Raw genomic sequence first — 56,959 nt, 5'->3', positions numbered from 1 at the left:
GCTGGGCCTGCAGGTCGGTCGGAAAGCCGGGGAACGGCGCGGTCGTCACCTGCACCGGGCGGATGCCGTGGCCGTTCCTGACGACACGGATGCCCTCGGCGTCGCTCGAGATCTCGGCGCCGGCCTCGGTCAGCACGTCGAGCGCGGACTGCAACAGCTCCGGGCGCGCGCCGGCGAGCCGGACATCGCCGCCGGTCATCGCCGCGGCGATCGCATAGGTGCCGGCCTCGATGCGGTCGGGCAACACGGTGTGACGCGCGCCGTGCAGCGACACCACGCCCTCGATCTCGATGCGTGGCGTGCCGGCGCCAGAGATGCGCGCGCCCATCTTGTTGAGACATTCGGCGAGATCGGTGATCTCCGGCTCGCAGGCGGCGTTGGTGATGACGGTCGCGCCCTTGGCGAGGCTCGCGGCCATGACCGCGACATGGGTGCCGCCGACGGTGACCTTGGGGAAATCGATCGTGCCGCCGCGCAGGCCGCCCGGCGCCTTGGCGACGACATAGCCGGCATCGATCTCGATGCTGGCGCCGAGCTTTTCCAGCGCCATGATCAGGAGATCGACCGGCCGCGTGCCGATGGCGCAGCCGCCGGGCAGGGACACCCGCGCCTCGTGCATCCGCGCGAGCAGCGGCGCGATCACCCAGAAGCTGGCGCGCATCCGCGACACCAGCTCATAGGGCGCCGTGGTGTCGATGATGTTGGCCGCCGAGATCTGCAAGGTCTGCCCCTGGTATTGGCCATCGCCGGGACGCTTGCCGACCGACATGATGTCCACGCCGTGATTGCCGAGGATGCGCTGCAGCTGCGCGACGTCGGCGAGGCGGGGGACGTTGTCCAGGATCAGCGTCTCCGGCGTCAAAAGACCCGCGATCATCAGCGGCAGGGCGGCGTTCTTCGCGCCCGAAATCGGGATGGTGCCGCGAAGTGGGTTGCCGCCGACGATGCGAATGCGATCCATGCTGGTCCTGCTGGGCTGGCCGGGAAATTGGGCTAAGGTCGGCGCAACAGGACCGACATTACGGCGATTTGATGAGTTCGCAACGGCAGGTCGCAGCCGCCGGGAATTCATCCCCTGACGGTACGGCCCCCGCGGCGGAAAGGCGCGAATCAGACCGGCGGGACCAGCGCATCGGCCAGAAACCCGTGCAGCGCGGCGACGACCTGGGCCCCCTCGCCGATGGCGCCGCCGACGCGCTTGACCGAGCCGGAGCGGACGTCGCCGACCGCATAGACGCCGGGCACCGAGGTCTCGAGCGGCGACACCATCCGCCCGGCATTCTGCTCCGACTGCGCGCCGGTGACGACGAAGCCGGCACGATCGAGCGTGATGCCGCAGCCGTCGAGCCAGCCGGTGGCGGGATCGGCGCCGACGAACAGAAACAGATTGCTGATGTCGGCCGGCGTCTCCTCGCCGGACAGCCGGCTCTTCAAGGTGATGCGTTCGAGGCCGGTGTCGGCGCCGCCATCGAGCGCGACGACCTCGGTGTTGAACAACAGCTCGATGTTCGGCGTCGCCTCGATGCGCTCGATGAGATAGCGCGACATCGACGCGGCAAGCCCGCCGCCACGGATGATCATCCGCACCTTCTTGACGTGCCCCGACAGAAACACCGCGGCCTGCCCCGCGGAATTGCCGCCGCCGACGAGGGCGACCTCCTGCCCCGCGCACAGCCGCGCCTCGATTGGCGAGGCCCAGTACCACACGCCGCGCCCCTCGAACTCCTTGAGCCGGGCAAGATCAGGCCGGCGATAGCGCGCGCCGCTGGCGACCACCACCGCGCGCGCCCGCACCTCGTCGCCGCCCTCGAGCGCCAGCACGAAGGCGCCGGCCTTGCGCTCGCAGTCGAGCGCATTGACCGACACCGGGATCATGATCTCGGCGCCGAACTTCTGCGCCTGGTTGAAGGCGCGCGCGGTCAGCGCGAGGCCGGTGATGCCGGTCGGGAAGCCGAAATAGTTCTCGATGCGCGCGCTGGCGCCGGCCTGGCCGCCGAACGCACGCGAGTCCAGCACCGCGACGGAAAGACCTTCGGAGGCGCCATACACCGCCGTGGCCAGGCCCGCCGGCCCGCAGCCGACGACCGCGACGTCGTAGACCTTCTCGCCGCGCGGACCGCCGATCATCCCCACGGCACGCGCCAGCTCGGTCTCGCTGGGATTGCGCAGCACGCTGCCGTCGGACACCACCACCAGCGGCAGCTCGGCCGGCGTCGGCGAATAGCGCGCGATCAGATCGGCGGCGTCGTGATCGACAGCGGGATCGAGCAGATGGTGCGGAAAGCCGTTGCGGGTGAGGAAACTCTGCAGCCGCGCGATCGCGGCCGATTGCGGCGGCCCGATCATGACCGGGCCGCCGGCGCCGCCCTGAATGAGATTGACACGGCGCAGGATCAGCGCCCGCATGATGCGCTCACCGAGCTCGGCCTCGGCGATCAGCAGCGCGCGCAATCGTTCGGGGCGAATCAGGATGACCTCGACGTCGCCCTCGGCATGGCCATCGACCAGCGCGACGCGGCCGGAGAGCTGGGCGATCTCGGCCAGAAACTGCCCTGGCCCCTGGTCGATCACCGGGGTGACGTGACCGAGGCCGTCACGCTGGGTGATCGCGACATGGCCTTTGAGAATCACGAACATGCCGGGGCCGGGCTTGCCGGTCTCGAACAGCAGCTCGCCGTCACGATAGGTTCGGATCTCGCCGAAGCCGCGCAGGCGCGCGATCTCCGGCGGCGTCAGCTCCGGAAAAGTCTGGTCGAAGCGCGGCAGCGTCTTCGCGAGCTCCGCCCGTTGTGCCGCCGCATCCGCCGTCATCCCTTCATCCGCTGCCATCACGCCCACCCCGCCTGCCATCTGCTCAATGCTTCGAATCGTCCCGGCCGCCGGCAGCGGCTTCGTCCACGCCGCCCTCCTCGGCCGCCACCGCCTGGCTGCGCGCGCGGCTCTGCGCCTTGCGCCGCTTCAGGTTCTCGCGCAGCGCCTGCTTCAGCCGCTCCTCGCGCGCGCCCTTCGGCGCCGCCTTCCCGGTCTTATCGGTCATCCCCTTCCTCCGGTCACCCCATACCAGAGGCACAATTGGGGCCGCAGGTGCGAAAGCCAAGAGGCGTTGGCGACGCAGACGGTAGGGTTCCGCCCGGCCGGCCGTCGCCTGCCCGGATGGGGAGTTGCCGCCACAGCGACGACCCGTCGGGCACCTCGAGCGGCAAACCGCGAAAATCCGCCGCGAACGGGCGATTTCGCGCCGATCCGGAGGTCTTTAGCTTCCTTTCGATGCATCGCGCTGACGTCTTTCCCGGAAAACCGGGCGAGCCGCGCTTGCGCAGGCGGGGACCTTGTGGCAAGAACCGCCCGCGTTCGGTCGCGGCCTTCGGGCCGGTCCCCGCCAGTCCCTTTGCTGCCGTAGCTCAGTGGTAGAGCACTCCCTTGGTAAGGGAGAGGTCGACAGTTCAATCCTGTCCGGCAGCACCAGGGCGTTCTTCCCCAAACATGATCTTTGGCGACGCCTCGGGACCACAGGCCACGCGCAGATGCACGTCGTCGGCCTCGCGGCGCAATTTGCGTCCGAGCTTTGCTGGGAGACCGCCCTCTTCGATACAGAGGGCGCAGGGAAGGCCGGGCGCTGGCCGCGCCCGTGGCCCGCCTGCAGAAAAAGAATGCAGGCGGCAGTCACCACAGGTCTGGCCGAACACACCCGGCCCTCCCTGCGCGATGGGCTTACGATTTATACGCGCTCTCCCTGGGGACCGGGCTTTGTTGCCCCCATCACCCGCGATGCACTGACGCACACCAGCGAGCTTGACCTCAGCGTCGGGAGGTCGGGACCACGCGACTTCACCGTCCGACATGTCACCAGCCGTCTCGCGCTGACGCGCCTTGGCGACACACCGGCCATCGCATCCCACACCCAACGCTCGTGACGACTCGCGAACGCCCCTCTTCGATGAGCACGGGACGGCCGGAAATGTGCAGGTGATTTGCCCGACGGCACAAGGGGAATGGGTGCGGCAGAGTGGCACGACGGGCAGTTTCAGCAGAGCTGGGATACGGGCGGCGGAGGGGGCTTTGTTTGGTGCAGCGTCACCGTAATCCCCGGACGGGACCGTCCTCGACCGCGCCGGCTTCCTGCGGCAAGTCGCCCGGAAGTCGCCGGTCACCGAGATTTCCGGCAGCGACATCCAGATCAGGGTCCTTGGAGACATCGGTGTCGTGAATGCACGCACGCACTTCACCAAACCCGACGGAAGCCGGGGGACTGGCTGCTACACGGACGTCTAATGGAAGCGTGGCGACCGCTGGCGTTGCATTTCCGTTTCGCGCAACTGACGTGGAAGCACGGCGGTCGTACCTTGCGGTCGGGCGCCCGCGAGACAGATCGAGATTGGTTTGATCTTGCCTGTCATGAGATTGCCTCAACAGAGTTGCCGAGGCGATCAATCATGAATGAGGATAAACCCGCTGCCCGCTATTCAACGCCTGTGAGACCTTCACCTCACGTCCACATTTCATGCGTATGGAAGCTGCAAGGCTCAGCGTCCACTGACTCATGCTAGCGTCGGGAAAGACGGCGAATGGCGGCGCGGTGTTCTCCGTCGACGCGATGAGCTTCATCGACGCCCTGCCGATCGACAATTACAACGGTGCGGCGCGTAGCTTTAATGTACATAAAGTTATGCGGTTTAAATCGATCTTTGAAGTTGACTCGATCATACTGCTGATACATCCTAAGGGTGTATCTTAGTCACGAGAAAACCTGGCTGGTCTTCGATGCAACGGGAGCAGATCGAAGCCATAACTCGCGATATTGGGCAACAAGAAATTCTTGAACGTGAAATTCTTGCGATTGCCTCTCGCGAGAGACAGCGCATTGGGCGTGAACTCCACGACGGGCTCTGCCAATCGCTCGCCGGCTTAGCGGCGCTAGCTGCGGCGCTGTGGCGAAGTTTGGCGGCGAGCGGCCAACCGGGTCCCGCCGCGGCCGCGGCCGAACTCGTACGATTGCTGAACGAGACCATCGGCGAGGCGCGTGACCTCGCTCGTGGGCTCAGCTCGATCGGTCTGAATAGCGCGGATCTTGTCGGCTCCCTTGAGAGCCTCGCCCGCAACGTCAGCGCCGCTCATGGCGCCTTTTGTGCGTTTGTGGAAGATAACCCTTGTCCCGATCTTGGCCGCGAAACCACGAGCCACCTCGTGCGTATCGCCCAAGAAGCCGTCCGCAATGCGGTCAGCCACGGCCGAGCCGACGAAATCGAGATCCGTCTGGCGTGCACTGCAGGCTCGGGACTATTGAGCATCCGGGACAACGGTGTCGGGCTTCCCGAAAAATGGCGCGATCATGACGGCATCGGGCTTTATACCATGGACTACCGCGCGCGGGCGATCGGCGGTTCTCTTACTGTGGAGCCGCAGGCCCGTCGCGGCGTCATGGTTGCGTGCGCGTTTCCGCTGTTATCGAATTACGAACGGCAGGAAAGTATCGGCGATGCCCACTTGCCTGGCTGAAGCCGCGGACGCGGTGCGGAAGAGGCTGCTTGTCGTCGACGATCATCCCGTGCTGTGCCGCGGGTTGATCGCCCTCATCGAGGCGGAAAACGGCCTCGCCGTTCACGGCGCGGTCGGTACGCGTGTGGCCGCGCTCAAGACCATCGCGATCAGTCGCCCTGATCTGGTGATCGTAGACCTTGCTCTCGGCGACGAGGACGGCCTAGATCTCGTCAAGGAAATCAAAGCGCGTCATCCCGGCGTTCGCTCGCTGGTGCTTTCGATGTACGACGAAGAGGTGTTCGCCGAGCGCGCGCTTTGCGCCGGCGCCCTCGGCTATGTCACCAAACAACAGCTCGAATCGACCGTGATCGCTGCCATTCGTCGGGTGCTTGCAGGCGAGACCTACATGAGCGAGGCTCTGCAGCGGCGGCTGGCTGAACGATGCGTCGGCGCGCGACCGCTCGAGACCGCCTCGCCGGTGCGCACGCTGAGCGATCGGGAATTGCAGGTATTTCGGCTCGTTGGTCAGGGCCGAACCACGCGGCAGATCGCTGGTCTACTGAACCGCAGCGTCAAAACGGTAGAATCCCATCTTGAGCACATCAAGAATAAGCTGGCGATCGAATCGGCTGCTGAACTCGCCCAACGCGCGGCTCAATGGGTTACAATCGGCCGATTGGGTTGAGTCATAAAGTTCGCCCAAGTGCGCGGCTAGTGTCATACACGTCTGCCATGCCGCCGATGACTTCTCGACCAAGCAGGCACAGCCCCTCTCCGGCAAGCGCGACGGCCGAACACGCGGTCTGGGCCATGGTGCTAAAGCGGACTGCGCAATCAGCACGGCGCACGCGGCGTCTGCTCATTGTGGACAGTCACCCCTGATGCGGCGCAGGCTGACCGCGCTGATCAATGCTGAGCCCGGTCTTGTCGTATGTGCCTTGGCGGCCACCCAACGGGATGCGCTCGTGGCCATCGCGGCCACGAAACCCGATCTAGGGATCGTCGATCTGTTCCTTGGCGATAGCAATGGTTTGGATCTGGTGAGAGACGTTCGCGCGCGCTTTGTTCGTCTGCCGCTACCTGGATTGAGCAGGCATGATTCGCCGCAATACGTCCGCCGCGCTTTCGAATCCGGCACCGACGACTACGTCGCCAAGCAGGAGATGACAGAAGACCTTCTGGTGGCGATCCGCAGCGTGCTGCTCGGCGACCCTTACGGCGCACCGGCGCCTTGATCCATGCCCGTCTGCGTCCGGCAAGTTGACGCGTGCGAAGCTGGGCGGCCCATGGGGGATTCTCCCAATGCGAAAACGGGGTGCGACCCCGATGTCAGTTTAAGTCTCCAGCGTTAGCATTGGTACCTACCAATGCCGTGCCCGCTTTGACGACTGAAATGCTGGTCGAGCCCTTCGCTTATCGGCTCGATCGAGACCATCACCGCTTCAAATGGGAAAAAACGATGAGAAATATCTGCACCGCCGCCGCAATAGTCGCGATTGTTTTCATTCCTTGGACCGTCCATGCGGGCACTTGCTACAAAAACTTAGGTTGCAAGGGCGCTACGTCGACCACTTCTTGCAAGACATGTCTTGGAAACCCCTCAAAGGGAGAGGGTTGGAAGCAAAACTCAAAGAGCACCTGTATCGGAAACTTCAACCATTGTCCGGCGGTCCGTTAACGGTACTGGCGCTGGTCCCGCGCCCCGGCACCAGCAAGGCCGCCTCCGGCCACAAGATCCATCCCTATCTGCTGCGCGGCGTCAGCATCACCGATGCCCAATCACGTCTGGGCGGCCGACATCACCTACATTCCGTGGCGCAGGGGTTCCTGTATCTGGTGGCGATCATCGACTGGGCCACCCGGGCGGTGCTGGCGTGGCGCTTGTCGAACACGATGAATACGGGCTTTTGCATCGCTGCGCTCGACGAGGCGATGGCGCGTCACGGCCGGCCTAAGATCTTCAACACCGATCAGGGCGCGCAGTTCACCAGCTCAGCCTTCACCGGCAGGCTGGAGGCTGCAGGCATTGCGATTTCGATGGACGGACGCGGCCGTTTCATGGACAACATCTTCATCGAACGATTGTGGCGCTCGATCAAGTATGAGGAAGTGCATCTGAAAGCCTATGCTGACGGGCGCGAAGCGCGAGACGGCATCGGCTCATGGATGACCTTTTATAATCATCGCCGCCCGCACCAGGCGATGAACAATCAGTTTCCCATGGCGGCATGGCGCGCCGGCATGGATGTGATCGAGGCGGCCCAGACTGTGGATATGCCGCTTCGCTTGGACAACGCAAACGCGTTGCCCACATACCCACAGCAGGCCCAGACGCAGCAGCAGGAAGCTGCTTGATTTGAACGACAGGGCAGGCGCGATCACACCTTAATTTTCGGCGATCCATGGTCCCGTGCGTGGGGTCCACTTCAGTTGAACGTGTCTCGCAAGCTAACATCCGCCTGGGGTTATGGATTCCCGCGTTCGCGGGAGAGCGGGGCAGCCGAGAAGAACAAAGGGCGCGATCGGTCCGATCGCGGAGCATCGGCAGCAGCGCAGATCTGAGTAGCTGTAGCCCGGATGAGCGGCACCGATATCTGAGGGGGCTGGCCCCGCATGTCGCTTGCGCTCATGCGGGCTATAGCTGCTGCGATCGGGTGGCGATGCGCGGCCCTCGTCGAGGCCACGCATAATGCACCCTCACGCCGCGCGCACCGAGTCGAGGAAGCGGCTGACCTCGTCGCGGAGGCGGCTGCTCTGGCCGGACAGCGACTTCGCGGCGGACAGCACCTGCGAGGAGGCCGAGCCGGTCTCGTCGGCGCCATGCCGGACGCTGGCGATGTTCGCCGACACCTGCTGCGTGCCGTGCGCCGCCTGCTGGACGTTGCGCGAGATCTCGCGCGTCGCCGAGCTCTGCTCCTCGACGGCCGAGGCGATGGCGGACGCGATCTCCGACATCCGGGCGATGGTCTCGCCGATCTCCTTGATCGAGCCGACCGACTCCTGGGTCGCCGCCTGGATGCCGCCGATCTGCTGGCCGATCTCGCCGGTGGCCTTGGCGGTCTGCTCGGCCAGCGCCTTGACCTCGGAGGCGACCACCGCGAAGCCGCGGCCGGCCTCGCCGGCGCGGGCGGCCTCGATGGTGGCGTTGAGCGCGAGCAGATTGGTCTGGCCGGCGATCGCGTTGATCAGCTCGACGACGTCGCCGATCCGCGCCGCCGCCTTGGCAAGCTCCGCGACGTTGTCGTTGGTCTTGCGCGCCTGCGCCAGCGCCTCGTTGGCGATGCGCGCGGAGTCCTGCACCTGGCGGCTGATCTCGTTGACCGACGAGCTCATCTCCTCGGCGGCCGCGGCGACCGAATGCACGTTGGTCGAGGCCTCCTCGGAGGCCGAGGTCACTACGGTGGCGAGCTCCAGCGAGCGGCCGGCGGTCGTCGTCAGCGTGGCGGCGGAGCGCTCCAGATCGGCCGACGCTGATGACACGACGCCGACGACCTCGCCGATCGCCATCTCGAACTCGCGGGTGAAGCGCTCGACACGCTGGCCGCGCTCGATCTTGGCCTGCGCGTCGGCCGCGGCCGCCTGCTCGGCGCGCTTCTTCTCCAGCAGCGCCTCCTTGAAGGTCTGCAGCGAGCCGGTCATCGCGGCGATCTCGTCGTCGCGATTGATCGTCGGGATCGCCACGTCGTCGTGGCCGGCCGCCATCTCGCCGATCAGGCCGGTCAGGTTCACGATCGGGTTGATCACGCGGCGGCGCAGCAGCATGGTGACGAACACGAGAATGCCGGCGAGGGCCGCGACCACCGCCGTCGCCAGCGCGAGCATCAGATAGGCTGCATCGCGCGCCGCGACGGCGCGTTCGCGGGCCTCGGCGATCGCGGCGTCGCGCACGACGAAGAACTTCTGCACGGCCGGGACGACCGCCTCGGCCAGGCTGTCGGCGGTGAGTGTGTAGTTGAGATCGCCGAGCCCGGCTGCGATGTCCTTGTCGACGATCGGAACGGCGCGCCCGAAATAGGCGTCACGGGCCTCCTTGAACGCCGTGAGCAGCCGCTCCGGATTGCCGAGCTGGTCGATGCCGGCGTCCAGGCGCTCGCGGTCGGCCTCGGTGCGGCCCTGGGCGCGGTCCATCGCCGCCTTCTCGGCCGGTGCCACGGCGCGGCGGGCGCTGAGCGCCGGCGACAGCGCGGCGGCACGACCACCGGCGGTCACGCGCAGGTCCTGCGCGGTGCGGGCGACGTCGAGCAGCGTCGTCAGCGACGCGTCGGCATTGGCGATGCGGTTCTGCAGCTGGTTCAGGATCGGCTCGATTGCCAGGGCGACCTGGGTGACCCCGGGGAGAAAGCTCTTGATGACGGCCGGATCGCGCGCGGTCAGCGGCGCGGTCAGCGCGGGGTCCACCTTGGCGAGGATCTCGTTCAGCTTGGAAGAGGCCTGGTCCAGGCTGCGCGTGATCGCCTCGCCGTTGGAGACGTTCGCCAGCTGCGCGCGCGCCCTGGCGAAGGATGCGTCGGCGGACTGCCTGATCTTGCGCACGCCTTCGAGCTGCGCGGGCGTGGCGGGAGTATCCTGGAAGATCGGCGTGATGTAGGGGGCGCGATGGCCGACCACGTCCTGCGCGTAGAGCAGCACGGCGCCGAACGCCTCGACCGTCTTGATCGCCTCGGCCTTGTGGCTGACAGCCCTGACCTGCTCGATCACGACTTGAGCAGCAGGCAGGACGGCCAAAGCCGTCACCGACAGCATGGAAATTGCGAAAAGTCGGCCGATCTTCATTATTGCCCCCGGATTGCGCGGGCTCACGCTAGGTTCCTTATGATTAAGGTTGCGCTTAATTCGACCCCCGTAGTTCCACGGGGTCGTCGCGCGCCCTCGATCGGAGACACGGCACCGGACAGGACGTCCCGTGCCGCTTGAAGAATGTCCTGAAGCGCGGCGATGACTTGGGACCGATTCCAGCTCAGGAAAACCCGGCTGCCCTACAGATCAAAATTCGTCGGCAGCATCACGACGTCGCGGATGGTCATGCCGCGCGGACGGGTCAGCATGAACATGATCACCTCGGCGACCTCCGAGGGCTCCAGCAGGCTGCCGGACTCGCGCGCCTCCTTCAGCTTCTCGGCCGGCCAGTCCGCGATCAGCGCGGTGACCACCGGGCCTGGCGAGATCGCGCCGACGCGGATGCCGTGCTTGAAGACCTGGCGGCGCACCGTCTGCACGAAGCAGTCGATCGCCCATTTCGACGACGCATAGACCGGCTCCCACGGCGTCGGGTAATGGGCGGCGAGCGAGCTGGTGACGATGATGTCGCCGGAGCCGCGCGCGATCATGTGCGGGAGCACGTCGCGCACGTTCTTCATCACGACGTTGACGTTGAGGTTCAGCATGCGGTCGATCGCGTCCGTCCTGGCGTCGACGAGGTCGCCGCCGAGATAGCTGCCGGCATTGGCGTGAAGGATGTCGAGCCGGCCGGCCGCATCGAGGACGCGCGGCAGCAGGGTGGCGCAATCCGTGGGATCGAGCAGGTCGATCACCACGGGGATCACGGCCTCGCCGTGCCGCTCGCGCAGGCTCGCCAGCGCCGCGGCATCACGGTCGATCATGACGACGCGCGCGCCGGCGGCCAGCATCGCCGCGCTGCTGGCGAGGCCGATGCCCGACGCCGCGCCGGTGACCGCCGCCACCTTGCCTTCGAGTTCCCTGCCCATTCATCTCCTCCTTGTCCGGCCAGACTACAGCAAACCGCGCGGCATTGCCGCACTCCGTTGGACCCATCGCAATCCCTGCGCGTTGCATCCCGGCCGCCAGCATCACCCGTGAAGAGCCCGATGGAGACGATCGAAGCCTATCTCGCCCGCAAGCATCAGGAGCTGCAGCTCCTGAATTGCTGCCTGCGGAGACCGCATGCGCTGCCGGCGCCGCGCTCCGTGATGGAGGTCGTCCGGCGCAAGTTTCAGCTCGCGGCCGCGCTGAAGGCCGAGCACGCGCTCAGCGACTGGACCGCGACCGAGACGGCCTGGGCGGATGCGGACGATCATCGCGCCGGACCGTTCGCCTTCAGCTACGACTATCAGCGCGCCGATCTCGACGTGCGCGGGCCGTCGTTCTACGCGGCGGGCGAGAGCCGTCATGACACCATCTACACCATCTCCGGCATGGCGGCGATCGCGGCACTGCTGCTCGCGACGCGGCCCGTTCTCGGTACGGCGGACCTGCTGATGCTGCCGGGCTCCTATGGCGAGACGCAGGAGCTGGTCGCGGCGCATGCGCGGCACCTGCGCCCGGTGACGCTGACCCGTGACCTTGCCGCCGCGCTGGCGCAGCCCTCGCCCGCGCCGCGGCTGCTGCTGATCGATTCCAGCGCGACCGCGCCGCGCTTCGAAGCCGTACTGAATTGCGACCGTCCGGTGATCGATCTCCTGATCTTCGACACCACCTGCTTTGCCAATGGCTCCGGCCGCATTCGCCGCGTGCTGGCCTGGGCGCGACGCTGGGACGTGCCGGTCGTGATGGTGCGCAGCCACACCAAGCTCGACTCGCTCGGCGCCGAATACGGCCGGCTCGGCTCGGTCGCCTTCATCGATTGGAGCAAGGCCGCCGCCGCGGGCCGCGTTGTGCTTCAGACGCTGCCGGACGAGACGCGCAACGCCGTCAGGCTGCTCGGCGGCGCGGCGCTGCCGGCGCATTTCCCGCCTTATGTCGGCCTGCCCGCCTATCGCGAACTGACCGCGCGGCGCGTCGCCGCCATCCTGCGCAACAGCCGGCGCGCGCGGCGTCAATTCGCGACCGCGCTGCACGGCCTGACCGCGGAGCTCGACTTCGCGCACGGGCTCTACGTCACGCTCGCCGGCCGCGCGCCGCTCGACGAGGCCACCGCGCGGCAAGCCGCAACCGCCATGAGCGACGATCTCCGGCGCGCCGGGCTGCCGATCCGCCACGCCGGCAGCTTCGGCTTCGATTTCGCTGCGACGGAATGGTTTCACGACGCCACCACGGATCGCTACAGCGTGCGCGTCGCCGTGCCCGACCTGCCGACCGCGATCTGGGACGAACTGACGGACGCGATCGCCGCGTGGTGGTCCGCGCACCAGGGGCGATCCGCCGCGGCGTGACCGCTGCGCCATGGCACGCCTTGCCTCCTCGACGGCAAACGATTTCGATGCCACACGCGCCACGTCGTGCCCGGCGGTCGCGGCGCCACCGCACTCGGCGCCCTGGCACCGCGCCTCGCTTGGGCGCAGGAGATTTGGAGCAACGCCTTCGCGCCGTTCGCAAGTGGCTGAACCCGCTTCGCGAGCAGGGACCGACGGCCCCTCCCCTCACAGCCATCCGCGCCGGTGGAACTGCCAGTACAGCACGCTGCACACGGTGGCGATGAAGCCCAGCACGGCGTAGTAGCCGTATTGCCATTTCAGCTCCGGCATGTGCTCGAAGTTCATGCCGTAGATGCCGGCGACGGCCGTCGGCACCGCGAGGATCGCCGCCCAGGCCGTGAGTCGACGGGCGATGTCGGTCTGCTGCGCCTGGCCGGCCATCATGCTGGCCTCGAACACGAAGGCGAGGATCTCGCGAAGGGAATCCGCATCCTCCTCGGCGCGCTTGGCGTGGTCGAGGACGTCGCGAAACAGCGGCGCCATCTCGGCGTCGATCGCGACGTTGTCGACATGCTCGAGCCGCTTGCAGACGTCGACCACGGGGCCGACGGCGCGGCGCAGCCGCAGCAGGTCGCGCCGCAGGCGATACAGAAGGTCGACCTCGTGGCGCGCGAGCGGCCGCTGCAGCACGACCTCCTCCAGCGTCTCGACCTCGGCCATGATGCTCTCGGTCACCGGCCGGTAGTTGTCGACGATGAAATCGAGGATCGCATAGAGGATGTAGTCCTCGCCCTTGGCGAGCGAGCCCGGACAGCTCTCGCAGCGCTCGCGCACCGCGCCATAGGAGGTCGAGGCGCCGTGGCGCACCGAGACCACGAAGCCGGGGCCGACAAAGATGTGGGTCTCGCCGAACACGATGTGCTCCTTGACGAGCTGCGCGGTGCGGGCGACGACGAACAGCGCATCGCCGTAGCGCTCGACCTTGGGCTGCTGATGCGCCTTCGACGCATCCTCGATCGCGAGCTCGTGCAGCCCGAACTGATCCGCGACGCGCTGCAGCAGCGCAGCATCAGGCTCATGCAGCCCGATCCACACCACATGGCCCGGCCGCCTGCTCCAGGCGCCGGCCTCTTCGATGGCGATGTCTGCGACGCGGCGGCCATCGGCATAGACGCTCGCCGCGACCACGCCGGGCTCGCGCGACGCGCCGCGAACCTGAACGGCCGGCGTATCGGCCGGTGTCTGCGTCGTCACGTGGCGCATCGTGCCTCCCTGCTGTCCGGTCTCAACGGATCCACGCGGTGGCGCGTTCCCGTTGCACCGGCCTGTTTCCGATTTTCGGCGCGTTGCAGCCGCCGGTCAAGCAACGCGCCGGATCAGATCGGTGCCGATACGGCTTGTTGATGATCTGTCGCTCGCCGTCATGGCGACCGGCGCGTTCCTGTGTTTTGCTCGACGCCACCGGGAGAACGGCGCTACATGATCGCCGTCGTCATCCGTGAAAGGCAGGAGTCATCGTCATGGCCACACAACGTGTCGCACTGGTCACCGCGGGCGGCAGCGGCATGGGCGCAGCGGCCGCGCGCCGGCTTGCCGCTGATGGATTCCACGTCGCGATCCTGTCGTCGTCGGGCAAGGGCGAGGCGCTGGCGGCCGAGCTCGGCGGCCTCGGCATCACCGGCTCCAACACGTCCAGCGACGATCTGAAACGCCTCGTCGACGGCGCGATGGACCGCTGGGGCCGCATCGATGTGCTCGTCAACAGCGCCGGCCACGGCCCGCGAGCGCCGATCCTGGAGCTGACCGACGAGCAGTGGCACACGGGCCTCGATACCTATCTGCTGAACGTCATCCGCCCGACACGCCTGGTGACACCGGTCATGCAGGCGCAGAGGGGCGGCGCGATCATCAACATCTCGACCGCCTGGACCTTCGAACCGTCTTCGATGTTCCCGACCTCGGCGGTGTTCCGCGCCGGGCTCGCATCCTTCACCAAGATCTTCACCGACACCTACGCGGCCGACAACATCCGCATGAACAACGTGCTGCCGGGCTGGATCGACAGCCTGCCGGCGACGGAGGAGCGCCGCAAGACGGTGCCGATGGGCCGCTACGGCAAGTCCGAGGAGATCGCCGCGACCATCGCCTTCCTGGCCTCCGAGGGTGCCGCCTACATCACCGGCCAGAACATCCGCGTCGACGGCGGGCTGACGCGCAGCGTGTGAGGGGCTGCGCTATTTTCTCACCAGCGTTTCCCAGTCAGGAATCGCAACCCATGCATTACGCCCGAGAACTTCGACATGGCGAACATCGAGCGTTGCAGCGACTTCGAAATCATCGTCATCCTGAAACAGGATGATCCGGTCTCCCCTTCCCAGTTTGAGCTCATCGATCTGCTGCGCGAGATCGCTCTGGCGGTATTTGAGAAGCCAGCAGAGACCGTCATCCGTACGGGCGTCGAAATCGGTGAATATGTTGATCATGATTCAGAATCCGCACGTGGCGCTATCGATAGATCACTGCGCCAGCATCCGCCGTCAGAACATCTCGAAATATTCGCGCTGCTCCCAGTCGGACACCTCCGCCTGGAAGCGCTCGAGCTCGGCGGTCTTGAGGAAGGTGTAGTAGTCGATGAAGGTCGAACCGAACGCCTCGCGGAAGAACGCGTCCTGCTTTAACACGTTGACCGCCTCGCCCAGCGACTTCGGCAACAGGTCGGCCTTGGTCTCATAGGGCACGTCGGCCGACGGGCCGGGATCGAGCTTGCGGTCGATGCCGTCGAGGCCGGCTGATATCTGCGAGGCCATGTAGAGATAGGGATTGGCGGCCGGCTCGCCGATGCGGTTCTCCAGCCGGGTGGCGCGATCGCCGGGGCCGCCGAGCACGCGGATCATGACGCCTCTGTTGTCGCGGCCCCAGATCGCGCGGTCCGGCGCCAGCGAATAGGCGCGGTAGCGCCGGTAGCCGTTGATCGTCGGCGTCGAAAACAGTGCGGAGGCGCGCGCATGCGCGAGCAGACCCGCCATGTAGTGGCGGCCGAGCGCGGACAGACCTTCGGCATCCTCCGTCATGAAGGCGTTGCTGCCGTCGCGCGCCACCAGCGACTGGTGCAGATGCCAGCCCGACGACATCACGTTGGGAATGCGCGGCCGGCACATGAAGGTGGCGTGATAGCCGTGGCGCTGGCAGATCTGCTTCACGGCGCTGCGGAACAGCACCATCGTATCCGCAGGCGCCAGCCCGATGCCCGGCTGCAGCACGAATTCGCACTGGCTCGGCCCGTATTCGAGCTCGATCGAGCGCAACGGCAGGCCCAGCGCGACGAGGTTCGCCCGGATGATCTCGAGCGCCGGCTCCATCTGATCGAAGCGCTGCTCGGTGAGGTATTGATAGCCCTGGGTCAGCAGGCTGACCGTCGGCGGCACGCCGGGCTGACCGGGCGAGCCGGCATCACCGGGCGCGAGCCTGGGATCCTCGACCTTGAAGATGTGGCACTCGACCTCGAGGCCGGCCATGAACTGATAGCCACGCTGTTCGAGCGTCGCCAATGCCGACCGATAGAGATTGCGCGTGGCGAACGGGACCGGCGCACCGTTGGCGAAGTACAGATCACACAGCACCCAGCCGGTGCCGGACGCCCAGGGCAGCACCCGGAACGTGGTCGGATCGGCGACCATCAGTGCATCGCTACCGCCCTGCATCTCGGCCATGCCGAAGCCGCCGCCGGCGGTGAACACCGGAAACACGGTGCGATGCGAGGTGTCCTTGGCGAGCAGGGTCGTCGTGATCGAGCAGCCGTCCTCGAGCGAGGACAGAGCAGCATCGACAGTGAGTGTCTTGCCGCGCAGGATGCCATGCTGGTCCGGGAACGAGAAGCGGATGGTGGTGAGGCCGTGCTCCTCGGCGAGGCGGCGCATGCGCATTGCGGCCTCGGCCTGCTCGACGCTCCACAACTGATGCTTGTCGACGAAACTCAACGACGGCTCCTCGAATCGTAGGACGGGCAAAGGCGCGTTCGCAGCGCTGCCTCCGCTGTTGCGCCAGTGGACACTGCGAACGCGACGCGCCCACCGCCTTGACGGTGCGCGTGAATGGTGGGCGCGCCGTCGGACGGCACGCTGCGCCGTTCCGCCGGCCTTGCCCACCCTACGGCAGCTCGGAGCAAAGGAGCTACTCCGCCGCGCTCAGATGCGGGGCCCGCCGCACGATATCCGCGGGCACCGGCGGGGCCCAGGGGGCGTTGCGGCGGCGGCGGACGTCGACTTCCATCCAATAGGTCTCCCAGCCGCGCGTCGGACCGATGCCGTCCATCGTCGCCGGGCCCTGCACGCTGCGGGCCTCAGCGGCATCGAGGAACAGCATCGGCGGCTCGCCGCTCGCGACCTTCTCGATCTGCTCGCGCAGCAGCCGGCGATATTGGATGATCGCCTTGTCGGATTGGCCCAGATGCTCGCGGGTGCGGTCCTGGATCCGGCCCATCGACTCCACCGCCCACTGGTCGTGCACGTTGATGTCGTTGCCCATGCCGGTGTAGGTCGCGGTCGCCTGCTCCCGTGGATCGAAGCCGTAGTCGTTGCTCTTGTTCTTGCGCGAGCGATAGTCGGGCAGCTCATAGAGCTCGAGCCGCTGCGCCCGCATCTTCGCCCGGTCGACCGGCGCGCCATAGCTGGTGAAGATCGCGTACCAATAGCAGCTCTCGTCATCGACCGGCACGTGCCACTGCGTGATCGTCATCTCCGTGCTCATCGGAATCACGAAGGCATGCGGGAACAGCTGATTGGTGACGCGCACGTGGGTGCGTTCGGCATCGATCTCACGCAGCGCGATGATGCGCAGGCCGTATTCGGTCCCCTCGACATTGATGATCGGACGATCGTATTCGCGCAGCACCTTGGTCATCGGCAACTCGCTGTCGGCGGAGGCGCCGCGGAACTGCTTGCCATAGGCGGTCGACGTATCCTCGTCCTCGAAGAAGCGGTGCAGGAACGAGGCGTGCGCGGGGTCGATGCCGACCTCCAGCGCCTGCAGCCAGTTGCACTCGATCAGGCCCTTGAAGGCGAAGGTGTAGGCGTCTGGCGCGGTGAAGCAGTCGAGGTCCGGGAACGCCGGGGCTGCACCATCGCCGAGCCAGGCCCAGAGGATGCCGCCCTTCTCGACCACGGGATAGGCGCGTTGCTTGACGTTCTTGCATAGCGGCGAGCCGGCCGGTTCGGCCGGCGTCTCCAGACAATTGCCGTCGGCGTCGAACAGCCAGCCATGGAAGGCGCAACGCAACCCGCCGTTCTCCAGCCGTCCGAAGGCGAGATCTGCGCCGCGATGCGGACAATCGCGATCAAGTAGTCCGTAGCGGCCCTGCGCATCCTTGAAGAGCACGAAGTCCTGACCGAGCAGCTTCACCGCGCGCACTGGCCGCTCGCCCGCGAGCTCATGGACCAGCGCGGCCGGCTGCCAGTACATCCTCATTAGTTTACCGGCGGGCGCGCCGGGACCGACGCGCGTGATCAGGTCGTTCTGCTCCTGGCTCATCATGATGGCCGTCTCTCCTGTTCCGTCGCAAGTCGGGCGTTGAGCGTCACGCGATCATCTAATAATGTTCGCTAGACGAACACATGTTCGCCCAGATTAGATTCGCTTTAAGTGGGGAGAAGCGCAAGTGAAAAAGCTACAACCGAAGCCGAGGGGCCAACGGACTGCAGCTTCACTGCGGCCGAAAACAACAACAGCGGATCATGTCAGGCCGATGCCGAAACTGAAGCGCACTGATGAGGAGAAGAAGCAGGCTCGGGGCGACGGTCCCGAGTTCGTGGAAGCGCTCGATCGCGGCCTGCGGGTGATACAAGCCTTCAGCCGCGAGGGCCGGCCGATGACGCTGAGCAAGGCCGCGGAACTCACCGGCCTCGCCCGTGCCACGGTGCGACGGATTCTGCTGACCCTGAAGGCCTCCGGCTTCGTCCATGGCGACGACCGGCTGTTCTCGCTGACGCCGCGCGTGCTGCTGCTGGCCTCCAGCTATCTCGCCTCCAACCAGATCAACAGCGTGATGCAGCCGTTGATGGACAACACGGCCGGCGAGGCGCGCGAGGTCTGCTCGCTCGCCGTCCTCGACGGCGAGTCGGTCGTCTTCATCGCGCGCGCGACCTCGACGCGGATGTTCTCGACCGGGCTCGAAATCGGCTATCGGCTGCCGGCGTTCTGCACGTCGGTCGGCCGCGTGTTGCTGAGCCGGATGCCGGACGATCAGTTGCGCCAGGCCGTCGAGCGCATGACGCTGACCGAGATGACGCCGCAGACGATCACCGACAAGGAAGCATTGCTCGCGTCGATCATCGCCGTCCGCGACGACGGTTACTCGCTCGTCGACGGTGAGGCGGAGCAGGGTTTCCGCTCGATTTCAGTGCCGATTCGCCGCTATGACGGCGGCATCATCGCCGCCGCCAACATCGGCGGCCACGTCGATCGCATCGGCGTCGACGAGATGAAGGAGCGCTTCCTGCCGCTGCTGAAGAAGCTCGCGGCGACGGCGCAGCCTCTGCTCGTCTGATCGTCGAGGAGAGGCCTCGGCCGCTGGCGCGCTCGCTCTCGCTCGCGCATCAGGTCACGCCACCGCAACCTTCGCATCGAACTCGCGGCCACGAGCGCCGCTGCTCCATCCGGCAGCGACATCGCCGAGAGGCATCGTCGCGCCGCTGATCGAGCACGTCGTCCCGCCCCTCGCTGCATCGCGGATCGGCGCACTCGCCGTTCTCGTGAGAGCCGGACTTCGCGCGACACTCGTTCCGATGTCATCACCGACAGCGCGGTGCTACCAACTTATCTCCGCAGCAGCACGAGAGAGCCGGCCATCGCCGGCCACGTGAAGTTACCGGCCGCGCGAACTAATCGTTGTGGTCGCAGGCCTTGCGACGCCGCGGCCCACGCCCATTACGTGATATTATCGTGACGCCCGACCCTGTTTGCCACGATTGATGGTCCGTCCAGGTATCATCGCGCTGCATGCGATGGTGGCATGATCCGGAGCGGAAGTAGTTCGATCTCCGATCTCACGCGCGAATTGCGGACGACGCCACCAGATTGCCGCGAATGGCGCCGCAATCACGAAAGCCGAAGGCGCCGCGGCCCAAGCAGCATCGCGGGCGACCCGATCACCGCGATCATCCGACCGGCCACCCGCTGCCGCGAAGAGGCGCAGGAGGAGCCAGGACTCGGCTGGGGACGAGGTTGTCGGCCTGGGGCGGCGGGCGCGAGCCGCAGCACATCGTTGGACATCGGCCGCCTCTCGCGCGTAAATGGCATGCCGGGCGGACAACACCCGGACCTGCAGGTGAATGCCGTTTCCGGGGGGAAGACCCATGACTGATGCGCTGCCGCTCGTGCTGGTGCCTGGCCTGATCTCGTCGCCCCGCATCTATGCGCCTGTCATCCCGGCGCTGTGGCGGCTCGGGCCGGTGATGGTGGCCAACCACATCCGCGATGACAGCATGGCCGCGATCGCCCGCCGCATCCTGGCCGAGGCGCCGCCGCGCTTCGCGCTCGCGGGACATTCGATGGGCGGCTACATCGCGCTCGAGATCATGCGCCAGGCGCCGGAACGCGTGGGTCGGCTGGCGCTGATCAACACCCAGGCGCGGCCCGACACGCCGGAGGCGAGCGCCCGCCGCCGCACCATGATCACCCGCGCCAAGGAGGGCGACTATCACGGCGTGGTCGACGAGCTGTTCTCAGGCTTCGTGCATCCGTCGCGCCAGGATGATCCGCGGCTGCGCCAGCTCGTGCACGACATGGCCGAGGAGGTCGGCGTCATCGGCTTCATCCGGCAGCTGACGGCGATCATGTCGCGTCCGGACTCGCGGCCGACCTTGACCGCGATCCGCTGCCCGACCCTGGTGCTGACCGGCGACACCGACAACACCATCCCGAACAGCCTGTCGAAGGAGATGGCCGACGGCATCGACGGCAGCTGGCTCGTCGTGCTGGAGAATTGCGGCCACCTGCCGCAGCCCGAGCAGCCGGAGGAAACGGCGCAGGCGCTGATGGAGTGGTTGCGGGGGTGAGATGGCCATCACAGTATATTGCTGGCGTTGTGGCATCGAGGTGCCCATGCTCGATGAGAACGAGTGGGTGGAGATCGAGCCTCTCCTGAGGAAACGGATCGACGACATCAAAGACTACCGGCGGTTGAATGAATGTACTCTCGGGCAAGCCACCGCTGCGGTCGATAGCAAAGCGGGCGTGCTGCAGCGCTACCGTGAACTGACCGGCTTTGACGAGACGAATGCCCTTGCGATCTGGCACCATCGACGAAGTGATTTCGGTCCGGCGTGCACGTCGTGTGGAAAGCCGTTGAGAACACCCCGCGCGAAATTCTGCGCCGCCTGCGGGACGCCGGTTTCATAGCATCACCCCACGCCAACTTCGTCATTCCGGGGCATTCGCGCAGCGAATGAGCCCGGAATCCATACTCACAGGTCTTGGTGGTGGAGCGAGAGGGCCGTACAGAGGCACTGCGAATTTCAGCAACAGAACGTGGTTATGGATTCCGGGCTCGCGCTTCGCGCGCCCCGGAATGACGATGGAGGGAGCATCCGGATCTACGGAGTATCGCCCGGACGAGAGTGCCGTCGGACGTGTCGGCCCGGGCAAGTCAATGAGCGGCTAATACGCAGCGCGAGGCAATCTCACGCCCGCCCCTTCCCCACCCGCAGCCCATCCACGAACACATCCAACAGCCGCAGCACGCTCTGCTGCCAGCCGGTCTGGTCGTGCATGTAGCACATGCCGATCAGCGCGCGCAGGACGTCGTCGGCGCTGATGTCGCTGCGGATTTCGCCGGCCGCGACGGCACGCGCCAGCAGCGCGCCGATCGAGCGGGTGAGGTGGCCGTGCGAATAGGCCGCGAGCTCGGAGTTCGCGTTCATGACGATCGCGAGCGCGGCCATCATGCCCTTCTTGGTGGCGACGAACTGCACCGTCGAGCGCAGCCAGCGGCGGAGCGCCTCGACCGCCGACGGCTCGCTCTTCAGCTCTTCCGCAAGCTCGGCGAGCTGCTCGACCTCGCGCCGGTACACCGCTTCGAACAGATCCTCGCGGGTGGGGAAATGGCGATACAGCGTGCCGATGCCGACGCCGGCCTGACGCGCCACCGCCTCCAGGCTGGCCTCGGCGCCGCCGACGCTGAACACCGCCTTGGCCGCCTCGAGCACGCGCTCGCGGTTGCGCTGCGCATCGGCGCGCGGCTTGCGATGGCGGTCTTGTGGTTTCGTCTCCATCTCACCAGCTCTTGATGACGGACCGTTCATGTCCCCTTGCTAAACGGAGGAACCCTCCGTATAGATAGACCTGCCACCCGGGACAGCCAACCTTCCTCAGCTGTCGTCCCGCGGTCGCTGGATCTGGACGGACCATCGCCCGTAAGGCGGTGCCCGCTGCGATCCGATTAGGCCATCGCTTCGATCGGAACAACGCATGAATTGGACTGTCAGACTCACCGTCAACGGTGAGCCGCGAACGCTTGCGCTCGACGACCCCAGGGTCACCCTGCTCGACCTGCTGCGCGAGCGCCTCCACCTCACCGGCGCCAAGAAGGGCTGCGACCGCGGCCAGTGCGGCGCCTGCACCGTCCTGGTCGACGGCCGCCGCATCAATTCCTGCCTGACGCTGGCCGTCAGCCTCGACGGCGCGGCGATCACCACCATCGAAGGACTCGCGCAAGGCGACCGGCTCCACCCGGTGCAGGAAGCCTTCATCGCCCACGATGCCCTGCAATGCGGCTTCTGCACGCCCGGCCAGATCATGAGCGCGGTCGGGCTCATCAACGAAGGTCACGCCGGCGGCGATCCGGAGCGCGTGCGCGAAGGCATGAGCGGCAATCTGTGCCGCTGCAGCGCCTATGTCGGCATCGTCGAGGCGGTGCTCGACGCCCAGGCGACGCTCGCCGAGGACAAGGAGCGCGCGGCATGAACCGGTTCGACTATGTGAAGCCGTCGACCGTCGCGGAGGCGGTCGCAGCGGCCAGCGCGCCCGGCGCGGCCTATCTCGCTTCGGGCACCAACCTGCTCGATCTGATGAAGGGCAATGTCGTCAGGCCGGCGCGGCTCGTCGACATCTCGCAGATCAAGGAGCTGACGCGGATCGAGACGCTCGGCAATGGCGACGTCCGGATCGGCGCGCTGGTCCGCAATGCGGACCTTGCGCATGACGCGGCCTTCGCGCGCGATTTCCCGGCAGTCGCCGAAGCGCTGCTGTCGGGCGCCTCGGCACAGTTGCGCAATGCGGCCACCGTCAGCGGCAATCTGCTGCAGCGGACACGCTGCGCGTATTTCTATGATCCGGCCTCGGCCTGCAACAAACGCACGCCCGGCGCAGGCTGCGACGCGCGCGGGGGCGACACCCATCAGCACGCCGTGCTCGGCTGGAGCGAGGCCTGCATCGCCACCAACCCCTCGGACTTCTGCGTGCCGCTCGCCGCGCTCGATGCGATCGTCGAGATCGAAGGCGGCTCCGGCCGGCGCGAGGTCGCGCTGGAGGCGCTGCATCTCCTGCCCGGCACCACGCCGGAGCGCGAGACCGTGCTCGCGCCGGGCGAGATGATCGTCGCGGTCCGGCTGCCCGCGGCGGCGCGGGCGTTCGCAAGGCACGCGCGCTATCTGAAGGTGCGCGAGCGCAATTCCTATGCGTTCGCCGTCGTCTCCGCCGCGGCCGGTCTCGTGATCGAGAACGGCGCGATCAAGCACGCACGCCTGGCGCTCGGCGGCGTCGCTGCCAAGCCGTGGCGCGCCCACCAGGCCGAAGCGCTGCTCGCAGGCCAGCCGGCTATGCCGCACACATTCCAGCAGGCTGCCGACATCGCGCTGCGCGATGCAAAGCCATCCGGCGACAACGCCCACAAGATCCCTCTCGCGCGCAGCCTGATCATGCGCGCGCTTGCCGCCGCTGCGCAAGGCACGCCGTCGCGCGTGCCGGCGCTGCCGGCCTCTCCCTTCTCCGCCGTTCCAGGAGCACTTCATGACGCCTGAGCTCAATCTCTCCCGCGATCCCGCCCATGTCAGACACGGCTCCAACATCGGCCAGCCGCTGTCGCGCGTCGATGGCCGTGCCAAGGTCACCGGCACGGCGCGCTATGCCGCCGACAACAATCCGCCCGGCCTGCTCTATGCCGTGCTCGCCGTCTCCAGCATCGCGCGCGGCCGCGTCGTCGCGCTCGACGTCGACGCCGCCAAGGCGCATCCCGGCGTGGTCGAGGTGATGACCTCCGCCAACCGGCCGCCGCTGCACGCCGATCCCGACGGCAAGCCGAACCCGTTCGCATTCCGCTTCGAGGCGCTGCAGAACGACCGTGTGCGCTACGCCAACCAGCCGATCGCGCTGGTCATTGCCGAAAGCCTGGAAGCCGCGACCGAGGGCGCCGCGCTGCTGTCGCCGCGCTACGAGGCCGAGCCGGCCCGCATCGGTCTCGATGCCGCCGACGCCTATGTGCCGCCTGTCGTCGGCATGGGTTTTCCCGCCGAGAGCCATCACGGCGATGTCGAGGCCGCGCTGGCGGGCAGCGACAAGCAGATCACCGCGATCTACGAGACCCCGCCGCATTATCACAACGCAATGGAGCCGCACGCGATCGTCGCCGAGTGGCAGGGCGACAGGCTCATCATCGACACGCCGACCCAGGGCCTGGTGATGATGCGCGGCCGCGTTGCCGAGCTGTTCGGCATCGCGCCTGAGAACATCCTGATCCGCAGCCCCTATCTCGGCGGCGGCTTCGGCGGCAAGGGCCTGATGGCCGGGCCGCAGGTCCTCGGCATTCTCGCCGCCAAGATGGTCGGCCGCCCGGTGAAGCTGGTGGCGCGGCGCGAGCAGCTCTACGGCCCGTTCGGCCATCGCTCGCCGACCCGGCAGACGCTGCAGCTCGGCGCCAGCAGCACCGGACAATTGTCGGCGATCCGTCACCACGCGAGGATCGCAACCTCCAGCTTCGAGGACTTCTACGAAGCGGCGGCGCATGTGACGCACACGCTCTATGCCGCGCCGGCGATCGCGACGACCTATGACGCGGTACGCATGGACACGGGCACGCCGCTGTTCGTGCGCGCCCCCGGAATCGCGCCGGGATCGATCGCGCTGGAGAGCGCCGTCGACGAAATGGCGGAAGCCTGCGGCCTCGATCCGCTCGCCTTCCGGGTCAAGAACTACGCCGAGGTCGAGCCGGCCACGGGCAAACCGTTCTCATCCAAGGCGCTGCGCGAGTGTTACACGCAAGGCGCCGAGCGATTCGGCTGGTGGGAGCGGCCGCTGAAGCCGCGGATGATGCGCGACAAGGACGGCTTCCTGGTCGGCTGGGGCATGGGCACGGCGACGTTCCATGCGCTGATGTTCGCGGGCCAGGCCCGCGCGGTGATCCGGCGCGACGGCACCGGCGTCGTGGAGAGCGGCGCGCACGACATGGGCCAGGGCGCCTGGACCGCCTTCGCACAGATCGCGGCAGATTCGCTCGCGCTCGAACTCGACCGGGTGACGTTCAAGGCCGGCACCTCCGACCTGCCGGATGCCGGCATCGCCGGCGGCTCGGCACATACGGCGACGGTCGGTACTGCGATCCACAATGCGGGCGCCGCCGTCATCGCCAGGCTCGCCGAGCTTGCGACATCAGACCAGCGCTCGCCGCTGTTCGGCGCCGGCAACGCCGGCGTGATCGCGCGCAACGGTCGGCTGCTTCGGCGCGACGACGAGGGCCGCGGCGAGAGCTACGCCGACATCCTCGCCCGCGCCGGCCTCGACCAGGTCGAGGGCTCCGGCAGCGGCATGCCGGACCCTGCGGCCAACGAGCAATATGCGATGCATTCACATGGCGCTGTCTTTGCCGAGGTGAAGGTCGATCCCGATCTCGGCCAGGTCCGCGTCACGCGCATGGTCGGCGCGTTCGCGGCGGGACGGATCATCAATCCTAAGCTGGTGAAGAGCCAACTCGTCGGCGGCATGATCTGGGGTATCTCGCTGGCGCTGCACGAGGAGGCGGTCACCGATCGCCGCACCGGGCGGATCATGAATGCCAATCTCGGCGAGTATCATGTGCCGGTGAATGCCGACGTCCCGGCGATCGAGGCCTTCACGGTCGAGGAGCACGATCCGTTCGTCAACCCGCTCGGCGTCAAGGGCGTCGGCGAGATCGGCATCACCGGCTCTGCCGGGGCGGTCGCCAACGCGGTGGCGCACGCGACCGGCATTCGGATCAGGCGCTTTCCGGTGCGGATCAGCGATCTGGTCTCGCGCCAATGACATTGGCGGTTTGACGAAGCCCGTTCGAAGCAATGCCTCCGTTCTCCTGACCGAGAGCGGAGGCAGGCGACCTCGCTCCGTCTAGGCCGCCTGCCGTGCGAAGGTCCGCCTGAACCATGCCAGGAACGCCTCGCGATTTTGGCCGGGGTCGAACTCGACATGCAGCGCGTCCTTGTCACGGGCGCGAACCCGATACGGCACGCTGCCGTCGAAGCCGCTGAATTCCATGACGCCGCGATCGCCGATGCCCGGCTCGGGGTCGAACCGGAACCAGGCGCCGCCTTCGGAAATGTCCACCAGATCGGCCTTCACCGTGCCCCTGCGATCGTCGACGACCTTGATCGACAGGCTCGACTTCAACCGCGGCGACTGACGGCGGTCGGCTTCGGCGGTCGCCGTCCTGACGGCCTTCACCAGCGTGGCACGGAGCGAGGTCAGGCCCGTTGCCACGGAGCCGATGGCATTGCGCACCTCGGCGGCCCGATCGTTGACCATGCCGGCGTCCCTGCCGACATTGCCGATCTTGGACGACACATCGCGCGCCGCGCTGGCCGATGACTGGACCGAGCGGCTGATCTCCTGGGTCGCCGCGTGCTGCTCCTCCATCGCCGCGGCGATCGAGGCTGCGACCTCGTCGATCTCGGAAATCTGGCTGCCGATGCCTTCGACGACGTCGACGGTCGCCTGCGTGGTGGTCTGCACCTCGCCGATCAGCCGCGAGATCTCCTCGGTCGATTTGGCGGTCTGATCCGACAGCGATTTGACCTCGGCCGCAACCACGGCAAAGCCGCGGCCGGCATCGCCGGCGCGCGCGGCCTCGATGGTGGCATTGAGCGCCAAAAGGTTGGTCTGCTCGGCAATGCCGCCGATCAGGTTGGAGACCTCGGCGATCTTGTCCACGGCCGTGGACAAGGAGAGCATCGTGTTCTTCGCCTTCTCGCGCTCGGTCACCGCCGATTTGGTGATCGTGCTGGCGCGCGCCACCTGGCTCGAGATCTCGCGGATCGCCGAGCTCAGTTGCTCGGCTGCCGACGAGACCGTCTGGGCATTGGAGAGCGACTTCTCCGAGGCTGCGGCCACCGATTGCGCATCGGTCGACAGCTCCTCGGCCAGTTTCGAGAGGCCTGCGGCGACGGCCTCGACCTGGCGCGATGCGCCGGCCGCAGCTTCGACGGACGTCTCGGTCTCGCGCTCGATCACGTCGGCCATGTCGAGCATGGCGCGCTTCTTATGCTCCTCGGCGGCCGCACGATCGCGCTCCTGCCTGTCGCGCAGGCTCGCGTTCTCGAGCGCGTTGGTCTTGAAGATGCTCAGCGCGCCCGCCATCGCGCCGATCTCGTCGCCGCGTTCCGAATAGGAAATGTCGGCCGACAGATCGCCCTCGGCGATCCGCCGCATCAGCCCGGTCATGCGCGACAGCGGACGGACGACGCCGATCACCAGCCCCGACATGCCGGCGACGACCAGAGCCAGAACGATGCCGGACACGGTCCACACAATGATGGAGATGCTGCGATCCTGGGTCGCCGCCGTCGCCTCCATGTCCGAATTCAGCTTGTTCGCCTTGTCGACCAGCGTATCGATCACCGCGCGGTGGGCGGCGTAGGCTTCGGCCAGCCGGGCATAGGCGGCATCGGCCTTCGCCATGTCGCCGGAGCGCAGCGCCGGGATCAACTCGGCCTCCAGGGCCTGCCAGAATTTCCGGACCTCGCCGTCCGATCGTTCGACCAGCAGCGATTTCAGATCGGACGGCAGCGCCGAGCCGGTCCAGAACGTCTTGCGATCCTCATAGTCCTTCTTCAGTTGCGCCAGCTTATTGACGTGCGTGTCGAGGTCGTTCGGCGTCCGGAGTGCGAGGGTCGCCTCGAGATAGGCCTCGAGCACATATTCAGGCGGCGGCAGGATGTCGGCCACCAGATCATTGCCGAGCTTGATCTTGTCGTAGAGGGGCCCGCCGACCTTGAGCTCGCGCAGCGCATAGGCGCTGGTCAGCACGACCGCACCGAAGCCGAGTGCGAGCACAAGGCCAAAAGCCGCAATGAACGTGGAAATGGAGAGACGCATCTTCATGTCGGCGGCACATTCGCTGGAGGGTGGACTGCACCCGCCGTCGCCCCGCCGGAGCCCTCTCCGCTCGCTTGCATGGAGCTGGTCCGTCCGGAACGACCGGCATCGAGTCGTTAATTTGATCCAGCGTGCACAACCTTTTCTCAGGGAAGGTAAATTTCCGCCTCCGTAGAAATGCGGTCCAGCCCGTTTCGGCCGAGGATGCAGGCGCTCCTCCCACTATGACCTGGCGCAAGGCGGCGGGAGGCGGATCTGCGAACATTCATGCATCGCCGCTTCAGGAGCCACCATGTCGAAACCCATCCCGGACAAGGCCGAGATCGCGCTCGAATATCCCGACAAGTTCTATGCCGGCACGTTCGAGCATTCCTCGCGGTTCGAAGCCCATCTCGAATCATCCGGCCTGGCATTGACCCTGGAGCGGCCCGGCCCAGAGGACGTCCGCAAGTCGATCCATATGCACCTGAACTTCGGACTGCTCGCCGCGATTCTGCACGAGCTCGCCGCCGGCATCGCTTCGATGCCCAAGGACGACCTCGTTCATCGCGAGCAGCTGCGCGACGCAGTCGCGGCCCTGCATCGAGCTCTTAACGCGCCTTAACCGGTTGTGCCGCGGCGGCACAAAGGGGCCCGGCGTTAACTCCCGGTTCAGCCTTCGTTAGTGCATTGCTAACTACGCCAGAACCTTTGCCCGGAGAAGGTCGGGTTGGAGGCCGGTGTGCTGCGGGAGTGACAGCATTTTATTCAAAAGCGATCTATCTCCGATGCATCGACGGCGCGCGATGCGCGAGCCTTGTTAGTTGAGTATCGGAGACCCGCCATGAAGAAGATCCTGTTCGCAACCGTTGCCGTCGCCGCGCTGGCTTCGGCCCAGTCCGCTGTCGCCGCCGATCTCGGCGCCCGGACCTATCCTTACGCCACCAAGGCGCCGCCGGCTTACGCCGCCCCGATCTACAACTGGACCGGCTTCTATCTCGGCGCCCATCTCGGCGGCGCGTTCTCGAGCGACAACAACTTCTCCGGCCTCGCCACCGGCAACAACTCCAACGGCCGCTTCCTGGGCGGCTTGCAGGTCGGCGCCGACTGGCAGTTCGCACCGACCTGGGTGATCGGCGCCGAGGGCCAGTACAGCTGGCTGAGCGGCAGCGTCGGCGCCGCCTTCCCCGGCGGCCTCGTCTACACCAACAGCCAGCGCGGCCTCGGCTCGATCACCGGCCGCTTCGGCTATACCTGGGGTCCGGGCCTGCTCTACGTGAAGGGCGGCTACGCCTATTCCGACAACAACGAGAAGGTGACGTTCGCCGGCACGCCGGTCGGCTTCGCGACCAATGGCGACCATCGCAACGGCTGGACCGTCGGCGGCGGACTCGAATACATGTTCGCGCCGAACTGGTCGGCCAAGGCCGAGTATCAGTACTACAATTTCGGCAGCGCCACCTTCACGGCGCCCGCCGCGCTGGTGCCGACCGGCAGCTTCACCACCGACGACCACACCTTCAAGGCTGGCGTGAACTACCGCTTCAACTGGGGCGCTCCGCTCGCGGCCCGCTACTGATCCGCAGGCGTCAAATAACAACAAACGACGGGAAGGCCGGCAGCGATGCCGGCCTTTTCTGTCATAGGTTATCGAAAGCGCGGCCCAACAATCCCTTCCGTCCCGTTAAATGCCGCACGGTGAAATGCGAAAATGCGAGAAAACTCAGCACTGCCCGAGTAGTTTCCCGGATTTGTTAACCGCCCGCCGCGATACTGCCTGCAAGCAACAGCTCCAAGTAGTGCATATCGGGGGACACCAGAGATGGCGATTCGGTTCAGCTTCAGCAGGGTGCTCGGAGTCCTGCGACCCAGATGGGGCGTCCGCGGCAGCCTGTTCGCAGCCTTCGCAGTGATCGCGAGCATGGCGATCGCGATCAGCGTCGCTGCGGGACTGATGCTGCGACACGTCGGCGGCACCATGGTCGAACTCTCGGGCCGCGAGATTCCGCGCCTGACCTCGAGCCTGCAGCTGCTGGCGCAGAGCTCCGGCCTGGCCAGCCTCGGCCCGGCGCTGCTGCAGTCCCAGAGCGAGGACGCGCTCAACGAGCGCCTGAAGAAGATGCAGGAGATCCAGAAGACCACGCAGGAGCGCCTGAGCGAGATCAGCGCGCTCGGCGCCGCGAAGAGCGTGGTGGCTCCGCTCGCCGAGACCATCAAGAACATCAACGAGGCCAATCAGAGCCTGGTGTCCGCCGCACGCGAGCGTCTCGAAGTCGCGGCCCTGCACAACAAGCAGTATGACGCGTTGCGCAAGGCGCAGGCGGACTTCACTGCCGCCGCCAACGAGCCGATGCTGGATGCCCAGACGCAGCTCAACGCCGTGCTCGGCGCGGCCGAGGTGTCGGCGGACGACGCGACGGCGGCCGCACGGTTCGTCGAGCAGCTCGGCAACGTGATCGCGTCCGGCAACCTGCTGGTGGCGCAGATGGCCGCCGCGCTATCGGCCAACGACAGCGACACGCTGGAGACGATCGAGCGGCAGTTCAAGGAGGCGCTGGCGCAGCTCAAATCCAATCTCGAATTGCTGCCGACCGGCCGCAGCACCAAGGCAATCCACGATGCCGCGCTGAAGCTCGCCGCACTCGGCGAGGGCAAGGCCCGCGTGTTCAAGACGCGCGAGAAGGAGCTCGACGCCAACGATTACGGGCAGACCGTGCTGGAGGAGACGCGCAAGCTCAATGTCGGTCTCGACATCAGCGTGCAGCAGCTCGTCGAAGGCGTGCGCAAGTCGACCGAAAGCACCACCGGCACGGCGGGCCGTGACATCGAGCTGGCAACGCTCGGCATGGCCGGTGCCGGCGCAGCCACGCTGCTCGGCTCGGTGCTGTTCGTCTGGCTCTATGTCGGCGGCAACATCCTGCGCCGGATCAAGCGGCTGCAGCAGGCGATGCAGACGCTGTCGAGCGGCGATCTCGACACCGAGATTGCGGCCTCGAAGCAGCGCGACGAGATCGGCACGATGGTCGACACCCTGCAGGTGTTCCGCGAGAACATGGTCCGTGCCCGCACCCTGGCCGCCGAGCAGGACCGCGAGAATGCCGCCAAGGCCGAGCGCGCCGCGCGCATGGAGGCCCAGATCGCCACGTTCGAGGCGACGGTGCGCAGCGCCCTCGGCACGCTGCAGAACTCCGCCACGGCCATGCAGGCGACCGCGCAGAGCATGTCACAGACCGCCGACCAGTCCAACTCGCTGGTCAATGCGGTCGCGGCGGCTGCCGAGGAGACCTCGGTCAACGTCCAGACCGTGTCGGCCGGCACCGAGCAATTGTCGTCGTCGATCGCGGAGATCAGCCGCCAGGTCGTGACCTCGGCCCAGATCGCCAAGAAGGCGGTCGAGGAAGCCGGCGCCACCGATTCGACGATGCAGGGGCTCGCCGACAACGCGAGCCGCGTCAGCGTCGTCGTCGACCTGATCCAGGCGATCGCCTCGCAGACCAACCTGCTCGCGCTCAACGCCACCATCGAGGCGGCGCGCGCGGGCGAGGCCGGGCGCGGCTTCGCGGTGGTCGCGCAGGAGGTGAAGAGCCTGGCGAGCCAGACCGCCAAGGCCACCGACGAGATCCGCACCCAGATCGCAGGCATGCAGCAGGTCGCCTCGTCGGCCGTGTCGGCGATCCGCAACATCGGCGAGACCATCGCCGAGATCGACAACGTCACCACCGCGATTGCCGCCGCCGTGGAGCAGCAGGGCACCGCGACGCACGAGATCGCCCGCAACATCCAGCAGGCGGCCTCCGGCACCACCGAGGTCTCCAACAACATCACAGGCGTCTCCAGCGCCTCGGCCCAGGCCGGCACCTCCGCCAACGAGGTGCTCAGTGCCTCCGAAGCGCTGCGGCGCGAGGCCGACACCCTGCGCGCCGAGGTCGATGCGTTCCTGACCAACATCCGGGCGGCGTAGTTGCTACTCGCCGGTCATTCCGGGGCAATCGTCAATGCGCTTTACGCATTGGCGATTGAACCCGGAATCTCGAGCTGATGAGCGCAAGACAATCTCGCGATTCCGGGTTCGAGGCCTGCGGCCTCGCCCCGGAATGACGGGGGCGTGGCGAAGCAGAAGGCGTCGAGGCAGGTCATGCTGGCGCGACCCGACGCAGCTTCCGTACCCCGGAATGCCGTCCAGCCATGTGTTTTTCGGCTGGCGCTCGCGCGCGGCGGCCGTTAATCGATGAGGCATGACGAAGACAGACACCGTTCACTCCTCCGCCGAAGCCCTGCGCTATCCCTGGGAGCAGCATCCCGGTGAGGATCAGGTCGTCGAGGTCGCGCCCGGCGTGCTGTGGCTGCGCCTGAAGCTGCCGTTCCGCCTCAACCATGTGAACATCTATCTGCTCGCCGATGGCGATGGCTGGGTCGCGGTGGACTCCGGCTTCGGCAACGAGGAGTCGATCGCCGCCTGGACGCGGCTGCTCGATGGCCCGCTCAAGCACGTCAAGATCAGCCGGCTGATCGTGACGCATTCGCATCCCGACCATGTCGGGCTCGCCGGCTGGATCGTCGAGCGCTTCAATTGCCCGCTGGTGATGTCGCAGGTCGAGTACCTGCAGTCGGTCTATCACCAGAACCGCGGCACCGAGGAGCGCCGCAATGCCCAGCGGCTGTTCTTCCGCCGCCACGGCATGGACGAGACCCTGACCGACAAGCTGCTCGGCCGCGGCCAGGAATATCTGCAGCGCGTCTCGGTGCTGCCGGCCTCCTACCGCCGCATCTCCCATGGCGACGAGATCCAAATCGGCAGCCGGCGCTTCAAGGTCATCACCGGCGGCGGGCACGCGCTCGACCAGGTCATGCTGTACTGCGCCGCCGACAAGCTGTTCCTGTCCGCCGACCAGGTGCTGAGCAAGATCTCGCCCAATGTCAGCGTCTGGGCGGTCGAGCCCGACCAGAACTCGCTCGGCGAATATCTGGCCTCGCTGGCGAGCCTCACCACCACCCTGCCCTATGACGTGCTGGTGCTGCCAGGCCATGGCGTGCCGTTCTACGGGCTGAAGACGCGCATCAAGCAGCTCGCCGACCACCACGAGGAGCGCTGCCGGATGATCGCCGACGCCTGCCGCGACGAGCCGAAGACCTCGGCGCAGCTCGTGCCGGTCGTGTTCCACAAGCACGTGCTCGACCCGCACCAGATGGGCTTCGCCGCCGGCGAGCTGATCGCCCATGTCAACTACATGCTGGTCGAGGGCCGCCTGACCAGCCAGACCATCGACGGCGTGCTGCATTATCGCACCACCTGAGGCTGCGGGGCCGCGACGCCGCCGCGTCGCCGCAATCCCGGCGCCGTTCGGCCGAGATCACTCCCCCCTTGGACAAATCGCCCAATTCCCGCCTTGGGATTCCGGCTCGACAGCCGCTCTGGAAACGCTCTAAGAAGACCTCACGCCACGCATGCCGCGAGGTTTTCGCTTCAGGTGCTGCACTGCAGCGCGCCAGTTCGGGTTTCGTGATGGACTACAGCCAGTACTTCAGTGCCGCCCTCGGTCGCCTGCATGATGAGCGTCGCTACCGAGTCTTCGCCGATCTCGAACGCATCGCCGGCCGGTTCCCGCACGCGACCTGGCACTCGCCGAGCGGACCGCGCAATGTCGTGATCTGGTGCTCCAACGACTATCTCGGCATGGGCCAGCACCCGAAGGTGGTCGGCGCGATGGTCGAGACCGCAACCCGCGTCGGCACCGGCGCCGGCGGCACCCGCAACATCGCCGGAACCCATCATCCCCTGGTGCAGCTCGAGGCCGAGCTCGCCGACCTCCACGGCAAGGAAGCGGCGCTGCTGTTCACCTCCGGCTACGTGTCGAACCAGACCGGCATCGCCACGCTCGCCAAGCTGATTCCCGACTGCCTGATCCTGTCGGACGCGCTGAACCACAATTCGATGATCGAGGGCGTGCGCCAGTCCGGCTGCGAGCGCCAGATCTGGCGCCACAACGATCTCGCCCATCTCGAACAGCTCCTGATCGCCGCCGGTCCTAACAGGCCGAAGCTGATCGCCTGCGAGAGCCTGTATTCGATGGACGGCGACGTGGCGCCGCTGGCTGCGATCTGCGATCTCGCCGAGCGCTACAATGCGATGACCTATGTCGACGAGGTGCACGCGGTCGGCATGTACGGCCCGCGCGGCGGCGGCATCGCCGAGCGTGATGGCGTCATGCACCGCATCGACATCCTCGAAGGCACGCTGGCGAAGGCGTTCGGCTGCCTCGGCGGCTACATCGCCGCGAAGGGCGAGATCATCGACGCGGTTCGCTCGTACGCGCCGGGCTTCATCTTCACGACCGCGCTGCCGCCGCCGATCTGCTCGGCCGCCACGGCTGCGATCAAGCACCTGAAATCGTCGAGCTGGGAGCGCGAGCGCCACCAGGACCGCGCCGCACGGGTGAAGGCGGTCCTCAACGCCGCCGGCCTGCCGGTGATGACCAACGACACCCACATCGTGCCGCTGTTCGTCGGCGATCCCGAGAAGTGCAAGCAGGCCTCCGATCTCCTGCTGGAAGAGCACGGCATCTACATCCAGCCGATCAACTACCCGACGGTCGCCAAGGGCACCGAGCGCCTGCGCATCACGCCCTCGCCCTACCACGACGACGGCCTGATCGACCGCCTGGCGGAAGCCCTGCTGCAGGTCTGGGAACGGCTCGGACTCGCGCTGCACAAGAAGCCGCTGGCGGCGGAGTAGTTCCCTCTCTCCGTCATTCCGGGGCGTGCGAAGCACGAGCCCGGAATCCATCGGGCAGCACAGCATGAGGCGACATGGATTCCGGGCTCGCCCTGCGGGCGCCCCGGAATGACGGCGGAAAACGTGGTGGCCCGTTTGCCCCGCGTGCCGCCGAGCTGACCGAGCAACACCCTATCCGTCATTCCGGGGCGTGCGAAGCACGAGCCCGGAATCCATCGGGCAGCACGGCATGAGGCGACATGGATTCCGGGCCCGCCCTGCGGGCGCCCCGGAATGACGGCGGAAAACGTGGTGGCCCGTTTGCCCCGCTTGCCGCCCAGCTGACCGAGCAACACCCTCTCCGTCATTCCGGGGCGTGCGAAGCACGAGCCCGGAATCCATCGGGCAGCACGGCATCAGGCGACATGGATTCCGGGCTCGCCCTGCGGGCGCTCCGGAATGACGGCGGAGACTGCGGGGTCTCCCGCGCTAACGATGACTCCAGCTCCGCGCTCTCTCGGCAAGATCGCTATCGCCCTGCCTCCAGCAACGGGCTAGATTTCCCGGACAACGGGATCAGCCCGGAGCCTTCGAGGAAGACGTCGGAGACGCGTAGGAGATGCTGCACGACTGGGGCGTGATCCTGGCCGCGTTCGGCTATATCGGGTTCCTGTTCCTGGTCGCCAGCCGCGGCAACCGGGCCGGCGAACGGCGGCCGGCAGAGAGCCGCGGTCGGCTGGCCGGGCTGATCTACCCGTTGTCGCTGGCGATCTACTGCACGTCCTGGACCTTCTTCGGCTCGGTCGGCTTCGCCTCCCGCACCAGCGTCGACTTCCTCGCGATCTATCTCGGGCCGATCCTGATGGTCGGCGCCTGCACGCCGCTGCTGCGCCGGGTGATCCGGCTCGCCAAGTCGCAGAACATCACCTCCGTTGCCGACCTGATCGGCGCCCGCTACGGCAAGAGCCAGGCGGTGGCGGCCACCGTGGCGCTGATCGCGATCATCGGCTCGGTGCCCTACATCGCGCTGCAGCTCAAGGCCGTCGCCTCGTCGCTGCAGACCATCCTGATCGACGACCGCGCCTTCGCCCACATCCCCTTCGTCGGCGACATGGCGCTGATGGTCACCTTGGCGATGGCTGTCTTCGCGGTGCTGTTCGGCACGCGGCAGACCGACGCCACCGAGCACCAGCACGGCCTGATGCTGGCGGTCGCGACCGAGTCGATCATCAAGCTGGTCGCCTTCATCGCCGCCGGCGCCTTCGTCACCTTCTGGATGTTCTCGCCGGTCGAGCTGATCGAGCGGGCCATGAAATCGCCGGAGGCCGAGCGCGCGCTGGAATATGTGCCGGGCATCGGCAATTTCCTCACCATGACCCTGCTGTCGTTCTGCGCCGCGATGCTGCTGCCGCGCCAGTTCCATGTCAGCGTGGTCGAGAACGCCGACGATGCCGAGGTGTCGCGTGCGCGCTGGCTGTTTCCGCTCTATCTGATCGCGATCAATCTGTTCGTGATCCCGATCGCTCTCGCCGGCCTCATCACCTTCCCGTTCGGCGCCGTCGACAGCGACATGTACGTGCTGGCGCTGCCGATCGAAGCCAATTCGCAATGGCTGTCGATCCTGGTCTTCGTCGGCGGCCTGTCGGCGGCGACCGCGATGGTGATCGTCGAATGCGTGGCGCTGTCGATCATGGTGTGCAACGACATCGTCGTGCCCCTGGTGCTGCAGCGCCAGGAGCAGCGCGAGATCGGCCGCGACTTCGCCGGCTTCCTGCTCGGCACCCGCCGCATCGCGATCTTCGCCATCATGGTGATGGCCTATTTCTACTACCGCGCGCTCGGCAACACCCAGCTCGCCGCGATCGGCCTGCTGTCGTTCGCCGCCATCGCGCAGCTCGCGCCGAGCTTCTTCGGCGGCCTGTTCTGGCGGCGCGCGACCGCGCGCGGCGCGATGGGCGGCATGCTGGTCGGCTTCGCCGTCTGGCTCTACACGCTGTTCATCCCGAGCTTCCTCGACACCTCCACCGCCGGCATCCTGTTCCTGCAGCACGGTCCGTTCGGCTTCGAGCCGCTGCGGCCGCAGGCGCTGCTCGGCACCGATTTGCCGCCGCTGCTGCACGGCGTGCTGTGGAGCCTGTCGCTCAATCTCTTGACCTACGTCGTGCTGTCGCTGGCGCGGCAGCCGTCGTCGATCGAGCTGTTGCAGGCCGACATCTTCGTGCCGGCCGAGCTGACGCCGAGTGCGCCGAGCTTCCGGCGCTGGCGCTCGACCGTGACGGTGCAGGACATCCAGAGCACGGTCGGCCAATATCTCGGTCCCGACCGCGCCCGCGCCTCGTTCGAGGCGTTCGCCGCCCAGCGCAACCTCCCGCTCGATCCGGCCGCGCCGGCCGATTTCGAGCTGCTGCGCCATGCCGAGCACCTGATCGCCTCCTCGATCGGCGCGGCGTCGTCGCGCCTCGTGATGTCGCTGCTCCTGCGCAAGCGCACGGTGTCCGCCAAGGCCGCGCTCAAGCTGCTCGACGATTCCCATGCCGCGCTGCATTTCAACCGCGAGATCCTGCAGACCGCGCTGAACCATGTGCGCCAGGGCATCGCGGTGTTCGACGCCGACCTGCAACTGATCTGCTCCAACGGCCAGTTCGTCGACCTGCTCGGGCTGCCGCCGGATCTGGTGCAGATCGGCAGTCCGTTGAAGGAGATCCTCGAATTCATGGGCACGATCGGCGCGCCCACCTATGAGGACGGCGAGGCGCTGCTGGCGCGGCGGCTCGCCGCCTACACCACCGAAGGCGAGCCCTATCTGGAACGCCTCGCCGACCGCCACATGGTGATCGAGGTCCGCACCAACCGCATGCCGGATGGCGGCCTCGTCATCACCTTCACCGACGTCACGCCCTCGTTCGAAGCCGCCGAGGCACTGGAGCGCGCCAATGCGACGCTGGAGAAGCGCGTCCGCGACCGCACCGAGGAGCTGACGCGGCTGAATTCGGAGCTGGCGCTGGCCAAGAGCGCCGCCGAGGACGCCAACATCTCCAAGACGCGCTTCCTTGCGGCGGCCAGCCACGACATCCTGCAGCCGCTGAACGCGGCGCGGCTCTACGTGACGAGCCTCGTCGAGCGGCAGACGGCCGGCGAGGATTCGCGCCTGGTCGAGAACATCGACGACTCGCTCGAGGCGATCGAGGAGATTCTCGGCGCGCTGCTCGACATCTCCCGGCTCGATGCCGGCGCGATGACGCCGCAGGTCTCGAGCTTCAAGATGGCCGACCTGATGCGCTCGCTGGAGATCGAGTTCGCGCCCGCCGCGCGCGCCAAGGGTCTGGAGCTGGTGTTCGTGCCGTCGTCGCTGCCGGTCGAGTCCGACCGTCTGCTGTTGCGCCGGCTGCTGCAGAACTTCATCTCCAACGCCATCAAGTACACCCCCAAGGGCCGCGTGCTGGTCGGCTGCCGCCGCCACGGCCAGTCGCTGCAGATCGGCGTCTACGACACCGGCGTCGGCATCCCCCCGGTCAAGCGCGGCGAGATCTTCAAGGAATTCCACCGCCTCGAGCAGGGCGCGCGGATCGCGCGCGGCCTCGGCCTGGGGCTGTCGATCGTCGAGCGCATCGCGCGCGTGCTGAACCACGGCATTGCGCTGGACTCGCGGCCCGGCCGCGGCTCGGTGTTCTCAGTGACGGTGCCGATCGCCAAGGCGATCAACCACACCGCCGCCGTCACCACCGCGACCCCGCTGGCGACGACGCCGATTGCGGGCGCCCTGATCGTCTGCATCGAGAACGATCCGGCGATCCTCGACGGCATGAAGACCCTGCTGACGGCGTGGGACGCCGAGGTGATCGCCGTCCCTGATCCGGAGTCCGCGATGGAGGCGATCGCGGCGCGCTACGGCGCCGTCACCGGCCTGCTCGTCGACTACCATCTCGACCGCGGCAACGGCATCGCCGCCATCCGCGACATCCGCCGCCGCTTCAACGAGGCGCTGCCCGCGATCCTGATCACCGCCGACCGCAGCCCCCACGTCCGCGCTGCCGCCCGCGACGACAACATCGCCGTGCTCAACAAGCCGCTGAAGCCGGCGTCGCTGCGGGCGTTGTTGGGACAGTGGCGGATTCAGCAGATGGTGGCGGCGGAGTAAGGGCGGCTGCCAAGTCACGACCCTCGCCGCGTTGCTGCCTTGCCGGGACTGTCCCCCATCCGCTCGACCAGATAGTCCACGAACACCCGAACACGCGCGGGCGTGTTGGCGCCGCCGACGAAGACGGCGTGAAAGACCTCCCTGTCGCCGGGATTGAACGCTTCGAGCAGCGGCACCAGCCGCCCCTCTGCGATCGCGTTGCCGAGGCTGAAATCGCCGACGCGGGCGATGCCGACGCCATCGAGCGCGAGCTGGCTGAGCGTGTCGCCGCTGTTGGCTTCGACGGCGCCGCGCACCTTCAGCGCATAGTCGACGCCATCGCGGCGGAACGGCCACACCGGCTCGGCGCGGCGAAAGCTGAAGTTCAGGCAATTGTGGTTGTAGAGGTCTTCCGGCGCCTCCGGCACGCCCCAGCGCGCCAGGTAGTCGGGCGAGGCGACGATGGTGCGGCCGTTGTCGCCGAGGCGGCGCGCGGTGAGCGCGCTGTCGGGCAGCGGACCGCCGCGAATCGCGACGTCCGCCTGCCCCGCCGCCACGTCGACGAGCCCGTCGCTCAGATTGATGTCGACCAGGATGTTCGGATAGCGCCGCACGAACTCGCCGAGCAGAGGGACGATGCAGACGCGGCCGTGCGAGAGGGCGGCGCTGACCCGGATGCGCCCGCGCGGCGCGCCCTGGTCTGCGATCGCCTGCTCGGCCTCGTCGAGGTCGGCGAGGATGCGACGGGCGGCCGCGAGATAGGACTGCCCCTCGGCGGTCAGCGTCAGCGCCCGCGTGCTTCGCAACAGCAGCCGCGCGCCAAGCCGCGCCTCGATGCGGTCGAGCGTCCGGCTCACAGCCGATGGCGTCAGCCCGAGACTGCGACCGGCGGCCGAGAAGCTGCCGCTGCCGGCGACGGCGCAGAACACTTCGAGATCCCGCGCACGGTCCGCGCTGGACAATACCATCTTTGCGTCCCGATCAAAAATCCTTGGCGTGACTACCCTCTAATACCGCGGACCTCGCTCGTCTAGCTTTGCGTGCATCAACACGGCCACTGAGGAGATCGCCATGACCCTTCCCCGCCTGCTGCAACGAACCGCCTTTGTCGCCACCGCGCTCACCGTCCTGACCAGCGCCGCCCTCGCCGACGCGACCGAGGCGCCCGGGAATTTCCCCAAGACCTTCCGCACCCAGGAGATCCCGACCAACGGCACCACGCTCCACGTCCGCGTCGGCGGCACTGGACCCGCGGTGGTGCTGCTGCACGGCTATGGCGACACCGGCGACATGTGGGTGCCGCTCGCCGCCAAGCTTTCGCAGAACCACACGGTCATCGTGCCCGACCTGCGCGGGCTCGGCCTGTCCGCCCGCGCCGACAAGGGTTTTGAGAAGGCCAACCAGGCCGAGGACATCACCGGCGTCATGGACGCGCTGGGCGCCCGCACCGCCGAGGTCGTGGCGCACGACATCGGCAACATGGTCGCCTATGCGCTGGCGGCGCGGCACGCCGACCGCGTGACCAAGCTGGTGCTGATGGATGCGCCGGTGCCGGGCATCGGCCCGTGGGAGGAGATCCTGAAGAACCCGCTGCTGTGGCACTTCCGCTTCGGCGGCCCCGACATGGAGCGCCTGGTGGAGGGGCGCGAGCGCATCTATCTCGACCGCTTCTGGAACGAGTTCTCGGCTAACCCTGCCCACTTCCCGGAGGCCGCGCGCGTCCATTACGCGCAGCTCTATGCCGGCCCGGGGCGGATGCATGCGGGCTTCAGCCAGTTCGCCGCCTTCGATCAGGACGCGATCGACAACCGCGCCTGGCTCGCGGCGCATGGCAAGCTGACGATGCCGGTGCTGGCGATCGGTGGCGCGGCGTCCTTCGGCCCGACCATGGCGGTGGTGGCACGGGCCGGCGCGTCCAACGTGCAGGAGCAGGTCATCCCCGGCTCCGGCCATTGGCTGATGGAGGAGCAGCCGGCCGCGACGGTCGCTGCGATCGACGCCTTCCTCAACGGGCAGTCCGCCGCCACGCCGCCGCGCAACTGATCCAACGCAGCAGAAGGGCGCCGATCATGTCGACCCACACATGCGATGATGCGATCGTGGCAGCCAACGCCTCGCAAAGGCGCGCGATCATCTTCATCCACGGCCTGTGGCTGAAGCCCGGCTCGTGGGATCGGTGGGTCGAGCTGTTCGACGCCGCCGGCTACGCCGGGTTGGCCGAGTATGACGAGCCGAAGGTTCGAGTTTGGGTAAAGACCTGGGGTCAGATAATCTCGGAATCCGAAGGTCGCCTAACATTTTACAAGCGACGCCTTGAGTACAAGGCCAATGACGTAGAAGCACTTCGATATCTGCGAACGGTCAATCCCAATTATCTTAGCGACGAAGTGAGGGAGAAGATTGCTACACTCGATCTCAAAGATCAGGTCTAGCCGACCGGATTGATGTACGGACCAACAAGGCGTCACTTGCTCCACAAGACTGGAAGGCCTCGGTAACAGTCCAACAAAACTCAACGTCGCAAACCTCGCGGCAGGGCGCCTTGGCACACCTGCGGAATCTTACCGTGGCTTTGGGGAGACTTGCACGGAGATGGGCCTAAGCGGAGCTTGCGCACTTTGCTCTGCGTCCCCCTAGATACAGACTTTCTTTTTTCCCGAAATCGTGCTACCCCTTGAGTCGTCCCGTGCCCGCCATGAGGGGCGCTTCGCGATCGTCACGAACGTGGGTCGCGGGATGCGGTGGGCGCGTCGGGTCGCAGCGGGCTTGGTCCTGCGGACGAACGATCCGGCGCGCACGGTCAAGCCGTGTGGTCCTGGCATCCCGGTGCTGATGCCAAGTCGGTGACGACGATGTTGCTGACGACGGGGGCAAGAACGCCGGTCCCCGGGGAGAGCTCGGAGCAGCCGTCAAAACCATCGCGCAGGGAGGGCCGGGTGTGTTCGGCCAGACCTGTGGTGACTGCCGCCTGCTTTTTTCTGCAGGCGGGCCACGGGCGCGGCCAGCGCCCGGCCTTCCCTGCGCCCTCTGTTCAAGAGGGTGGATGATCGGCAAAGCTCGGACGCGCGATGCGCCGCGAGGCCGTGAAGGTGTGTCGCGAGTGAAGCAGAAGGCGTGCGGAATGGACGCTGTCCACATACACTGCAAGACGGCATCAAGCGCCGGCCAATGGCGCCTCCGGCAGACAGCTGCGGGGTGTCGTCATTCCGGGGCGGCTCGCAGAGCCGAACCCGGAATGACGACTCATCCAGATTTTCCCGTCGCTTACTTCCCCGTCGGCGCGTCCTGCCGCCAGGCGCTGCCCGCGATCTTCGCCGCCGCAATCACCGCCTGCGTCCGGCTCTCGACACCGAGCTTCTGCAGGATGGCCGACACATGCGCCTTGATGGTCGCCTCGGAGACACCGAGCTCGTAGGCGATCTGCTTGTTGAGCAGCCCCTGCGACAGCATCATCAGCACCCGCACCTGCTGCGGGGTCAGCGTCACCAGACGGTCGCGCAGCCTGGTCATCTCCGGATCGGCGCCGGCCGCCAAGTCCGTGTCGGGCGGCACCCAGACGTCGCCGTCCATCACCTTCTTGATGGCATCGCGCAGCGTGTCGACGCCGAACCGCTTCGGGATGAAGCCGGAGGCGCCGAAATCGAGCGAGCGGCGGATCGTCGCGCCATCGTCGCTCGCCGACACGATGACGACCGGGATCGCCGGATATTGCGCGCGCAGATAGATCAGGCCCGAGAAGCCGGAGATGCCGGGCATGGTGAGGTCGAGAAGTACGAGATCGACCTCGGAATCCTTTTCCAGCAGCGCGGTGAGGTCCTCGAACGAACCGGCCTCGTCGACCACGGCCTCCGCGAGCACGCTCGCGACCGCCTGCCGCAAAGCGTTGCGGAACAGCGGGTGATCATCGGCAATGACGAGATGGGTGCTGGCAGCCGCCATGAATCCAGACTTGACCTTGCGAGACCGACGACGTGCTGCAACTGCACGCGCCCGGTTTTCCGGAAATACTCGCCCGGCCACCGGTTGCATGCAAGCGTCCAATTCCACTTGCAGGGAAGGCGGTTAATCCGAACCTTGTGCAACGCAACATCGGTAGCGCGACGGCCGCTCACCGAACTTGATCCGGCGCAATGTACCCATCTTTCCCGCGCGCCGCAGAGGGCAGAGCCGAAAGTCGTATTGGGGCGGGTTTCACTGCAATGTTACTGAAGAGCAAGGTCTCCGCGACCTGCGCCGTCCAAGTCCGGCATGCGGAGGCGAAAGCCATCATCACAACAATCATGGGGAGCGAATGCCGATGTCAACAATGGTAGCCACACAAGCGAGATCGGGAGGCATGACGAAGGACGAACGCTTCGTCATTCTGGCCTCCTCTCTCGGCACCGTCTTCGAGTGGTACGACTTCTATCTTTACGGGTCGCTGGCCTCGATCATCGGCGCGCAGTTCTTCAGCGGCTATCCGGCAGCCACCCGCGACATTTTCGCACTGCTCGCGTTCGCCGCCGGCTTCCTGGTCCGCCCGTTCGGCGCGATCGTGTTCGGCCGCATCGGCGACATCGTCGGCCGCAAATACACCTTCCTGGTCACGATCCTGATCATGGGCCTGTCGACCTTCATCGTCGGCCTGCTGCCGAACGCCGAGACCATCGGCTTCGCGGCACCGGTGATCCTGATCGGCCTGCGCCTGCTGCAGGGCCTCGCGCTCGGCGGCGAGTATGGCGGCGCCGCGACCTATGTCGCCGAGCACGCCCCGATGGGCAAGCGCGGCTACTACACCTCCTTCATCCAGACGACGGCGACGATGGGCCTGTTCCTGTCGCTGCTGGTCATCCTGTTCACCCGCACCATCATCGGCGAGGCCGACTTCGCCAAATGGGGCTGGCGCATTCCGTTCCTGGTCTCCGTGCTGCTGCTCGGCGTCTCCGTCTGGATCCGTCTGCGCCTGAACGAATCGCCCGTGTTCCAGAAGATGAAGGACGAGGGCAAGAGCTCGAAGGCGCCGCTGACGGAAGCGTTCGCGAACTGGGGCAACGCCAAGATCGTGTTGCTGGCGCTGATCGGCGCCACGATGGGCCAGGGCGTGGTCTGGTACACCGGCCAGTTCTACGCGCTGTTCTTCCTGCAATCGATCCTGAAGGTCGATGGCTACACCGCCAACCTGCTGATCGCCTGGTCGCTGCTGCTCGGCACCGGCTTCTTCATCGTGTTCGGCATGCTGTCCGACAAGATAGGCCGCAAGCCGATCATCATGGGCGGCTGCCTGATCGCGGCACTGACCTTCTTCCCGATCTTCAAGATGATCACCACCAACGCCAATCCGGCGCTGGAGAAGGCGATCGAGGCGACGAAGGTGGAAGTGGTGGCTGATCCCGCCGGCTGCGGCGATCTGTTCAACCCGGTCGGCACCCGCGTCTTCACCGCGCCTTGCGACACCGCCCGCGCCTTCCTGGCCCAGTCCTCGGTCAGGTACTCGACCGTTTATGGCCCGGCCGGCTCCGGCGTGAAGGTCACCTTCAACGGCAAGGAAGTGCCCTACACCGATGCGAAGACCAGCAACCCGGCGCTGACGGCCGCGATCGGCGAGGCCGGCTATCCGAAGGCGGGTGACGCCGGGATCGTCAAGATGGCGCATCCGTTCGACATCTTCCGTCCGCAGGTCGCTGCCATCATCGGTCTGCTGTTCATCCTGGTGATCTTCGTCACCATGGTGTACGGCCCGATCGCCGCGATGCTGGTCGAGCTGTTCCCGACCAAGATCCGCTACACCTCGATGTCGCTGCCGTATCACATCGGCAACGGCTGGTTCGGCGGCCTCCTGCCCGCAACCGCCTTCGCGATCGTGGCCTCGACCGGCGATATCTATGCCGGCCTGTGGTACCCGATCTTCTTCGCCGTGATCACTGCGGTGGTCGGCTTCCTGTTCCTGCCGGAAACCAAGGACGTCGACATCCAGGCCAATTGATCACGAGGCGAGCGGCACCCCGCTCGCATCTGCCTCCAACGACGAGCGGCCGCGGATCACTCCGCGGCCGTTCCGCATTTCAGACCCGCGGGTTTTCTCTTTATGGCCTCAGGCCGCGCCGATGAACTGCAATACCACCTCGCGCCGATGCGGACGCGCACGATGCTCGATCAGATAGAGCGCCTGCCAGGTGCCGAGCATCATGCGTCCGTCCTGCACCGGCACCTGCAGCGAGACCGCGCTCAGCATGGTCTTGACGTGTGCCGGCATGTCGTCCGGCCCCTCGGTGTCGTGCATCCAGCCGGCATCCTCCGGCGCCAGCCGCGCCAGCGCCGTGGTGAGATCGTGCAGCACGGTGGGATCGGCATTCTCCTGGATCGTCAGCGACGCCGAGGTGTGGCGAACGAACAGGGTCACCGCGCCTTCCCTGGCGGATACTTCACGCAGAAACGCCTCGACCTCGCGCGTGAGATCGGTGAAGCCGCGGCCCGAAGTCTGCGCCGTCAGGATCGACGTCGCCACCGTATCGATCGCGACGACCGAAAGTGCCGTGCGCGAGGCCGATCGTGCCGACATGGATACAGCCTCCTCGAAGCGGTCTCAGATCCTGCCCGAGACGTCCTTCTGCACCCGTGTTGCCATGTCGAGCAGCCGGCGCCAGGCCTGCTCGAGGAACCCCATCATGCGGTCCATGTCCTGGTCGCTGGGCAGCGGGATCTCGAGCTTGCGCGTTCCATCGGAGGATTTCGATTCACCCGGCTTGTCCCCCGTCCTGGGTTCGGCTTTCCTCAACTGATCGGACTTGGGCAGTGCCTGATCTTTCGGCAGCGGCTCATCAATCTTGCCGGAGATGCTCTGATCGCGCGACGCGAGCTGGCCCTTGAGCTTTTCATTCTCCGCCTGCAGACGGCCGATCTCGGCGTCCAGCGCGGCGCGCTCATCAGGCACCGCGTAACAGGCAAAGCCCGATCCACTGCTGTTGTTGCACATCGAGACCGCACCGGTCTTGGTATCGAGCCGGATCACGCCGTCCGATGTCGTCGACATCGTATAGCGTCCCTTGTCGCCGTCAGGCGCGGTGTCCTCGACCGCAAACGCCTCTCCGCCCAGGCAGCTCAACGCCAGCAGCGCGAGGAGGGACGGCCGGTACGGCTTCGTGAGACTCATGGCTGGCTCTCCCAGGCGCATTCGCAACCGCCGCCATGCACGCCGACATTGTGTCGCGGCCATGACGTTGCCTCAGGTGCGATCCCCTGCCACAGGCCGCACCTATGCTTCGGACGTATAGGCGGAGCGACCGGATTTCAACGCGTCCGCCAGCAGCTCGAGGCGGTCCTGCCCCCAGAAGATCTCGCCGTCCAGCACATAGGCCGGCGAGCCGAACACGTCGGCCGCGATCGCGTCCTGCCGGTTCTGCTCGTAGGCCGCCCCGACCACGTCCGTCGCCGCCTGCGTCACGAGATCGCGGCCCGGCAGCCCGGCTGCATCGGCCAAGCCGGCGATCACCTCGGCATCCGCAAGATTGAGCTGCTGCTCCCAGATGGCCGGGAAGGCGCGCTGCAGATAGGGCTCGGGATCCAGGCTGGCCTGCTGCGCCGCGATGACGACGCCGTCGGCGAGCCGGGCGTTGAAGGGCCAGTTGCTCGGCTGGATGTGGAAATCGAGACCGCGCTTGTCGCGCCACCGCTTCAGCTCGACGATGCGATAGCGCTGCCGCGCCGGATGGCGCTTGGCCAGCGGAAGCCCGCCGGTCTCGGCGAACAGATCCACCAGCATGACCGGTTTGAGGTTGACGGTCGCGCCGTGGCTCGCGGCGATGTCGCGGGACAGCCGGTGGCCGATATAGGCCCATGGCGACTGCAGCGAGAAATAGTAATCGATCTGGCGCGACATGCGGGTTCCCGTGCCGGTTGGAGGTCAGCGACATCGGATCAGAGGGCACTGACAGGTGCAAGATCGCAGCCGCACACAACACTGTTGATGCGGCGCGGTGACACGCGCGACCGATCTGACGAAAAAGCCGAGAAAACGTGTAAATTCAGGCATCTAACAGTTCAACACGCAATCTTGACTTGGGGGGATGCGGTCAGTATGGTCCGCCCGGCTTTAAAGGGCGATGGGGCGCTAATTCCTGAAACTCGCGGCCGGGTCGGGTCTCCACACGTGGCGGATGGCACATGGCGGATGACACGAACGAGAGCAGCGGACACAAGGATCGCGACAAGTCGCCCGATGAGGTTGCGCTTTCCGCAAGGCTCGGAAGTCTCGACCAACGGTTGTCCGAAATTCGCGACGGCCGCTCGATCGGGACTGATCAACCTGGAATCGGCAGCGGTGACACTGCAGCCAGGGCTTCGGCCATGGCGCGTGGCCTGCGACTGTCGTCCGAGTTGATTGCCGGTGTCCTCGTCGGCGCGGTGCTTGGATGGGGCTTCGACCGCTTGCTGTCGACATCGCCCTTCGGATTCATCGTGTTTTTCCTGCTCGGCTTCGCCGCCGGCGTGTTGAACGTGGTGAGATCCGCAGGCATAGCTCCCGACAGGCCCCGCCAGTGAGGCATGCGCGGAAGACCTCGGCGCGGAAGACCAACGAGTGAATTGCAAAGCGCCGGCGTGGCCGGTGAACAATGAGACGCCACGCGGATGATCGATCCGATCCATCAATTCCACCTCAACAAGATCTTCACGATCGGCCATATCGGCAATCAGGAGATCACCTTCACCAACTCGTCCGCGTACATGCTGCTCGCGGTCGTGCTGATCGCCGTCATGATGATGGCCGCCGGGCGCGCGCTCGTGCCGGGCCGGTTCCAGTCGGTGGTCGAGCTGTCCTACGAATTCGTCGCCAACACCATCAGAACCAGCGCCGGCTCGCACGGCATGACGTTCTTCCCGCTGGTGTTCTCGCTGTTCATGTTCATCTTCGTCTCGAACATCGTCGGCATCATCCCCTACACCTTCACCGTCTCCAGCCACATCATCGTCACCTTCTCGCTGGCGCTCTTGGTGTTCCTGACGGTCATCATCTACGGCTTCTACAAGAACGGCCTGAAGTTCTTTAAGCTGTTCGTGCCGTCCGGCATCCCCGCGGTGATCCTGCCGCTGGTGGTCGTGATCGAAATCATCTCTTTCTTCTCCCGCCCGATCTCGCACAGCGTCCGTCTGTTCGCCAACATGCTGGCCGGCCACGTCACCCTGAAGGTGTTCGCGAGCTTCGTGACCATGCTCGGCGCGCTCGGCTTCGTCGGCAAGGTCGGCGCGCTGCTGCCGCTCGGCCTCACGGTCGCGCTGACCGGCCTCGAGCTGATGGTCGCGTTCCTCCAGGCCTACGTCTTCACGATCCTCACCTGCATCTATCTCAACGATGCTATCCATCCGGGCCACTGATCCGGCCCTCTCTACCAAACCCCTCAAAGGAGTTCGTTTCATGGATCCGGTTGCAGCGAAGTACATTGGCGCGGGCATTGCCTGCATCGGCATGGGTGGCGCGGGTGCCGGCATCGGCATCATCTTCGGCAACTACCTGTCGGCCGCTCTGCGCAATCCGTCGGCCGCTCAGGGCCAGTTCGGCAACCTGATTTTCGGCTTCGCGGTGACCGAAGCGCTCGGCATCTTCTCGCTGCTGATCGCCCTGCTCCTGCTGTACGCCGTCTAAGACGGCCTGAGCCGGACAGGAGAAGCCCGTGGCTGAAAGTCATGGCGAGGCCAAGGGCGGCGAGGCCAAGGGCACCGCAAGCGCCCATACTGAGGCCGATGGCGGGCATGGTTTCCCTCCCTTCCAGAAGGAAACCTTTCCCTCCCAGATCGTCTCCCTGGTGATCGCCTTCGTGGCGCTGTACGTGATCGTTTCGCGTGTGGCGCTGCCGAAGGTCGGGGCCGTCATCGACACCCGCCAGAAGTCGATCGACGGCGATCTGGCTGAAGCGCAGCGGCTGAAGGATGAATCCGAAGCCGCGATGAAGGCGTATGAGAGCGAGCTGGCGACGGCTCGTGCCCGTGCCCAGGCGATCGGAGCGGAGACCCGCGAGAAGCTCGCGGCTTCTTCGGACGCCGAGCGCAAGGCGCTGGAAGACAGCCTCGCGGCCAAGCTCGCGGCGGCTGAGAAGTCCATCGCCACCACGCGCACGACCGCAATGAGCAATGTCCGCGGCATCGCCGCAGACGCAGCCAGCGCGATCGTGAAGCAGCTCACCGGCAAGGCCCCCGCGGCCAAGACGGTCGAGGCTGCGGTCGATGCATCGTTGAAGGGAACAGCCTGATGCATTTGCTCGCTGATCCGGAAACCTGGGTTGCGATTGCCTTCGTGATCCTGATGGGCCTGTTCGCCTATCTCGGTGTCCATCGCACGGTCCTGAAGGCGCTCGACAATCGCTCCGAGCGCATCAGATCCGAGCTGGCGGAGGCCAAGCGGCTCAAGGAAGAGGCGGCCAAAGTGCTCGCCGATTACAAGACCCGCCGCGCCAGCGCCGAACGCGAGGCCGAGGAGATCGTCACCAGCGCGAAGGCGGAAGCCGAGCGCATTGCGGCGGAGGCCAAGGCCAAGATGGAAGACTTCGTCACCCGTCGCACCAAGGCCGCCGAGGGCAAGATCGCCCTCGCCGAGGCCCAGGCTCTCGCCGACGTCAGGTCCGCTGCGGCGGAGGCCGCCGTCCAGGCCGCCGCGACCGTGCTGTCGCAGTCGGTCAAGGGCGCTCTTGGCGAAGACCTCGTCGCCAAAGGCATCGCGGAAGTCGGCCGCAAGCTGAACTGAGCGGCAGTCCATCTCATCCATCAACCTCAAAAGGCCGGTGCGATCCCATCGCACCGGCCTTTTGCTGTTCACGCTCTCCGGCGACCGCCTCGCGCCACGGCAATCGTCACCGCCGCTTCTTGCCGTGCGGCCGCTCCGGGGTCAGCGCCTGCGGGTCGAAGCCGATATAGAAGACGTAATTGTCGGCATTGGCGCCGGGCGGCGGCACCGGATAGACCATGTCCTCGGCGACGATCGTGAACGGCACGCTGCCGTCCTCGGTCATCTGCACCGTGGTGCGATACGACTTGGTCGCGATCACCTTCTCGCCGATGCCGCCCTGGACCACGGCGATGCGCATCGGAATGTCGACGCTCGCCGGCGCGCCCGCGGGGCCGGCAACGATGCGGCCCTGGATGCCGATCTTGGCGGTGATTTCGGCCCCGTTGAGACTGCATTCGCGCGCGGTCTTGGTGATCGACGCCTGGAACCGGACGTCGTTGCCAACGGCCTGCTTGCCGGGCGCGGCCACGGCGTAGGTCGAGGCGCCGGCGCGAATGCTGACCGGCGGACAGGTCAGGCCCTCGGTCGGATCGACCGGCGGTCCGCCGCTGGCGGGCAGGTTCTCCTGCCCCTTGTTGTCGGAGCCGCCGCCGAACAGGCTCTTGAAGCGGTCGGTCAGCGATTGGGCGGCTGCCGGCGGCGCCGCGCCGGCGGCTCCCAAGGCCAGCAGCACGGCTGCCAACGTTCCAGCCCTGATCACGCTCGTCTCTCGCATCGTCTGATATCCCCGGCAACTCGGTCGCCCAGCCCAGGCGTCTATACCCATTTCAGAGGCCGGAACCAGCCCCGATCGGCCACTCCCGCGGCGATCCCGATCACGATTGCTACCCCCGGAAATCCTCGTGCAACAGGCCGTAGAGGTAATGGTCCTGCCAGACCCCGTTGATGCAGAGGTAGCGACGCGCCAGGCCCTCGCGGGTGAAGCCGCATTTCTCCAGCACGCGAATCGACGGCGTATTGGTCGGGATGCAGGCCGCCTCGACCCGGTGCAGATTGAGCTCGCCGAACAAGGTCGGCAGCAGCAGCCGCAGCGCCGCCGTCATGTAGCCATGATGCGCGAACGGCTGCCCCATCCAGTAGCCGATGGTGCCGGCCTGAACGATGCCGCGGCGGACATTGGCGAGCGTGATGCCGCCGAGCATGGCGCCATCCTGCTCGCGGAAGACGATGAACGGATAGGAGCGGTCGGCCGAGATGTCCTCGGCATAGCGGCGCAGCCGGCGGCGGAAGCCGGAGCGCGTCAGGTCATCGGATGGCCAGATCGGCTCCCAGGGCGTGAGATAGTCGCGGCTGATCTCGCGCAGCCGCGCCCACTGCGCATAATCGGCCATCTGCGGCGCGCGCAACAGCAGGCCCTGGCCGCGCGGAGCCAGCGCTGCCGGTCCGTTGGATGGCAAGCGAAACAGGGCCATCTGTGATGCTCCCCCTGCTCTTTCCGGGTCGAAGCCTGCTCCGACCCACCCCAGATCTCCGATGCCGAGTGCTGGCGGATTGCAATGCGCGGACCGCACCGAGCCGCACCACGTTCAGTGCAGTTGGGCTTTCGATCTCGAACCGGTCAGACCTTCGGCGAAAGTGACCGCCGTGTCCAGACCCCTGCCGGTGCCGAGCGCGACGACCGCCGGCTTGCTGCGTGCGAGCAGCGCCCGCGCCGCATCGCGCGTGCTCTCGACGCTGACCGCCTCGATCTTGGCGACCATCTCCTGCAACGTCTGCGGCCGGCCATAGGCCAGGATATGCCGCGCCAATTGCTCGGCACGGGCACTGCAGCTCTCGAGCGCCATCAACAGCCCGGCCTTCATCTGCGCCTTGGCGCGGGCGACCTCGGCCTCGCTCAAGGTCTCCACCGCGTTGCCGATGATGTCGACCACGACCTCCATCATCTCGGGCGCGTCGGCGGGATCGGTCCCGGTGTAGAGGCCGAAGAATCCCGTGTCGCTATAGGGCGCGTGGAACGTGTAGACGGAGTAGCAGAGCCCCCGGTTCTCGCGCACCTCCTGAAACAGCCGGGACGACATGCCGCCGCCGAGGATGTTGGTGAACACCTGCAGCGAGAACAGCGACGGGTCGGCCTGCGGCACGCCTTCGAGCGCGAGCGTCAGATGCGCCTGCTCGAGATCGCGATGCACGACGCGCGAGCCGCCCTTGCCGAACGCCGCCGGCAGCGGCTTCGGCGCCGGCCCGCCATTGAAGCTGGCAAATCGTTTCGTCACGTCTTCGACCACGCGCTGATGATCGACGGCGCCGGCCGCGGCGACCACCATGTCCGGCCCGCGATAATGCGTCGACAGATAGCCGTGCAGCTTGTCGCGATCGAACGCCTCCAGCGTCTTGGCGGTGCCGAGCAGCGAGCGGCCCATCGGCTGGTCCGGAAAGCATAGCTCGTTGAGATGCTCGAACACGACGTCGTCGGGCGTGTCCTGCGCCGCGCCGATCTCCTGCACGATCACGTTCTTCTCGCGCTCCAGCTCCTCCGGCACGAACGACGGATTGGCGAGAATGTCGGAGAGCACGTCGAGCGCCATCGGCACGTCGGCCTTCAGCACGCGGGCGTAGTACGCCGTGGTCTCGGTCGAGGTGCCGGCATTGAGATCGCCGCCGACGGCCTCGACGGTCTCGACGATCTCGCGCGCGCTGCGCGTGGTCGTGCCCTTGAACGCCATGTGCTCGAGCAGATGCGAGATGCCGTGCTCGTCCGGCTTCTCGTCGCGGCCGCCGACGCCGGCCCAGACCCCGAGCGCCGCCGTCTCCAGATGCGGCATCGTGTCGGTGACGACCGTCAACCCCGTCGGCAGCTTGGTGACTTCCACGCCCATCATGCAATTCCCTGCTTGGCGGCCCGGCTGACCGAGCGGATGAACTTCTCCACCTCGGCCTGGTCGTTCCGCATGATCCTGATGTCCTCGCGCCTGCTCATCAGCCCTTCGAGCCACACCGGCAAATGCGGCCGCATCCCGCAGGCGGCCTCGACCGCATCGGGGAATTTGGCGGGATGCGCGGTCGACAGAACGATGTTCGGCACCGACAGATCGGTGCCGTCGCGATCGGCCACCGCCAGCGCCACCGCCGTGTGCGGATCGACGAGATCGCCGGCCTCGCGGAAGGCGGCGCGGATCGCGGCCGCGGTTTCGATCTCGTCAGCGCGGCCGGCGTCGAAATCGGCGCGGATCGCCGCCAGCATGGCATCCGGCAGCACGAAGCGGCCGGACTGCTTGAGGCTGTCCATCAGCCGCCGCACGGTGCCGGCGTCGCGGCCGCCGGCTTCGAACAACAGCCGCTCGAAATTCGACGACACCTGGATGTCCATCGAGGGCGAAGCCGTCGCATGCACTTCGCGCACCTCGTAGATGCCGGTCGTCAGCGTCCGGGCGAGGATGTCGTTGACGTTGGTCGCGACGCGCAACGTGCGCACCGGCAGGCCCATGCGCTTGGCGACATAGCCGGCGAAGACGTCGCCGAAATTGCCGGTGGGCACGGTGAAGTCGACGGCGCGGTGGGGTGCCCCGATCGCGACCGCCGAGGTGAAGTAGTAGACCACCTGGGCGACGACGCGCGCCCAGTTGATCGAGTTGACGCCCGACAGCCTGACCGAATCGCGGAAGCCGTGATGGTTGAACAGGCCCTTCACGATCGCCTGGCAGTCATCGAAATGACCTTCGATCGCCAGCGCATGGACGTTGGCCGCGCCCGACGTCGTCATCATCCGCCGCTGCACCTCGGAGATGCGGCCATGCGGGAACAGCACGATGAGGTCGGCATTGTCGCGGCCGGCGAAGGCCTCGACCGCCGCGCCACCCGTATCGCCTGATGTCGCCACGACGATGGTGGTGCGCTCGCCGCGCTTGGCCAGCACGTGGTCCATCAGCCGCGAGATCAGCTGCATCGCCACGTCCTTGAACGCCAAGGTCGGGCCGTGGAACAGCTCCAGCACGAACTGATGCGGCGCGATCTGGTCGAGCGGCACCACGGCGGGGTGACGGAACGTCGCATAGGCCTCGTTGGCCATGCGGCCGAGCTCTTCGTCGGAAATCTCGCCGGCGACGAACGGCTTGATGACCTCGACGGCGACCTCCCAATAGGGCCGGCCGAAAAACGACGCGATCGTCGCGGGCGTCAGCTGCGGCCAGGTCTCGGGCACGTACAGGCCGCCGTCACGGGCGAGCCCGGTCAGCATCACATCGCAGAAGGTGAGCGCGGGGGCTTCCCCGCGGGTCGAAACATAGCGCGTCAAACCGCTCTCCTGACCTGCGTCACCAGGCCATAACCCGTTGATTGAATTCGAAATCGGAACCGCCCGGCGGCAACATGGTCCGGCACCATAATGGTTTTGACCTTGTTGCGAAACCGGTTGTTGCCGCAGCGATGGTCACGGCTGCGGGTTACGGCGGCGTTACGGAGCATGGGTCAGGGGGCATCGGTTACGAGACTTGGGTCGCAACGGCTGACCCGGGCCGGTCCAGCGGACCGTCCGCCCCACCGCTTTCATCGCCCGGTTCAACCGGGCGATCCCGTACGCCGCGGCGGCCGCGGTCGACCGCACCGCCGCGGCGTCCCGGATCCCCGACTGCGCGGGGATGACGGCGGTGCCTGCGGCTTCCGGCCGGGCACTTCGAGCACGCGAACGAACCATGGGATATCGGCACGATCTCTCCACCTCGTCATTCCGGGGCGCGCGGAGCGCGAGCCCGGAATCCATAACCACGACCGGGAGTATGGATTCCGGCTCGCCCTGCGGGCGCCCCGGAATGACGGCGGTGCGTGGAGAAGCGTTCTCGCGGCGCGATGAGCGCCCGAGCTTTGCAAGCATACCTCCCTCCGAATCGGAGGGCGCAGGGAAGACCGGATGCCGGCTGGCACCCGCGGCCCCCGTGCGAACAAGAATGCACGGGGCAGGAACCACAGGTTCAGCCAGAGCGACCCGGCCTTCCCTGCGCGATGGCTTACGACTTATACGCGATCTCCTCGGTGCACCGGGCTTTTTGGCCACCGTCATCGACGCGATGCATGGGCACCAGCGCCAACTTGATACCAGCGTCGGGGTATCAGGACCACGCGACTTCACCGTCCGTGCCGGCCGCACTCGTCAGTTGCAGCCGGCCCGTCCATCGCACCCCACCTCACGTCCGTGACGACGCGTACGCCCCTCGCAACGAGGCGGGATAGACAAAGACAACCACGATTTCGGAAAATATGAAAGAGGAATTTTCGCGCAGACTGGACTGGATTGGCTGATGGCGTTGGACCTGCTCGCCAAAAGAAAGTTTCGGAGCAGCCAGGCGTATTAGTTCGCGGTGCGCTCGGGCCTAGATCCTGTCGCCCGTCGGGCGACTCAGACGAGTGCGGCAGGCGCTGCTCCGCAATGCAGACCGCAGAGCAGCTTCACTCCCGGTGTCGTCCCGTGGAAGCCCGACGACGCGCATGCATCGACGGATGCCGACCAGGGACGACAGCGGAGTTTTGGGGGCGCTGTTCAGTAGCCCGCATGAGCGCAGCGACATGCCGGGGTCCCTGCGTTCGCAGGGACGACAGCGGTGCGTGGAGTCACGTCTTGTACATCTTCACTTGCGAGCGCTGAAAGCCTAGCATCGCCAACACAGAGATCGAGCGCGAGACCTCCATGATCATCCAGCACATCGCAGCCTTCACCGACGGCCCACGCGGCGGCAATCCGGCCGGGGTCGTCATCTGCGAGGCGCTGCCCGAGGCCGCCACCATGCAGGCGACGGCGGCGGAGATCGGCTATTCGGAGACGGCGTTCGCGGCGCCCATCGGCGACAAATGGCGGGTGCGCTATTTCGCGCCGCAGGCCGAGGTGGATTTCTGCGGCCACGCGACGATTGCGCTCGGCGCGGCGCTGGCGAGGCACGAGCGCTCCGGCACGTTCGCACTGACGCTCAACCATGCCGAAATCACTGTCGACGGGCATCATTCGGCGACCGACTGGAGCGCGGCGTTTCGATCGCCGCCGACGCTGACCCGGGCCCTGCCATCTGCGGCGCTCGACAAGATCCTGGCGCTGTTCGGGCTGTCGCAAGACGAACTCGACGAGCGGATCCCGCCGGTGATCGCTCACGCCGGCATGGATCATCCAGTGATTGCCCTGCGCGACCGCAGCCGCCTGGCTGCCATCAGCTACGACTTCGCTCGAGGCCAGGTGCTGGCACAGCGTGAGCGCTTCTGCACCTTCACCATCGTCCATGTCGAGACGCCGCAGCTCATTCACGCCCGCAATCCGTTTCCGTTCGGCGGCGTCTACGAGGACCCGGCGACGGGCGCGGCGGCCGCGGCGCTTGCCGGCTATCTGCGCGAGCTCGCCTGGGCGACCGAGCGGCCGATCGTGATCCGCCAGGGCGAGGACATGGGCGTGCCCTGCTGCCTGCAGGTCGATCTCGACGGCCCTCCGGGCGCGCCGGTCCGGGTGTCCGGGCGAGCCCGGTTGATCCACGCGTGATTTGATTTGAAATCCCGGGGCGCTTGGCTGCCATAGTGCGCGGGCTGCAAGAACGAGCGCTTCGTTCGCCAGCGGAGCACGCCGTGATGATGTCGACCGAGATGCAGCAGGACACATCGCTCATCGTTCTGATCAGCGGCAGCCTGCGCGCCCGCTCGGCCTGCCGTGCAGCGATCGTCGCCGCGGCCGAGCTGGCGCCAGCGGATGTCACGCCGGCGATCTACGTCGGGCTGAGCGAGCTGCCGCACTTCAATCCCGACCACGATTGCGATCCCTTGCCCGAGCCGGTCATTCGCTTGCGCAAGCTGCTCGGCGACGCCCGCGCCGTCATGCTGTCGACCCCGGAATATGCGGGCTCGCTGCCGGGCAGCTTCAAGAACATGATCGATTGGACCGTCAGTGCCGGCAGCCTCTATCGACGGCCGATCGGCTGGATCAACTGCTCGGCCCATGGTGGCGCGCACGACGCCCATGCCGACCTGCGCAGGGTGCTGGAGCGCGCGGGCGCGACGATCGTCGATGAGGCTTGCGTCGCCGTACCGGTGCCGCCGACGGCAATGACCGCAGATGGTCGCATCGCGGCCCCCGACATGCGTGCGGCCATCGCGGATGCGATCGCCGCACTGGCCTTGGCCGCGTCCGCAGGCGATGAGAACACACAGCCATCGTCATGACTGTGCTCACCGCGGGCGCCCGAATTCATGCGGGCTTCGCGTCCGCTTCCGCGAACACCGCCTTGGCCGCGAACAGGCCGTTGAGCGCGGCGGGGAAGCCGGCATAGACCGCCATCTGCATGATCACCTCGGTGATTTCCGCGCGGCTGAGGCCGACATTGAGACCCGCATGGATGTGCACCTTGAGCTGAGGGGTGGCGTTGCCGAGCGCGGTCAAGGACGCGATGGTCGCGATCTCGCGGCTGCGCAGATCGAGGCCGGGGCGTGAATAGATGTCGCCGAACGGAAACTCGATCACGTAGGTCGCGAAATCCGGCGCGATGTCGGCGAGCGCTGCGATCACATTGCGGCCGGCCTCGCCGTCGATGCTATCG

The 56,959-nt window shown here is 66.6% G+C and carries 49 protein-coding genes, 1 tRNA gene and 2 pseudogenes (3 of these 52 only partly in view); 30 read left to right on the top strand and 22 right to left on the bottom strand.

Annotation, left to right across the window (positions count from 1 at the left end):
* The 3 genes from murA to QX048_RS19655 all read right to left on the bottom strand — a co-directional run.
* Positions 1-961, bottom strand: the 5' portion of a protein-coding gene (murA, locus tag QX048_RS19665) for a UDP-N-acetylglucosamine 1-carboxyvinyltransferase (RefSeq protein ID WP_315828010.1). Its footprint begins 329 nt before the window's first position; the window shows 961 of its 1,290 coding nt (coding positions 1-961); the start codon lies at positions 959-961; its stop codon lies off the left edge, out of view.
* Positions 962-1,110: 149 nt separating this feature from the next.
* Positions 1,111-2,811, bottom strand: coding sequence for an FAD-dependent oxidoreductase (locus QX048_RS19660; RefSeq protein WP_409999277.1), 1,701 nt, complete (start codon positions 2,809-2,811; stop codon positions 1,111-1,113).
* 43 nt (positions 2,812-2,854) lie between these two features.
* Positions 2,855-3,037 carry a hypothetical protein gene (locus tag QX048_RS19655; protein WP_315828008.1) on the bottom strand — a complete coding sequence of 61 codons (183 nt, stop codon included), beginning with the start codon at positions 3,035-3,037 and terminating at the stop codon, positions 2,855-2,857.
* A 353-nt stretch (positions 3,038-3,390) separates the two neighbouring features.
* Here QX048_RS19655 and QX048_RS19650 point away from each other — a divergent pair.
* The 6 genes and pseudogenes from QX048_RS19650 to QX048_RS19630 form a co-directional block, all read left to right on the top strand.
* Positions 3,391-3,465: transfer RNA gene (locus QX048_RS19650), tRNA-Thr, on the top strand.
* 633 nt (positions 3,466-4,098) lie between these two features.
* Positions 4,099-4,272: pseudogene (locus tag QX048_RS35265) on the top strand (nuclear transport factor 2 family protein); the annotation flags it as partial.
* A 489-nt stretch (positions 4,273-4,761) separates the two neighbouring features.
* Positions 4,762-5,496, top strand: coding sequence for a sensor histidine kinase (locus tag QX048_RS19645; RefSeq protein ID WP_315717875.1), 735 nt, complete (start codon positions 4,762-4,764; stop codon positions 5,494-5,496).
* Complete coding sequence (locus tag QX048_RS19640; protein WP_315717876.1) at positions 5,477-6,163, top strand: response regulator transcription factor; 687 nt, start codon at positions 5,477-5,479, stop codon at positions 6,161-6,163. Before QX048_RS19645 ends, QX048_RS19640 begins: the two co-directional genes overlap by 20 nt.
* Before the next feature lie 196 nt (positions 6,164-6,359).
* Entirely contained in the window at positions 6,360-6,713 is a 354-nt protein-coding gene (locus QX048_RS19635) for a response regulator transcription factor (protein WP_315717877.1), read from the top strand.
* 451 nt (positions 6,714-7,164) lie between these two features.
* Positions 7,165-7,833, top strand: a pseudogene (locus tag QX048_RS19630) (IS3 family transposase); the annotation flags it as partial.
* Positions 7,834-8,175: 342 nt separating this feature from the next.
* On the opposite strand, the gene QX048_RS19625 reads toward QX048_RS19630, so the two are convergent.
* Both QX048_RS19625 and QX048_RS19620 read right to left on the bottom strand, forming a co-directional pair.
* Positions 8,176-10,251 carry a HAMP domain-containing methyl-accepting chemotaxis protein gene (locus QX048_RS19625; RefSeq protein ID WP_315828007.1) on the bottom strand — a complete coding sequence of 692 codons (2,076 nt, stop codon included), beginning with the start codon at positions 10,249-10,251 and terminating at the stop codon, positions 8,176-8,178.
* A gap of 203 nt (positions 10,252-10,454) precedes the next feature.
* Positions 10,455-11,183 carry an SDR family oxidoreductase gene (locus QX048_RS19620; protein WP_315717881.1) on the bottom strand — a complete coding sequence of 243 codons (729 nt, stop codon included), beginning with the start codon at positions 11,181-11,183 and terminating at the stop codon, positions 10,455-10,457.
* 120 nt (positions 11,184-11,303) lie between these two features.
* Here QX048_RS19620 and QX048_RS19615 point away from each other — a divergent pair, with 120 nt between their 5' ends.
* Entirely contained in the window at positions 11,304-12,587 is a 1,284-nt protein-coding gene (locus tag QX048_RS19615; RefSeq protein ID WP_315828006.1) for a hypothetical protein, read from the top strand.
* Between the two features lie 207 nt (positions 12,588-12,794).
* On the opposite strand, the gene QX048_RS19610 is transcribed toward QX048_RS19615, so the two are convergent.
* Positions 12,795-13,832, bottom strand: a complete 1,038-nt coding sequence (locus QX048_RS19610; protein ID WP_315828005.1) for a magnesium and cobalt transport protein CorA — start codon at positions 13,830-13,832, stop codon at positions 12,795-12,797.
* A gap of 257 nt (positions 13,833-14,089) precedes the next feature.
* Between QX048_RS19610 and QX048_RS19605 the strand changes: the two genes are divergently transcribed.
* Complete coding sequence (locus QX048_RS19605; protein ID WP_315828004.1) at positions 14,090-14,794, top strand: SDR family oxidoreductase; 705 nt, start codon at positions 14,090-14,092, stop codon at positions 14,792-14,794.
* Positions 14,795-14,803: 9 nt separating this feature from the next.
* Here the strand turns inward: QX048_RS19605 and QX048_RS19600 are convergent, their stop codons facing one another.
* From QX048_RS19600 to QX048_RS19590, 3 genes are all read right to left on the bottom strand, one after another.
* Entirely contained in the window at positions 14,804-15,052 is a 249-nt protein-coding gene (locus tag QX048_RS19600) for a hypothetical protein (protein WP_315828003.1), read from the bottom strand.
* 54 nt (positions 15,053-15,106) lie between these two features.
* Entirely contained in the window at positions 15,107-16,546 is a 1,440-nt protein-coding gene (locus QX048_RS19595; RefSeq protein WP_316191819.1) for a glutamine synthetase family protein, read from the bottom strand.
* 193 nt (positions 16,547-16,739) lie between these two features.
* Positions 16,740-18,098: an aromatic ring-hydroxylating dioxygenase subunit alpha gene (locus tag QX048_RS19590; RefSeq protein WP_315828001.1), complete on the bottom strand. Its 1,359-nt coding sequence runs from the start codon at positions 18,096-18,098 to the stop codon at positions 16,740-16,742.
* A gap of 211 nt (positions 18,099-18,309) precedes the next feature.
* On the opposite strand from QX048_RS19590, the gene QX048_RS19585 reads away from it, so the two are divergent.
* The 3 genes from QX048_RS19585 to QX048_RS19575 all read left to right on the top strand — a co-directional run bounded on the left by QX048_RS19585 (position 18,310) and on the right by QX048_RS19575 (position 20,963).
* Positions 18,310-19,110 carry an IclR family transcriptional regulator C-terminal domain-containing protein gene (locus tag QX048_RS19585; RefSeq protein WP_315717886.1) on the top strand — a complete coding sequence of 267 codons (801 nt, stop codon included), beginning with the start codon at positions 18,310-18,312 and terminating at the stop codon, positions 19,108-19,110.
* 808 nt (positions 19,111-19,918) lie between these two features.
* Positions 19,919-20,620 (top strand): alpha/beta hydrolase, encoded by a 702-nt coding sequence (locus tag QX048_RS19580; protein ID WP_315751328.1) that lies wholly within the window; start codon positions 19,919-19,921, stop codon positions 20,618-20,620.
* A 46-nt stretch (positions 20,621-20,666) separates the two neighbouring features.
* Positions 20,667-20,963, top strand: a complete 297-nt coding sequence (locus tag QX048_RS19575; protein WP_316191820.1) for a zinc-ribbon domain-containing protein — start codon at positions 20,667-20,669, stop codon at positions 20,961-20,963.
* A 281-nt stretch (positions 20,964-21,244) separates the two neighbouring features.
* On the opposite strand, the gene QX048_RS19570 is transcribed toward QX048_RS19575, so the two are convergent.
* Positions 21,245-21,835 carry a TetR/AcrR family transcriptional regulator gene (locus QX048_RS19570; protein WP_315717889.1) on the bottom strand — a complete coding sequence of 197 codons (591 nt, stop codon included), beginning with the start codon at positions 21,833-21,835 and terminating at the stop codon, positions 21,245-21,247.
* 196 nt (positions 21,836-22,031) lie between these two features.
* Between QX048_RS19570 and QX048_RS19565 the strand changes: the two genes are divergently transcribed.
* Genes QX048_RS19565 through QX048_RS19555 form a run of 3 tightly spaced genes read left to right on the top strand, consistent with a single transcriptional unit; the run spans position 22,032 to position 25,835 of the window.
* Positions 22,032-22,526 (top strand): (2Fe-2S)-binding protein, encoded by a 495-nt coding sequence (locus QX048_RS19565; protein ID WP_316191822.1) that lies wholly within the window; start codon positions 22,032-22,034, stop codon positions 22,524-22,526.
* Complete coding sequence (locus QX048_RS19560) at positions 22,523-23,581, top strand: xanthine dehydrogenase family protein subunit M (protein WP_316191823.1); 1,059 nt, start codon at positions 22,523-22,525, stop codon at positions 23,579-23,581. The genes QX048_RS19565 and QX048_RS19560 overlap by 4 nt, the downstream gene beginning before the upstream one ends.
* A complete protein-coding gene (locus QX048_RS19555; RefSeq protein ID WP_316191825.1) occupies positions 23,571-25,835 on the top strand; it encodes a xanthine dehydrogenase family protein molybdopterin-binding subunit in 2,265 nt (754 codons plus the stop codon). Before QX048_RS19560 ends, QX048_RS19555 begins: the two co-directional genes overlap by 11 nt.
* A gap of 81 nt (positions 25,836-25,916) precedes the next feature.
* On the opposite strand, the gene QX048_RS19550 is transcribed toward QX048_RS19555, so the two are convergent.
* Positions 25,917-27,905, bottom strand: coding sequence for a methyl-accepting chemotaxis protein (locus tag QX048_RS19550; protein ID WP_316191826.1), 1,989 nt, complete (start codon positions 27,903-27,905; stop codon positions 25,917-25,919).
* Between the two features lie 286 nt (positions 27,906-28,191).
* Here QX048_RS19550 and QX048_RS19545 point away from each other — a divergent pair, with 286 nt between their 5' ends.
* The 6 genes from QX048_RS19545 to QX048_RS19520 all read left to right on the top strand — a co-directional run bounded on the left by QX048_RS19545 (position 28,192) and on the right by QX048_RS19520 (position 38,728).
* The gene (locus QX048_RS19545; protein WP_316191827.1) at positions 28,192-28,503 is read left to right on the top strand and encodes a hypothetical protein; all 312 of its coding nucleotides are present in this window, start codon (positions 28,192-28,194) and stop codon (positions 28,501-28,503) included.
* A 219-nt stretch (positions 28,504-28,722) separates the two neighbouring features.
* Complete coding sequence (locus QX048_RS19540; protein ID WP_315717895.1) at positions 28,723-29,457, top strand: porin family protein; 735 nt, start codon at positions 28,723-28,725, stop codon at positions 29,455-29,457.
* Positions 29,458-29,700: 243 nt separating this feature from the next.
* Entirely contained in the window at positions 29,701-31,839 is a 2,139-nt protein-coding gene (locus QX048_RS19535; protein ID WP_315827995.1) for a methyl-accepting chemotaxis protein, read from the top strand.
* Positions 31,840-32,113: 274 nt separating this feature from the next.
* Positions 32,114-33,172, top strand: coding sequence for an MBL fold metallo-hydrolase (locus tag QX048_RS19530; RefSeq protein ID WP_315717897.1), 1,059 nt, complete (start codon positions 32,114-32,116; stop codon positions 33,170-33,172).
* Positions 33,173-33,381: 209 nt separating this feature from the next.
* Entirely contained in the window at positions 33,382-34,611 is a 1,230-nt protein-coding gene (gene hemA / locus QX048_RS19525; protein ID WP_315717898.1) for a 5-aminolevulinate synthase, read from the top strand.
* 598 nt (positions 34,612-35,209) lie between these two features.
* On the top strand, positions 35,210-38,728 hold the full coding sequence (locus QX048_RS19520; RefSeq protein WP_315827994.1) for a PAS domain-containing hybrid sensor histidine kinase/response regulator: 3,519 nt from the start codon (positions 35,210-35,212) through the stop codon (positions 38,726-38,728).
* A 14-nt stretch (positions 38,729-38,742) separates the two neighbouring features.
* Here the strand turns inward: QX048_RS19520 and QX048_RS19515 are convergent, their stop codons facing one another.
* A complete protein-coding gene (locus tag QX048_RS19515; RefSeq protein ID WP_315827993.1) occupies positions 38,743-39,675 on the bottom strand; it encodes a LysR family transcriptional regulator in 933 nt (310 codons plus the stop codon).
* A gap of 103 nt (positions 39,676-39,778) precedes the next feature.
* Between QX048_RS19515 and QX048_RS19510 the strand changes: the two genes are divergently transcribed.
* Positions 39,779-40,750: an alpha/beta hydrolase gene (locus QX048_RS19510; RefSeq protein WP_315827992.1), complete on the top strand. Its 972-nt coding sequence runs from the start codon at positions 39,779-39,781 to the stop codon at positions 40,748-40,750.
* 26 nt (positions 40,751-40,776) lie between these two features.
* Complete coding sequence (locus QX048_RS19505; protein ID WP_315827991.1) at positions 40,777-41,139, top strand: hypothetical protein; 363 nt, start codon at positions 40,777-40,779, stop codon at positions 41,137-41,139.
* An 832-nt stretch (positions 41,140-41,971) separates the two neighbouring features.
* Here QX048_RS19505 and QX048_RS19500 read toward each other — a convergent pair.
* Complete coding sequence (locus tag QX048_RS19500) at positions 41,972-42,646, bottom strand: response regulator transcription factor (protein ID WP_315717903.1); 675 nt, start codon at positions 42,644-42,646, stop codon at positions 41,972-41,974.
* A gap of 352 nt (positions 42,647-42,998) precedes the next feature.
* Here QX048_RS19500 and QX048_RS19495 point away from each other — a divergent pair, with 352 nt between their 5' ends.
* Positions 42,999-44,669 carry an MFS transporter gene (locus QX048_RS19495; protein ID WP_315717904.1) on the top strand — a complete coding sequence of 557 codons (1,671 nt, stop codon included), beginning with the start codon at positions 42,999-43,001 and terminating at the stop codon, positions 44,667-44,669.
* A 108-nt stretch (positions 44,670-44,777) separates the two neighbouring features.
* Here QX048_RS19495 and QX048_RS19490 read toward each other — a convergent pair whose 3' ends face one another.
* The 3 genes from QX048_RS19490 to QX048_RS19480 all read right to left on the bottom strand — a co-directional run bounded on the left by QX048_RS19490 (position 44,778) and on the right by QX048_RS19480 (position 46,562).
* Complete coding sequence (locus QX048_RS19490) at positions 44,778-45,245, bottom strand: secondary thiamine-phosphate synthase enzyme YjbQ (RefSeq protein WP_315717905.1); 468 nt, start codon at positions 45,243-45,245, stop codon at positions 44,778-44,780.
* Between the two features lie 24 nt (positions 45,246-45,269).
* Positions 45,270-45,836: a hypothetical protein gene (locus tag QX048_RS19485; RefSeq protein ID WP_315828027.1), complete on the bottom strand. Its 567-nt coding sequence runs from the start codon at positions 45,834-45,836 to the stop codon at positions 45,270-45,272.
* A gap of 102 nt (positions 45,837-45,938) precedes the next feature.
* On the bottom strand, positions 45,939-46,562 hold the full coding sequence (locus tag QX048_RS19480; RefSeq protein ID WP_315827990.1) for a 2-hydroxychromene-2-carboxylate isomerase: 624 nt from the start codon (positions 46,560-46,562) through the stop codon (positions 45,939-45,941).
* Between the two features lie 284 nt (positions 46,563-46,846).
* Between QX048_RS19480 and QX048_RS19475 the strand changes: the two genes are divergently transcribed.
* From QX048_RS19475 to QX048_RS19455, 5 genes are all read left to right on the top strand, one after another.
* Positions 46,847-47,224 (top strand): AtpZ/AtpI family protein, encoded by a 378-nt coding sequence (locus tag QX048_RS19475; RefSeq protein ID WP_315717908.1) that lies wholly within the window; start codon positions 46,847-46,849, stop codon positions 47,222-47,224.
* Between the two features lie 87 nt (positions 47,225-47,311).
* A complete protein-coding gene (locus tag QX048_RS19470; RefSeq protein ID WP_315735910.1) occupies positions 47,312-48,055 on the top strand; it encodes a F0F1 ATP synthase subunit A in 744 nt (247 codons plus the stop codon).
* A 40-nt stretch (positions 48,056-48,095) separates the two neighbouring features.
* Entirely contained in the window at positions 48,096-48,323 is a 228-nt protein-coding gene (locus QX048_RS19465; protein WP_006615622.1) for a F0F1 ATP synthase subunit C, read from the top strand.
* A gap of 28 nt (positions 48,324-48,351) precedes the next feature.
* Positions 48,352-48,927, top strand: a complete 576-nt coding sequence (locus tag QX048_RS19460) for a F0F1 ATP synthase subunit B' (RefSeq protein WP_315827989.1) — start codon at positions 48,352-48,354, stop codon at positions 48,925-48,927.
* A complete protein-coding gene (locus tag QX048_RS19455) occupies positions 48,927-49,418 on the top strand; it encodes an ATP F0F1 synthase subunit B (protein ID WP_315827988.1) in 492 nt (163 codons plus the stop codon). The genes QX048_RS19460 and QX048_RS19455 overlap by 1 nt, the downstream gene beginning before the upstream one ends.
* Before the next feature lie 106 nt (positions 49,419-49,524).
* Here QX048_RS19455 and QX048_RS19450 read toward each other — a convergent pair whose 3' ends face one another.
* The 4 genes from QX048_RS19450 to thrC all read right to left on the bottom strand — a co-directional run bounded on the left by QX048_RS19450 (position 49,525) and on the right by thrC (position 53,691).
* Positions 49,525-50,142 (bottom strand): hypothetical protein, encoded by a 618-nt coding sequence (locus tag QX048_RS19450; protein WP_315717956.1) that lies wholly within the window; start codon positions 50,140-50,142, stop codon positions 49,525-49,527.
* 142 nt (positions 50,143-50,284) lie between these two features.
* On the bottom strand, positions 50,285-50,872 hold the full coding sequence (locus QX048_RS19445) for a GNAT family protein (protein WP_315717912.1): 588 nt from the start codon (positions 50,870-50,872) through the stop codon (positions 50,285-50,287).
* 114 nt (positions 50,873-50,986) lie between these two features.
* Entirely contained in the window at positions 50,987-52,276 is a 1,290-nt protein-coding gene (locus QX048_RS19440) for a pitrilysin family protein (protein WP_315751523.1), read from the bottom strand.
* On the bottom strand, positions 52,276-53,691 hold the full coding sequence (gene thrC / locus QX048_RS19435) for a threonine synthase (RefSeq protein WP_315827987.1): 1,416 nt from the start codon (positions 53,689-53,691) through the stop codon (positions 52,276-52,278). The genes QX048_RS19440 and thrC overlap by 1 nt, the downstream gene beginning before the upstream one ends.
* A 1,386-nt stretch (positions 53,692-55,077) precedes the next feature.
* Here thrC and QX048_RS19430 point away from each other — a divergent pair.
* Together QX048_RS19430 and QX048_RS19425 are read left to right on the top strand one after the other, a co-directional pair.
* Positions 55,078-55,911 carry a PhzF family phenazine biosynthesis protein gene (locus QX048_RS19430; protein ID WP_315827986.1) on the top strand — a complete coding sequence of 278 codons (834 nt, stop codon included), beginning with the start codon at positions 55,078-55,080 and terminating at the stop codon, positions 55,909-55,911.
* 86 nt (positions 55,912-55,997) lie between these two features.
* Complete coding sequence (locus QX048_RS19425) at positions 55,998-56,585, top strand: NAD(P)H-dependent oxidoreductase (protein WP_315828026.1); 588 nt, start codon at positions 55,998-56,000, stop codon at positions 56,583-56,585.
* 25 nt (positions 56,586-56,610) lie between these two features.
* On the opposite strand, the gene QX048_RS19420 is transcribed toward QX048_RS19425, so the two are convergent.
* A protein-coding gene (locus QX048_RS19420; RefSeq protein ID WP_315827985.1) for a carboxymuconolactone decarboxylase family protein crosses the window boundary here: on the bottom strand, positions 56,611-56,959 show its 3' portion. 56 nt of this gene lie beyond the right edge of the window; 349 of the gene's 405 nt are visible here — the last part of the coding sequence; its start codon lies off the right edge, out of view — the gene reads right to left on this strand; its stop codon occupies positions 56,611-56,613.
* Positions 56,954-56,959, bottom strand: partial view of a MerR family transcriptional regulator gene (locus QX048_RS19415; RefSeq protein WP_315827984.1) — the 3' portion only. Its footprint extends 474 nt past the window's final position; the window shows 6 of its 480 coding nt (coding positions 475-480); its start codon lies beyond the right edge, outside the window — the gene reads right to left on this strand; its stop codon occupies positions 56,954-56,956. Before QX048_RS19415 ends, QX048_RS19420 begins: the two co-directional genes overlap by 62 nt.

Source organism: Bradyrhizobium sp. SZCCHNS30572, assembly GCF_032484415.1.
Taxonomy (GTDB): Bacteria; Pseudomonadota; Alphaproteobacteria; order Rhizobiales; family Xanthobacteraceae; genus Bradyrhizobium.
This window is presented reverse-complemented; position numbering and strand designations above follow the sequence as displayed.

Excerpts from the sequence above, each read along its gene's own strand:
- QX048_RS19530 (WP_315717897.1), top strand. The coding sequence starts at position 32,114 with ATGACGAAGACAGACACCGTTCACTCCTCCGCCGAAGCCCTGCGCTAT.
- QX048_RS19485 (WP_315828027.1), bottom strand. The coding sequence starts at position 45,836 with ATGAGTCTCACGAAGCCGTACCGGCCGTCCCTCCTCGCGCTGCTGGCG.
- QX048_RS19570 (WP_315717889.1), bottom strand. The coding sequence starts at position 21,835 with ATGGAGACGAAACCACAAGACCGCCATCGCAAGCCGCGCGCCGATGCG.
- QX048_RS19585 (WP_315717886.1), top strand. The coding sequence starts at position 18,310 with ATGCCGAAACTGAAGCGCACTGATGAGGAGAAGAAGCAGGCTCGGGGC.
- QX048_RS19620 (WP_315717881.1), bottom strand. The coding sequence starts at position 11,183 with ATGGGCAGGGAACTCGAAGGCAAGGTGGCGGCGGTCACCGGCGCGGCG.
- QX048_RS19605 (WP_315828004.1), top strand. The coding sequence starts at position 14,090 with ATGGCCACACAACGTGTCGCACTGGTCACCGCGGGCGGCAGCGGCATG.
- QX048_RS19445 (WP_315717912.1), bottom strand. The coding sequence starts at position 50,872 with ATGGCCCTGTTTCGCTTGCCATCCAACGGACCGGCAGCGCTGGCTCCG.
- QX048_RS19540 (WP_315717895.1), top strand. The coding sequence starts at position 28,723 with ATGAAGAAGATCCTGTTCGCAACCGTTGCCGTCGCCGCGCTGGCTTCG.
- QX048_RS19425 (WP_315828026.1), top strand. The coding sequence starts at position 55,998 with ATGATGTCGACCGAGATGCAGCAGGACACATCGCTCATCGTTCTGATC.
- QX048_RS19660 (WP_409999277.1), bottom strand. The coding sequence starts at position 2,811 with ATGACGGCGGATGCGGCGGCACAACGGGCGGAGCTCGCGAAGACGCTG.
- QX048_RS19635 (WP_315717877.1), top strand. The coding sequence starts at position 6,360 with ATGCGGCGCAGGCTGACCGCGCTGATCAATGCTGAGCCCGGTCTTGTC.
- QX048_RS19440 (WP_315751523.1), bottom strand. The coding sequence starts at position 52,276 with ATGGGCGTGGAAGTCACCAAGCTGCCGACGGGGTTGACGGTCGTCACC.
- QX048_RS19430 (WP_315827986.1), top strand. The coding sequence starts at position 55,078 with ATGATCATCCAGCACATCGCAGCCTTCACCGACGGCCCACGCGGCGGC.
- QX048_RS19590 (WP_315828001.1), bottom strand. The coding sequence starts at position 18,098 with ATGATGAGCCAGGAGCAGAACGACCTGATCACGCGCGTCGGTCCCGGC.
- QX048_RS19470 (WP_315735910.1), top strand. The coding sequence starts at position 47,312 with ATGATCGATCCGATCCATCAATTCCACCTCAACAAGATCTTCACGATC.
- QX048_RS19615 (WP_315828006.1), top strand. The coding sequence starts at position 11,304 with ATGGAGACGATCGAAGCCTATCTCGCCCGCAAGCATCAGGAGCTGCAG.
- QX048_RS19535 (WP_315827995.1), top strand. The coding sequence starts at position 29,701 with ATGGCGATTCGGTTCAGCTTCAGCAGGGTGCTCGGAGTCCTGCGACCC.
- QX048_RS19575 (WP_316191820.1), top strand. The coding sequence starts at position 20,667 with ATGCTCGATGAGAACGAGTGGGTGGAGATCGAGCCTCTCCTGAGGAAA.
- QX048_RS19545 (WP_316191827.1), top strand. The coding sequence starts at position 28,192 with ATGTCGAAACCCATCCCGGACAAGGCCGAGATCGCGCTCGAATATCCC.
- QX048_RS19495 (WP_315717904.1), top strand. The coding sequence starts at position 42,999 with ATGCCGATGTCAACAATGGTAGCCACACAAGCGAGATCGGGAGGCATG.
- QX048_RS19655 (WP_315828008.1), bottom strand. The coding sequence starts at position 3,037 with ATGACCGATAAGACCGGGAAGGCGGCGCCGAAGGGCGCGCGCGAGGAG.
- QX048_RS19490 (WP_315717905.1), bottom strand. The coding sequence starts at position 45,245 with ATGTCGGCACGATCGGCCTCGCGCACGGCACTTTCGGTCGTCGCGATC.
- QX048_RS19520 (WP_315827994.1), top strand. The coding sequence starts at position 35,210 with ATGCTGCACGACTGGGGCGTGATCCTGGCCGCGTTCGGCTATATCGGG.
- QX048_RS19550 (WP_316191826.1), bottom strand. The coding sequence starts at position 27,905 with ATGAAGATGCGTCTCTCCATTTCCACGTTCATTGCGGCTTTTGGCCTT.
- QX048_RS19610 (WP_315828005.1), bottom strand. The coding sequence starts at position 13,832 with ATGCGCCACGTGACGACGCAGACACCGGCCGATACGCCGGCCGTTCAG.
- QX048_RS19465 (WP_006615622.1), top strand. The coding sequence starts at position 48,096 with ATGGATCCGGTTGCAGCGAAGTACATTGGCGCGGGCATTGCCTGCATC.
- QX048_RS19625 (WP_315828007.1), bottom strand. The coding sequence starts at position 10,251 with ATGAAGATCGGCCGACTTTTCGCAATTTCCATGCTGTCGGTGACGGCT.
- QX048_RS19500 (WP_315717903.1), bottom strand. The coding sequence starts at position 42,646 with ATGGCGGCTGCCAGCACCCATCTCGTCATTGCCGATGATCACCCGCTG.
- QX048_RS19510 (WP_315827992.1), top strand. The coding sequence starts at position 39,779 with ATGACCCTTCCCCGCCTGCTGCAACGAACCGCCTTTGTCGCCACCGCG.
- QX048_RS19455 (WP_315827988.1), top strand. The coding sequence starts at position 48,927 with ATGCATTTGCTCGCTGATCCGGAAACCTGGGTTGCGATTGCCTTCGTG.
- QX048_RS19565 (WP_316191822.1), top strand. The coding sequence starts at position 22,032 with ATGAATTGGACTGTCAGACTCACCGTCAACGGTGAGCCGCGAACGCTT.
- QX048_RS19555 (WP_316191825.1), top strand. The coding sequence starts at position 23,571 with ATGACGCCTGAGCTCAATCTCTCCCGCGATCCCGCCCATGTCAGACAC.
- QX048_RS19560 (WP_316191823.1), top strand. The coding sequence starts at position 22,523 with ATGAACCGGTTCGACTATGTGAAGCCGTCGACCGTCGCGGAGGCGGTC.
- QX048_RS19640 (WP_315717876.1), top strand. The coding sequence starts at position 5,477 with ATGCCCACTTGCCTGGCTGAAGCCGCGGACGCGGTGCGGAAGAGGCTG.
- QX048_RS19480 (WP_315827990.1), bottom strand. The coding sequence starts at position 46,562 with ATGTCGCGCCAGATCGATTACTATTTCTCGCTGCAGTCGCCATGGGCC.
- QX048_RS19515 (WP_315827993.1), bottom strand. The coding sequence starts at position 39,675 with ATGGTATTGTCCAGCGCGGACCGTGCGCGGGATCTCGAAGTGTTCTGC.
- hemA (WP_315717898.1), top strand. The coding sequence starts at position 33,382 with ATGGACTACAGCCAGTACTTCAGTGCCGCCCTCGGTCGCCTGCATGAT.
- QX048_RS19600 (WP_315828003.1), bottom strand. The coding sequence starts at position 15,052 with ATGATCAACATATTCACCGATTTCGACGCCCGTACGGATGACGGTCTC.
- QX048_RS19475 (WP_315717908.1), top strand. The coding sequence starts at position 46,847 with ATGGCGGATGACACGAACGAGAGCAGCGGACACAAGGATCGCGACAAG.
- QX048_RS19505 (WP_315827991.1), top strand. The coding sequence starts at position 40,777 with ATGTCGACCCACACATGCGATGATGCGATCGTGGCAGCCAACGCCTCG.
- QX048_RS19580 (WP_315751328.1), top strand. The coding sequence starts at position 19,919 with ATGACTGATGCGCTGCCGCTCGTGCTGGTGCCTGGCCTGATCTCGTCG.
- QX048_RS19645 (WP_315717875.1), top strand. The coding sequence starts at position 4,762 with ATGCAACGGGAGCAGATCGAAGCCATAACTCGCGATATTGGGCAACAA.